Source organism: Candidatus Magnetaquiglobus sp. (genome assembly GCF_058402785.1).
The window spans coordinates 50,870-108,540 of sequence record NZ_JBZVFG010000007.1 but is presented as its reverse complement, the minus strand read 5'-3'; the positions used below and the strand labels follow the sequence as shown (position 1 = coordinate 108,540).

The 57,671-nt window shown below is 64.5% G+C and carries 50 protein-coding genes (1 of these 50 cut by a window edge); 26 read left to right on the top strand and 24 right to left on the bottom strand.

Features of this window, described 5'->3' with window-relative positions; all coding sequences use genetic code 11:
* Together ACV4UY_RS04305 and ilvB are read right to left on the bottom strand one after the other, a co-directional pair.
* On the bottom strand, positions 1-663 hold the 5' end (the start) of the coding sequence (locus ACV4UY_RS04305) for a Fic family protein (RefSeq protein WP_491606414.1). The gene continues 978 nt to the left of window position 1, outside the view; 663 of the gene's 1,641 nt are visible here — the first part of the coding sequence; its start codon is at positions 661-663; the stop codon falls past the left edge of the window.
* A gap of 253 nt (positions 664-916) precedes the next feature.
* The gene (ilvB, locus tag ACV4UY_RS04300) at positions 917-2,608 is read right to left on the bottom strand and encodes a biosynthetic-type acetolactate synthase large subunit (protein WP_491606421.1); all 1,692 of its coding nucleotides are present in this window, start codon (positions 2,606-2,608) and stop codon (positions 917-919) included.
* 429 nt (positions 2,609-3,037) lie between these two features.
* Between ilvB and ACV4UY_RS04295 the strand changes: the two genes are divergently transcribed.
* Together ACV4UY_RS04295 and ACV4UY_RS04290 are read left to right on the top strand one after the other, a co-directional pair.
* Positions 3,038-4,519: a dynamin family protein gene (locus ACV4UY_RS04295; RefSeq protein WP_491606413.1), complete on the top strand. Its 1,482-nt coding sequence runs from the start codon at positions 3,038-3,040 to the stop codon at positions 4,517-4,519.
* Between the two features lie 106 nt (positions 4,520-4,625).
* Positions 4,626-7,340 carry a hybrid sensor histidine kinase/response regulator gene (locus tag ACV4UY_RS04290; protein ID WP_491606412.1) on the top strand — a complete coding sequence of 905 codons (2,715 nt, stop codon included), beginning with the start codon at positions 4,626-4,628 and terminating at the stop codon, positions 7,338-7,340.
* A 77-nt stretch (positions 7,341-7,417) separates the two neighbouring features.
* Here the strand turns inward: ACV4UY_RS04290 and fur are convergent, their stop codons facing one another.
* On the bottom strand, positions 7,418-7,849 hold the full coding sequence (fur, locus tag ACV4UY_RS04285; RefSeq protein ID WP_491606411.1) for a ferric iron uptake transcriptional regulator: 432 nt from the start codon (positions 7,847-7,849) through the stop codon (positions 7,418-7,420).
* A gap of 188 nt (positions 7,850-8,037) precedes the next feature.
* Here fur and ACV4UY_RS04280 point away from each other — a divergent pair, with 188 nt between their 5' ends.
* The 4 genes from ACV4UY_RS04280 (at position 8,038) to ACV4UY_RS04265 (ending at position 11,796) form a co-directional block, all read left to right on the top strand.
* Positions 8,038-8,865: an esterase/lipase family protein gene (locus ACV4UY_RS04280; RefSeq protein ID WP_491606410.1), complete on the top strand. Its 828-nt coding sequence runs from the start codon at positions 8,038-8,040 to the stop codon at positions 8,863-8,865.
* Entirely contained in the window at positions 8,862-9,920 is a 1,059-nt protein-coding gene (dmeF, locus tag ACV4UY_RS04275) for a CDF family Co(II)/Ni(II) efflux transporter DmeF (RefSeq protein ID WP_491606409.1), read from the top strand. The genes ACV4UY_RS04280 and dmeF overlap by 4 nt, the downstream gene beginning before the upstream one ends.
* On the top strand, positions 9,917-11,101 hold the full coding sequence (locus tag ACV4UY_RS04270) for a cytidylyltransferase domain-containing protein (RefSeq protein WP_491606408.1): 1,185 nt from the start codon (positions 9,917-9,919) through the stop codon (positions 11,099-11,101). The genes dmeF and ACV4UY_RS04270 overlap by 4 nt, the downstream gene beginning before the upstream one ends.
* A gap of 104 nt (positions 11,102-11,205) precedes the next feature.
* The gene (locus ACV4UY_RS04265; RefSeq protein ID WP_491606407.1) at positions 11,206-11,796 is read left to right on the top strand and encodes a hypothetical protein; all 591 of its coding nucleotides are present in this window, start codon (positions 11,206-11,208) and stop codon (positions 11,794-11,796) included.
* A gap of 7 nt (positions 11,797-11,803) precedes the next feature.
* Here the strand turns inward: ACV4UY_RS04265 and ACV4UY_RS04260 are convergent, their stop codons facing one another.
* The 12 genes from ACV4UY_RS04260 to ACV4UY_RS04205 all read right to left on the bottom strand — a co-directional run bounded on the left by ACV4UY_RS04260 (position 11,804) and on the right by ACV4UY_RS04205 (position 29,244).
* Positions 11,804-12,145 (bottom strand): DMT family protein, encoded by a 342-nt coding sequence (locus ACV4UY_RS04260; protein WP_420906074.1) that lies wholly within the window; start codon positions 12,143-12,145, stop codon positions 11,804-11,806.
* Between the two features lie 692 nt (positions 12,146-12,837).
* Positions 12,838-14,256, bottom strand: coding sequence for a ribosome biogenesis GTPase Der (gene der / locus ACV4UY_RS04255; protein WP_491606406.1), 1,419 nt, complete (start codon positions 14,254-14,256; stop codon positions 12,838-12,840).
* Complete coding sequence (locus ACV4UY_RS04250; RefSeq protein ID WP_491606405.1) at positions 14,249-15,436, bottom strand: outer membrane protein assembly factor BamB family protein; 1,188 nt, start codon at positions 15,434-15,436, stop codon at positions 14,249-14,251. The genes der and ACV4UY_RS04250 overlap by 8 nt, the downstream gene beginning before the upstream one ends.
* A gap of 26 nt (positions 15,437-15,462) precedes the next feature.
* Positions 15,463-16,107, bottom strand: a complete 645-nt coding sequence (locus tag ACV4UY_RS04245) for a tetratricopeptide repeat protein (protein ID WP_491606404.1) — start codon at positions 16,105-16,107, stop codon at positions 15,463-15,465.
* A 32-nt stretch (positions 16,108-16,139) separates the two neighbouring features.
* The gene (gene hisS, locus ACV4UY_RS04240; protein ID WP_491606403.1) at positions 16,140-17,402 is read right to left on the bottom strand and encodes a histidine--tRNA ligase; all 1,263 of its coding nucleotides are present in this window, start codon (positions 17,400-17,402) and stop codon (positions 16,140-16,142) included.
* Positions 17,403-17,454: 52 nt separating this feature from the next.
* The gene (gene ispG / locus ACV4UY_RS04235; RefSeq protein WP_491606402.1) at positions 17,455-18,555 is read right to left on the bottom strand and encodes a flavodoxin-dependent (E)-4-hydroxy-3-methylbut-2-enyl-diphosphate synthase; all 1,101 of its coding nucleotides are present in this window, start codon (positions 18,553-18,555) and stop codon (positions 17,455-17,457) included.
* Entirely contained in the window at positions 18,552-20,387 is a 1,836-nt protein-coding gene (locus ACV4UY_RS04230; RefSeq protein ID WP_491606401.1) for a RodZ domain-containing protein, read from the bottom strand. Before ACV4UY_RS04230 ends, ispG begins: the two co-directional genes overlap by 4 nt.
* Positions 20,388-20,429: 42 nt before the next feature.
* The gene (locus tag ACV4UY_RS04225; protein WP_491606400.1) at positions 20,430-22,079 is read right to left on the bottom strand and encodes an NAD+ synthase; all 1,650 of its coding nucleotides are present in this window, start codon (positions 22,077-22,079) and stop codon (positions 20,430-20,432) included.
* Positions 22,080-22,600: 521 nt separating this feature from the next.
* The gene (locus ACV4UY_RS04220; RefSeq protein WP_491606399.1) at positions 22,601-22,747 is read right to left on the bottom strand and encodes a hypothetical protein; all 147 of its coding nucleotides are present in this window, start codon (positions 22,745-22,747) and stop codon (positions 22,601-22,603) included.
* A gap of 93 nt (positions 22,748-22,840) precedes the next feature.
* The gene (ligA, locus tag ACV4UY_RS04215; RefSeq protein WP_491606398.1) at positions 22,841-24,868 is read right to left on the bottom strand and encodes an NAD-dependent DNA ligase LigA; all 2,028 of its coding nucleotides are present in this window, start codon (positions 24,866-24,868) and stop codon (positions 22,841-22,843) included.
* Between the two features lie 222 nt (positions 24,869-25,090).
* Entirely contained in the window at positions 25,091-28,150 is a 3,060-nt protein-coding gene (locus ACV4UY_RS04210) for an efflux RND transporter permease subunit (RefSeq protein ID WP_491606397.1), read from the bottom strand.
* Positions 28,147-29,244: an efflux RND transporter periplasmic adaptor subunit gene (locus tag ACV4UY_RS04205; protein WP_491606396.1), complete on the bottom strand. Its 1,098-nt coding sequence runs from the start codon at positions 29,242-29,244 to the stop codon at positions 28,147-28,149. The genes ACV4UY_RS04210 and ACV4UY_RS04205 overlap by 4 nt, the downstream gene beginning before the upstream one ends.
* A gap of 178 nt (positions 29,245-29,422) precedes the next feature.
* Between ACV4UY_RS04205 and ACV4UY_RS04200 the strand changes: the two genes are divergently transcribed.
* On the top strand, positions 29,423-29,920 hold the full coding sequence (locus ACV4UY_RS04200) for a MarR family winged helix-turn-helix transcriptional regulator (protein WP_420906689.1): 498 nt from the start codon (positions 29,423-29,425) through the stop codon (positions 29,918-29,920).
* A gap of 281 nt (positions 29,921-30,201) precedes the next feature.
* Here ACV4UY_RS04200 and ACV4UY_RS04195 read toward each other — a convergent pair whose 3' ends face one another.
* From ACV4UY_RS04195 to ygfZ, 3 genes are all read right to left on the bottom strand, one after another.
* Positions 30,202-31,410, bottom strand: coding sequence for a class I SAM-dependent methyltransferase (locus ACV4UY_RS04195; RefSeq protein WP_491606395.1), 1,209 nt, complete (start codon positions 31,408-31,410; stop codon positions 30,202-30,204).
* A 79-nt stretch (positions 31,411-31,489) separates the two neighbouring features.
* Positions 31,490-32,620, bottom strand: a complete 1,131-nt coding sequence (locus ACV4UY_RS04190; RefSeq protein WP_491606394.1) for an NAD(P)H-dependent flavin oxidoreductase — start codon at positions 32,618-32,620, stop codon at positions 31,490-31,492.
* A 92-nt stretch (positions 32,621-32,712) separates the two neighbouring features.
* On the bottom strand, positions 32,713-33,756 hold the full coding sequence (gene ygfZ / locus ACV4UY_RS04185) for a CAF17-like 4Fe-4S cluster assembly/insertion protein YgfZ (RefSeq protein ID WP_491606393.1): 1,044 nt from the start codon (positions 33,754-33,756) through the stop codon (positions 32,713-32,715).
* A 131-nt stretch (positions 33,757-33,887) separates the two neighbouring features.
* On the opposite strand from ygfZ, the gene thiC reads away from it, so the two are divergent.
* Positions 33,888-35,297: a phosphomethylpyrimidine synthase ThiC gene (gene thiC, locus ACV4UY_RS04180; RefSeq protein ID WP_491606392.1), complete on the top strand. Its 1,410-nt coding sequence runs from the start codon at positions 33,888-33,890 to the stop codon at positions 35,295-35,297.
* A 10-nt stretch (positions 35,298-35,307) separates the two neighbouring features.
* On the top strand, positions 35,308-36,450 hold the full coding sequence (locus ACV4UY_RS04175; protein WP_491606391.1) for a hypothetical protein: 1,143 nt from the start codon (positions 35,308-35,310) through the stop codon (positions 36,448-36,450).
* Between the two features lie 46 nt (positions 36,451-36,496).
* Here the strand turns inward: ACV4UY_RS04175 and ACV4UY_RS04170 are convergent, their stop codons facing one another.
* Both ACV4UY_RS04170 and ACV4UY_RS04165 read right to left on the bottom strand, forming a co-directional pair.
* Positions 36,497-36,961: a DNA polymerase III subunit chi gene (locus ACV4UY_RS04170; protein WP_491606390.1), complete on the bottom strand. Its 465-nt coding sequence runs from the start codon at positions 36,959-36,961 to the stop codon at positions 36,497-36,499.
* Position 36,962: 1 nt separating this feature from the next.
* Positions 36,963-38,489, bottom strand: a complete 1,527-nt coding sequence (locus ACV4UY_RS04165) for a leucyl aminopeptidase (protein WP_491606389.1) — start codon at positions 38,487-38,489, stop codon at positions 36,963-36,965.
* A 108-nt stretch (positions 38,490-38,597) separates the two neighbouring features.
* Between ACV4UY_RS04165 and ACV4UY_RS04160 the strand changes: the two genes are divergently transcribed.
* From ACV4UY_RS04160 to ACV4UY_RS04135, 6 genes are all read left to right on the top strand, one after another.
* On the top strand, positions 38,598-39,773 hold the full coding sequence (locus ACV4UY_RS04160) for an LptF/LptG family permease (RefSeq protein WP_491606388.1): 1,176 nt from the start codon (positions 38,598-38,600) through the stop codon (positions 39,771-39,773).
* Positions 39,774-39,778: 5 nt separating this feature from the next.
* Positions 39,779-40,867 carry an LPS export ABC transporter permease LptG gene (lptG, locus tag ACV4UY_RS04155; protein ID WP_491606387.1) on the top strand — a complete coding sequence of 363 codons (1,089 nt, stop codon included), beginning with the start codon at positions 39,779-39,781 and terminating at the stop codon, positions 40,865-40,867.
* A gap of 154 nt (positions 40,868-41,021) precedes the next feature.
* Entirely contained in the window at positions 41,022-41,732 is a 711-nt protein-coding gene (locus tag ACV4UY_RS04150) for a hypothetical protein (protein WP_491606386.1), read from the top strand.
* Positions 41,733-41,912: 180 nt separating this feature from the next.
* Positions 41,913-42,263: a hypothetical protein gene (locus ACV4UY_RS04145; RefSeq protein WP_491606385.1), complete on the top strand. Its 351-nt coding sequence runs from the start codon at positions 41,913-41,915 to the stop codon at positions 42,261-42,263.
* 77 nt (positions 42,264-42,340) lie between these two features.
* Complete coding sequence (locus ACV4UY_RS04140) at positions 42,341-42,805, top strand: hypothetical protein (protein ID WP_491606384.1); 465 nt, start codon at positions 42,341-42,343, stop codon at positions 42,803-42,805.
* 181 nt (positions 42,806-42,986) lie between these two features.
* Complete coding sequence (locus ACV4UY_RS04135) at positions 42,987-43,580, top strand: hypothetical protein (protein ID WP_491606383.1); 594 nt, start codon at positions 42,987-42,989, stop codon at positions 43,578-43,580.
* A gap of 201 nt (positions 43,581-43,781) precedes the next feature.
* On the opposite strand, the gene ACV4UY_RS04130 is transcribed toward ACV4UY_RS04135, so the two are convergent.
* Both ACV4UY_RS04130 and ACV4UY_RS04125 read right to left on the bottom strand, forming a co-directional pair.
* Positions 43,782-44,519: a Crp/Fnr family transcriptional regulator gene (locus ACV4UY_RS04130; protein ID WP_491606382.1), complete on the bottom strand. Its 738-nt coding sequence runs from the start codon at positions 44,517-44,519 to the stop codon at positions 43,782-43,784.
* A 35-nt stretch (positions 44,520-44,554) separates the two neighbouring features.
* On the bottom strand, positions 44,555-44,794 hold the full coding sequence (locus tag ACV4UY_RS04125; RefSeq protein ID WP_420906674.1) for a hypothetical protein: 240 nt from the start codon (positions 44,792-44,794) through the stop codon (positions 44,555-44,557).
* Between the two features lie 333 nt (positions 44,795-45,127).
* Here ACV4UY_RS04125 and ACV4UY_RS04120 point away from each other — a divergent pair, with 333 nt between their 5' ends.
* The 4 genes from ACV4UY_RS04120 to ACV4UY_RS04105 all read left to right on the top strand — a co-directional run bounded on the left by ACV4UY_RS04120 (position 45,128) and on the right by ACV4UY_RS04105 (position 48,700).
* Positions 45,128-45,475, top strand: a complete 348-nt coding sequence (locus ACV4UY_RS04120) for a transposase (protein ID WP_491606381.1) — start codon at positions 45,128-45,130, stop codon at positions 45,473-45,475.
* A 140-nt stretch (positions 45,476-45,615) separates the two neighbouring features.
* Positions 45,616-47,184, top strand: a complete 1,569-nt coding sequence (locus tag ACV4UY_RS04115) for a sigma 54-interacting transcriptional regulator (protein ID WP_491606380.1) — start codon at positions 45,616-45,618, stop codon at positions 47,182-47,184.
* Positions 47,177-48,265 carry a sensor histidine kinase gene (locus ACV4UY_RS04110; protein WP_491606379.1) on the top strand — a complete coding sequence of 363 codons (1,089 nt, stop codon included), beginning with the start codon at positions 47,177-47,179 and terminating at the stop codon, positions 48,263-48,265. The genes ACV4UY_RS04115 and ACV4UY_RS04110 overlap by 8 nt, the downstream gene beginning before the upstream one ends.
* A gap of 294 nt (positions 48,266-48,559) precedes the next feature.
* Complete coding sequence (locus ACV4UY_RS04105; protein ID WP_491606378.1) at positions 48,560-48,700, top strand: hypothetical protein; 141 nt, start codon at positions 48,560-48,562, stop codon at positions 48,698-48,700.
* A gap of 76 nt (positions 48,701-48,776) precedes the next feature.
* Here the strand turns inward: ACV4UY_RS04105 and ACV4UY_RS04100 are convergent, their stop codons facing one another.
* Positions 48,777-49,052, bottom strand: coding sequence for a hypothetical protein (locus tag ACV4UY_RS04100; RefSeq protein WP_491606377.1), 276 nt, complete (start codon positions 49,050-49,052; stop codon positions 48,777-48,779).
* A 303-nt stretch (positions 49,053-49,355) separates the two neighbouring features.
* Between ACV4UY_RS04100 and dnaK the strand changes: the two genes are divergently transcribed.
* On the top strand, positions 49,356-51,494 hold the full coding sequence (gene dnaK, locus ACV4UY_RS04095) for a molecular chaperone DnaK (RefSeq protein WP_491606376.1): 2,139 nt from the start codon (positions 49,356-49,358) through the stop codon (positions 51,492-51,494).
* Between the two features lie 5 nt (positions 51,495-51,499).
* Positions 51,500-51,994: a DciA family protein gene (locus ACV4UY_RS04090; RefSeq protein ID WP_491606375.1), complete on the top strand. Its 495-nt coding sequence runs from the start codon at positions 51,500-51,502 to the stop codon at positions 51,992-51,994.
* A 21-nt stretch (positions 51,995-52,015) separates the two neighbouring features.
* Here the strand turns inward: ACV4UY_RS04090 and ACV4UY_RS04085 are convergent, their stop codons facing one another.
* Positions 52,016-52,693, bottom strand: a complete 678-nt coding sequence (locus ACV4UY_RS04085; RefSeq protein WP_491606374.1) for a tRNA1(Val) (adenine(37)-N6)-methyltransferase — start codon at positions 52,691-52,693, stop codon at positions 52,016-52,018.
* Positions 52,694-52,860: 167 nt separating this feature from the next.
* On the opposite strand from ACV4UY_RS04085, the gene ACV4UY_RS04080 reads away from it, so the two are divergent.
* The 5 genes from ACV4UY_RS04080 (at position 52,861) to thiE (ending at position 57,408) form a co-directional block, all read left to right on the top strand.
* Complete coding sequence (locus ACV4UY_RS04080) at positions 52,861-54,372, top strand: methyl-accepting chemotaxis protein (protein WP_491606373.1); 1,512 nt, start codon at positions 52,861-52,863, stop codon at positions 54,370-54,372.
* A 149-nt stretch (positions 54,373-54,521) separates the two neighbouring features.
* Positions 54,522-55,388 carry an inositol monophosphatase family protein gene (locus ACV4UY_RS04075; protein WP_491606372.1) on the top strand — a complete coding sequence of 289 codons (867 nt, stop codon included), beginning with the start codon at positions 54,522-54,524 and terminating at the stop codon, positions 55,386-55,388.
* Positions 55,389-55,395: 7 nt separating this feature from the next.
* Positions 55,396-56,385 (top strand): adenosine kinase, encoded by a 990-nt coding sequence (locus ACV4UY_RS04070; RefSeq protein WP_491606371.1) that lies wholly within the window; start codon positions 55,396-55,398, stop codon positions 56,383-56,385.
* Positions 56,386-56,389: 4 nt separating this feature from the next.
* Complete coding sequence (locus ACV4UY_RS04065; RefSeq protein WP_420906665.1) at positions 56,390-56,770, top strand: PilZ domain-containing protein; 381 nt, start codon at positions 56,390-56,392, stop codon at positions 56,768-56,770.
* Positions 56,767-57,408, top strand: coding sequence for a thiamine phosphate synthase (thiE, locus tag ACV4UY_RS04060; RefSeq protein WP_491606370.1), 642 nt, complete (start codon positions 56,767-56,769; stop codon positions 57,406-57,408). The genes ACV4UY_RS04065 and thiE overlap by 4 nt, the downstream gene beginning before the upstream one ends.
* Positions 57,409-57,671 lie beyond the last annotated feature (263 nt).

The following is a 57,671-nucleotide window of genomic DNA, read 5'->3' as shown; positions in this document are numbered from 1 at the left end:
GTCCTGGAACGGATGAATCTGGGTAAAACGATGATGCAGAAACGCAGCAAGCACCTCCGGCGGGGTCTCGTTACGAACATGCTTATTGTACCAGGTCAGCAGGCGCTCCATCTCATCGGAGACGAACTCCGGCGGGCAATACGGATGAAAAGATCCATCTTCACGTCTGGGATTGTTCGGGCATGTCTTGTATTGCCCTTTCAACAAAGGCACTTCGATCCGACGACCATCAAGGGTTTCGGCGGGCACCGACTCCTGCTGCCGGGTGAACTCGGCATGCAGCTCGCAAATATAGCTTTCGGAAAGCTCCCGCGCACTCGTGACGAAATCAAACAACCCCTCCACCACATGGCGTTGATCCTGGATCAACGCCGCCACACCCTCGGCCTGGTCGCGGCTCATATTGCCGCGATGGACGATCAGGCTGGCTTCGATCCCCTGTTCGATCAGAAGCTCGGTGACCCCACGGTCCCAGTGATAGAGCCGCTCGATCAGGCCCGTCTCGATGGCCCACTCGCGGTGCAGACGCCGTTTGAACTCCTCGAAGCTTTTGCTCCCCTCCAACTCCCGCCGGCGCTCCTCCCACACCTGGGCGAGCGCGAACAGCTCGGAGCTGGCAAGCGAAGCGACATCCTCGAGATCGGTGATGAAGGCGTATTCCACGGCACCATACCGCAACCATCTTGAGAAGCGTCACTTTCCGCGCGGCCCTTGTGCAAGATACGAGGGTCGTTTCCAAAAAACGGAAACGACCCTCGCGAAGGCTGCGCGCGACGCCTTTTTCGCATAAGGCCGCGAAAAAGGCTTTCTTGAGAAGAGCGCGCCAAAATCAAAGTCAAAACCCTGGGAGAGGAATCTCCCAGACGCTCTCTTTTTTTTCAACAGTACAATCTACACATTCCAAGCCGGGTGCGGGTTAAATCAATATCATCTCATTCAAACCCGCGCCGGCGGGCACCATGGGATAGACGTTCGCCTCGCGGTTGACGCGAAAATCCATGATCACCGTGCCCGGATGGCTCAATCCCCGCTCCAGGGTCGGGATCACCTGGTCCACCCGATCGCACACCAGACCCAACGCCCCATACGCCTCGGCGAGACGGACGAAATCCGGGGTGACGTGCATGTCCGATTCGGCGTAGCGCCGCTCGTAGAAGAACTCCTGCCACTGACGCACCATGCCCAGATAGCCGTTGTTCAGGATGATCACCTTGACCGGCAGTTTGTACTGCAAGCAGGTGGCGAACTCCTGGACATTCATCTGGATCGACCCCTCGCCGGTGATCACCACCACCTGGGCGTCGGGTTTGGCCACCTGGGCGCCCATGCCGGCGGGCAGACCATATCCCATGGTCCCGAGTCCGCCCGAGGTGAGCCAGCGCCGCGGCTTCTCGAAGCCGTAGAACTGCGCGGCCCACATCTGATGCTGACCCACGTCCGTGGCCACGATCGCATCGCCCTTGGTGACCTGATGCAGGCACTGGATCACGTACTGGGGCTCGATCACCTCGCTGCCCTGATTGAACCGCAGGCACTCCCGCTTGCGCCATTCGTTGATCTGCTCCCACCAGGGACCCACGTCCTGCAACCCGGACTTGTAACCCGGCGCATGCACCAGGTCGTTGAGCTGGGCGAGCACATGCTTCACGTCGCCCACGATCGGCAGATCCACCTTCACGTTCTTGGAGATCGAGGTGGGATCCACGTCGATGTGCATGATGGCCGCGTGGGGGGCGAACACCGACAGCTTGCCGGTCACCCGGTCGTCGAATCGGGAGCCGATGGCCACCAGCAGATCACAGTTGGAGACCGCCATGTTGGCCTCGTAGGTGCCATGCATGCCGAGCATGCCGATGAAGCGTCCATCGGCGGCGGGGAACGATCCCAGCCCCATCAAGGTGTTGGTGAGCGGGAAATTCAATCCCTCCACCAGTTTGAACAGCTCCTCCGAGGCGTTCGAGAGCACCGCGCCGCCGCCCACGTAGAGCACCGGGCGCTTGGCCTGCTGAAACATCCGGGCACCGCGCCGGATCTGACCGACATGCCCGGACAGGGTGGGCTTGTAGGAACGGATCTTCGGTTCGGCGCCGGAGTAGACATACTCGGTCTCGGCCACGGTGATATCCTTGGGAATATCGACCAGCACCGGTCCAGGACGTCCGCTGCGGGCGATGAAGTGGGCCTCGCGCAAAACCCGCGCCAGATCGTTGACATCGCGCACCAGGAAGTTGTGTTTGGTGCAGGAGCGGGTGATGCCCACGGTATCGGCCTCCTGGAAGGCGTCGTTGCCGATGAGCGGCGCCGGAACCTGTCCGGAGATGCACAACAGCGGAATCGAATCCATGTGGGCGGTAGCCAGGCCGGTGACGGCATTGGTGGCGCCGGGACCGGAGGTGACGATCGCCACGCCCACCCGTCCGGTGACGCGGGCGTAGCCATCGGCGGCATGCACCGCGCCTTGCTCGTGGCGGGTGAGATAGTGATGGATCCGGTGCTTGTTTTTGTAAAGCTCGTCGTAAATATACAAAACCGTGCCGCCGGGATAGCCGAACAGGGTATCGACCCCCAGATCCACCAGGGTTTGTATCACGATCTGCGCGCCCGTCATTTTCACGTTAGGTTCACTCCTTGAAATGCGCAAAGACAAACTCCACCTCTGATGCATGGGACAAGCCAAAAACTATGAAGTTCCCGTCCCGACCTGTCAACCGAATCGAAAAAATTTCCGGTTATCGCACCCGTCCGCACACGAACCGCCCCGGTTGACACCCTCCCGGTGCGGAGGGCGTGGGCATCCCCTTGCCTGGACAATGATCACCATTCCAGAATATCACTTTTCAAGGTCAACGAACACCAAGAATCGGGAGCCGCGCCTTTAGATCCGTCCCAAGGCGTGATAGGATCTCGTGGCGTCTGGATTCTTTTGCGAAAGGGAACCAGCCAGGAACCCGGAACCGAACGATCCACGGATCCCCACGGCACCCCCGAGGATCCCACGTACGCATCACCCATCATGCCATCAACCCGGAGCGACTTCATGTTCACCAGCGCCAGCAGCCAAGTGGATCGCCGTCTCAACAGCCTCGAAAAACATCTGCAACAGGAAAACCCCGTCCTGCTTCAGGTGGTCCAAACCTTCCGCGAACTCGATCAGGTCGCCTATCGCATGGGCGTGATCAGCCGCGACGACTCGTTCGCCACCCGGGTCTCCTGGTGGCCTCTGATCTCGATCCTGGGCACCTTTTCCTCGGGAAAATCCACCTTCATCAACACCTTCATCGGTCAAAAACTCCAACGCACCGGCAATCAGGCCGTGGACGACAAGTTCACGGTGATCTGCTACAGCAAAGAGGAGAAGGTGCGCACCCTGCCCGGTCTGGCCCTGGACGCGGATCCGCGTTTCCCCTTCTATCAAATCAGCCAGCAGATCGAAAGCGTGGTCCAGGGCGAGGGCAAGCGCATCGACGCCTATCTCCAGCTCAAGACCTGCCTCACCGAAAAACTGCGCGGCAAGATCCTCATCGACTCCCCCGGCTTCGACGCCGACGCGCAACGCACCTCCACCCTGCGCATCACCGATCACATCATGAGCATCTCCGATCTGGTGCTGGTCTTCTTCGATGCCCGCCACCCGGAACCCGGCGCCATGAAGGATACCCTGGACCATCTGGTGAAAAACACCATCAACCGGGCGGACTCGAACAAGTTCCTCTTCATCCTCAACCAGATGGACTGCACGGTGCGCGAGGACAACCTCGAAGACGTCACCGCCGCCTGGCAACGCTCCCTGGCCCAGTCGGGTCTGACCGCCGGACGCTTCTACCAGATCTACAACCTCGAAGCCGCCCTGCCCATCGACGACGACACCATGCGCACCCGCTACGAAAACAAACGCCAGGAGGACATGGACGAGATCGACGAACGGATCCGGCGCGTGGAGGTGGAACGGGCCTACCGGATCATCGGCGTCCTGGAACACACCGCCAAGCAACTCATGCATCATGTGGCGCCCAAAACCAACGAACTCCTGAAGCGGTGGCGCAAAAACACCCTGCTGCTCGATTTCGCCCTCCTGATCACCCTCGTGGGCCTGTTCGGAGCGCTCTCCTCCGCCGGCGTGCCGGTCGGCACCTGGCTCGACCTCCAAACCTGGGTCGAGCGCCCCGTCTGGGTCCAGCTTCTGGTGGGGATCCTCGCCGCCGCCTCTTTGTCGGCGATCGTCTTTTTGCACTTCCTGCTGCGCAAGCTCACCGCCACGCTCCTGATCAAGAAAATCCCCAGCGAACTCGTGGACACCGATCTGCGCGAGTATGTGGAAAACGCCTTCGTGCGCAACACCCGACCCATGCGCCCCCTGCTCAACGTCCAGCCCGCCGGCTGGGGCCGCCTGGCGAAAATGAAGATCGAGAAAGTGCTCAAAAACTCCGATATGTACGTTCAGAACCTGAACGACCAGTTCACCAACCCCTCTGGTCGTGACGACGCGCCCAACCCCACCATTCAACTCGACGTGGCGTGACAGCGGCGCGCATGCAGGAATCACCGTCCCTCCCCCCTTGGTCTGGAGCCTCTCCACGCCAAGGGGAACGGGACTCGACTGGATGGCGGCGTGACGGTTGTCGGCGATGCTCAAACGACTCTCCCTGACCTGGAAGGCCCTGTTGGCCACCATGCTGGTGGCCACCGCGACCTGGAGCCTCCTGGACCTGGTGCAGACCGACCATCTGCGCACCATCTTCCATTCCCGTCTCTCGGCGGTGCTCGGCGAAAAGGCCGCCGCCAACCGCATTCTCTTCGACAACCACATCCGCGCCTATCACCAGTCGGTGCGCCTTCTGGCCGCCCAGAAAAACTTTCTCGACTACATCGACGACTGGCCGACCGTGGATGCCGCAAGCTCCCAGGTGATCCACCGCGAACGTCCGCCGCCCTGGCTGCCGCGCGCCTCGGTATTGCGCGGTTTCACCCCCCTGCCCCTGCTTTTGCTGCTCGATCAGGATGGACGGGTGCGCGAGATCCACCAGGGACAGACCGCCCCGCCGCCCCGCGAACTCCTCGAACCCACGCCGCTGCTCATGGAGTTGAGCCACAACCAGACCTTTCTGACCGCCATCGCCGGCGCTCCCTATCTGATCACTTCGGAGACGGTGCTCGACCGCTCTGGCGATCCCAAGGCCACCCTCATGCTGGCCGCCCCCCTCAACGACGAGTTCCTGTCGCGCTTCCAGGGACCGGTAGGACGCTATACCGGTCTGGTGGCGCTGATCGAGGGGGACAAACAGACCATCATCGCCTCCAACCAGCCGGAGATCCTCCCCTCGGGCATTCCTCTCTCCGACACCTCGGGACGGTTCATGGTCTCCGGGTATTCGTTCTTCGATTTCGGCTCCTCGGATCTGCTGTTGCAACTGGTGACCCTGGAATCGACGGAGACGTTGGAATCCCTGTTGAAATCGATCCTGGCCACGGAACGCCATCAACGGTTCATCACCGCCGGCGCGCTGATCATCGCCTGCCTGTTGATCATGCTCTGGATCACCCGTCACATTGAACAGATCACCCGTGACATCGTGGATTTCTCCCGAACCGTGCTCGCCTCGGTCTCGAGCGCCACCCCTGGCCAACAGGACGAACTCCAGACCCTGCGCAGCCGTTTCCGCCAACTGGCCGACGCCATCATCGACGCCCGCGACAGTTTAAGGAGCGAACTGGAGGAGCGCAAACGGATCGAAAGCGCCATCCGCAAGCTCTCCAGGGCGGTGGAGCAGAGTCCGGCGGCGGTGATGATCACCAATCCGCAAGGGCTCATCGAATACGTCAATCCCCAATTCACCACCCTGACCGGTTATGCCGCCGAGGAGAGCATCGGACGGGATCCGGGGTTTCTCAAATCCGGCAAGACCCCGGCCTCGACCTACAAGAACCTCTGGGAGACCATCGCCTCGGGGCAGGTGTGGCGCGGCGAGCTGCACAACCGGCGCAAGGACGGCTCCACCTATTGGGAGTTGAACGCCATCTCGACCATCCAGGATCGGGAGGCGGGCACCATCCATTACATCGCGATCAAGGAGGATGTGTCGCTGCGCATCGAGATGGAGAAGGCCCTCGAACAGGCGCGCGCCGCCGCCGAGGCGGCGATTCAGGTCAAGAACGACTTCATGGCCAACATCAGCCACGAATTGCGCACCCCGCTCAACACCATCATCGGTTGCGCCAACCTGGTGACCGAAAAGAACAACGGCGAGTTGAACAAGACCCAACGCAAGTACATCAAGGAGGTGTTGTCCGCCGCGGACCGGCTCACCCTGATGATCGACGACCTGCTGGACATCTCGCGGGTGGACACCAAGCAGTTCAATCTGGAAAAACAGCTGTTCGAATTGCGCGGTCTGGTGGAGGGGGCCGCGGCCATGGTGACCACCGAGGCGCGCACCAAGGGGTTGGCGTTTTCCTGCCGGATCCAGCCCGATCTGCCGGCGCGCCTGCGCGGCGACGCGGTGCGGCTGCGGCAGGCGTTGCTGCATCTGTTGGGCAATGCCATCAAGTTCACCCCCCAGGGCAGCGTCGAGATGAGCGTGGAGATGGCCCCACCTCCGGCGCCTCCCGGCACGGTGATCCTCACCATCGCCGATACCGGAATCGGCATCCCCGAGGAACTGCACGCCACCATCTTCGACCCCTTCATCCAGGTGGACTCCTCCCTGTCGCGTCCCTACGGCGGATCGGGACTCGGGCTGGCGATCACCAAGCGGATCATCGAGTTGATGGGCGGTTCGATCCGGCTGGCCAGCCGCGTCGAGGAAGGGAGCACCTTCGTGATCACCCTGCCGCTGGAGGTTCCGGAGCAGGATCTCGTCGAGGCGCGCGATCAACCGGTGGTGGTGGATGCGCCTGGGGTGGCGCCCCCCGGAACCCTGGCCGGAAGCAAGGCGCTGGTGGCCGGCAAGCATCCTGTCAACCGTCTGATCTTGAAAAAACTCCTCATTGCCCGCGGCCTGGAGGTGGTCGAGGCCAGCCAGTGTCAGACCGTGGATGCGATGGTGGACGAAAGCGGTCGATCGGCATTCGATCTGGTCTGTCTGGACTGCTCCCTCTCCCCCTCGGGAGGGGTGGAGGAGACCCGGCGTCTGCGCGCCCTGCCGGGCATGGCCGACACACCGGTGTTGTTGTTCGGCGGGGACGAGCGGCGGGTGGCCGAGGAGTTGCCGGGGGTGTTGATCCTGCCCAAGCCGATCCGACGCGCGCAGGTCTATCAGGCGGTCAATCTGGCGCTGAAACTGCCGCTCGAGGGCGATCTGGAAGAGGGGGAAACGAATGGGGAGGGTGAAAACGGCGGGTGAGACGCCCCCTTGAGGCCGGAATCACGGGGATCCGGGGGTCATGAACCCGAATCCCGAGCCGATGCGGTTGCCGACCCTCATCCATGGGATCGGTGGGGGCAGACCGTGTTCTGACAGTTCACATACAGCGACAACGAGTGGTCCTGCACCGCGAAACCGCGCGCCTCGGCGATCTCCTTCTGGCGTTTCTCGATGGTGGCGTCCACGAACTCCTCCACCCGGCCACACTGCATGCAGACCAGATGGTCGTGGTGCTCCCCCTGGTTGAACTCGTAGATCGCCTTGCCGGACTCGAAATGGCTGCGCATCAGCAGTCCGGCGTGTTCGAACTGGGTCAGAACCCGATAGATGGTCGCCAGACCGATCTCCTCGCCATCCGACATCAGCTTGCGATACACGTCCTCGGCGCTCATGTGTTGACCCGCGTCGGAAACGAACAGACGCAGCACTTTCATGCGCGGCGCGGTAGCCTTGAGCCCGGCGTTCTTCAGATCCCGATTCATGTCCATGGCCAATCTCCCTATAACAAATGCCAGATCAAGGATTGCAAGATTTTTTCACCCATTCCTGAAAAACGCAATGGCAATTCATCATTATTAGCAACTGCTTGAATTCGCCGCGCGATGGGACCATAATTGGTCCGACAAGATACGCCAACTTGTCGCGCAAATCACGACATCCTCCAGGAGCCACGACCATGAAACCCCTCCTCGCGGCGTTCGCGCTACTCGTCACCACCCTGTTCATCCCCTCCACGGGCCGAAGCGATGTGCTGGTCCTGGCCCACGGCTATCTCGGTTCCGCCGCCTCCTGGGAGCGGAGCGGCGTGGTGCCGATGCTTGTCCAAAAAGGGTGGGAGCGGGCCGGCATCCTCTCCCTGGGACCGGGCGGCGTGACGGAAGTTTCCGGCACGGGGCGGAAAGCCGCGAAAAAAATCTATCTGGTGGAACTCCCCTCCATCGCCCCCCTGGGACTCCAGGCCGATCACCTGACTCCCATGTGGCGCCTTTTGGCCCAGCGCCACCCGAACGAACCACTCATTCTGGTCGGCCATTCGGCGGGTGGCGTAGTGTTGCGCCTCTCCCTGGTGCGCGGCGAAGTCCCCAATCCCAAGGCGCTCATCACCATCGCCTCGCCCCATCTGGGCACCCCACGCGCCGAACAGGCCCTGAACGCCACGGATGATCCATGGCCCATCGACATCCTGCGCGACTTCTTCGACAATGGCGACTATCGGACCTTGCGGGTCTCCCGCGGGCTCTATCTGGACATCGTGCGCCAGCATCCGGGATCGCTCCTGTTCTGGTTGAACCACCAGCCCCACCCGGAGATCCGCTACATCTCCATCGTGCGCGGCGGACCGTTCGCCATGGGGGATTTCCTGGTTCCCGGCATCAGCCAGGATCTCAACAATGTCCCGGTCCTGCGCGACAAGGCCACCTCCCGGATCTCCGGCACCGGACACGAACTCTTTTGGCCCGATGGCCAACTCCTCGCCTCCCTGTTGGAGAAACTGCCCCAATGATCGCTCACGCTGCCCGCCCCCTCGGCCACGACACCTCCCTCTGGCGCCACGAACACAGCTTTGGCCTGAACGAAAAACTCGAGGCCGAACGTCGCACCCACTGGGTGGTCGCTCTCACCCTGGTCACCATGATCATCGAACTGCTGGCCGGCTACGCCACCGGCTCCATGGCCCTCACCGCCGACGGCTGGCACATGGGCACCCATGCCGCAGCCCTGGGCCTGGCCGCCTTCGCCTACGCCTTCGCGCGCCGCAATGCCAGCAATCCCCGCTTCACCTTCGGCTCCGGCAAAACCGGTCCGTTGGGCGGCTTCGCCAGCGCCGTGGCCTTGAGCCTCATCGCCCTGATGATGGCGGTGGAATCGCTGCAACGGTTGATCACCCCAATCCCGGTGGAGTTCTCCACCGCCCTGTTCGTGGCGATGGCGGGACTGGTGGTGAATCTGGTCAGCGCCTGGCTGCTCGGCGGCGCCCATCACCATGGCCACGGCCACGATCATCCGGACCATCACGACCACGGACACCACGCCCGGCAGGCCGTCCACGATGACCACGATGACCACGATGACCACGATGACCATCACGATCACGACCATCACCCGACCCAGGCCGACGGACATCAGGATCATAACCTGCGCGGAGCCTATCTGCACGTCATCGCCGATGCCATGACCTCGGTGACCGCCATCGTCGCCCTGTTGTGCGGCATGACCCTGGGGTGGGTATGGATGGATCCCCTGATGGGCATCCTCGGCTCCGTGGTGATCGCGGTCTGGGCGTATGGTTTGATCCGCGACAGCGCCAAGACCCTGCTCGACGCCGAGGATAATTTCCCGTTGCGCGAGGTGATCCGCGACCGCTTCTTCGACCACGACGCCGACATCGAAATCGCCGATCTCCACCTGTGGCGGGTCGGTCCGAGCAGTCACGCCTGCATCATCTCCCTCATCACCCACCATCCCGAAGGCGCGGACCACTACAAAACCCTGTTGCGCGGCATCGAGGGGCTGGATCACGTCACCGTGGAGGTCAACCACTGCCGGGCCTGCCCATGAAACTCCTCGCCATCATCCCGGCCCGCTGTGGCGCCAAGGGATCCACCAACCGGTTTCTCCAGGATCTGGGTGGACGACCCCTGCTCGCCTGGACCGTCGAACACGCCCTGAACTGTCCGGCGGTCACCCGCACCGTGGTGCTCACCGATCAGGAGGAGATCGCCCAGAGCGCCCGGCTGGCCGGAGCCGAGGTGCCGATCCTGATCCCCGCGACCCTCGCCAGGGAGGGGGTCTCCCTGGAAGCCGCCCTCGCCCCACTCATGGAGGAGTTCGCCAAGCGGGAGTTCTTCAAGCCCGACGCGATCATGATCCTCAGCCCCACCACGCCGTTGCGCTCCCCCGGACGGGTGACCGCCGCGGTATGGCAGTTCCAGGCCGAGGGGGCCGATTCGCTGGTGAGCGTCTGCGCCCAACCGCAACTCTTCTGGACCAATCCGCGCAACCCCCGTCCCGGCTTCGACCTGCGCTTGCGCACCCGCATCCAGGAGATGGGCGAGGCGGAACGGAGTTTCCGCGAAAACGGCTCGATCACCATCGCCCGCGGCGAACTGTTGCGCGAAAACAAGAGTCTGGTGGGCAGCAAGGTGACGTTGTTCCTGATGGACGAAAAGGAGAGTCAGGAGATCGACACCCTGCTCAACTGCCGCCCCTCCCAGGAGTGGCGTTGCGAACGGATCGCTCCCGAACCGGTGCGTGGCTCGCCTTTGGCCTGGATGGATGCCATCGTGTTCGACTTCGATGGCGTGCTGACCGACAACCGGGTGTTGGTGAATCAGGATGGCATCGAGTCGGTGCTGTGCAGTCGCGGCGACGGCATGGGATTCGATATCCTGCGCGCGGCGGGCATTCCCGCCTTCATCATGTCCACGGAGACCAATCCGGTGGTGTCGGCCCGGGCCAGAAAACTCAAACTTCCGGTGTTTCAGGCGGTGCGCGACAAGGGGGCGGCCCTGGAGGCGCTCTGTCGCGAACACGGTTTCAAACCGGAGCGGATCATCTTCGTGGGCAACGACATCAACGACCTGCCGGCCATGAAAATCGCCGGCTTCCCGGTGGCGGTGGCCGATGCCCAGGCGGTGGTGCGCAAGGCTGCCTGGCGGGTGTTGAAGACGCCGGGCGGTTTCGGCATCGTGCGGGAGTTGATCGAGGGGATCCTCGGCCTGCCCGACGCCATGCCGTGAAACGGGTGTGAAACCAATCTTGCCGGATGGCGCGCACGCCGCCAATCCCCCACCGAATGGCGCACGCCGCATCCATGACCTCAACCACCAGGAGACACTTCCAGATGTCATTCCCAGAAACCCCGAACATCACCCTGCGCGATCCCTTGGCCGAGCTGTTGGGCGCCGGCGAGGAGCCGTTCGTCTACACTTTCAACGACGCGGTGAAGCTGGCCGGACACGCCTGCCCGACCGTGGCCGGCGCCTTCCTGATGATCCGGCGCGCCATGGAACTGTTGTACCCGGAGACCATTCCGATACGCGGGGATGTTCTGATCACCGTGCCCAACCGCATCGAGGAGGGGGTCACCGGCCCGATCACCCAGATCTTCACCCTGGTGAGCGGCGCCGCGGGGCTGAACGGCTTCAAGGGGCTGGCCGGACAGCACAACCGCATGAACCTGATGCGTTTCCAGGAGGGGATGGGCAGCGCGGCCCCGTTCGTCTTCGAGGCCATCTCCACCGGACGCAAGGTGGCCCTGGTCTACTCCCCCGCCGCCATCCCGCCCGACCCGCGCATGGGGGAGATCATGCCGCTGGTGTTGAGCAACCGGGCCATGCCCGAGCTGCGCGCCGAGTTCGGTCGGTTGTGGCGCCAGAGGGTCGAGGCGATCCTGGCCGACGGCGGAAAAAGCACCGTGACCCAGGTCGGATGAGGCGTCTTCACGACCGGAAGATGAAATACACCGCACCCACCAGGCACAATCCGGCCCAAAGATAATCGAGCTTCAGCGGCTGCCCCATGTAGAAGACCGCGAACGGCATGAAAACCAGCAGGGTGATCACCTCCTGCATGATCTTCAACTGCGACACGGAGAGCACCGTATAGCCGATGCGGTTGGCCGGCACCTGGAGCAGATATTCGAACAAGGCGATCCCCCAGCTCACCAGCGCGGCGACATACCAGCTCCGATCCCCGAGATGCTTCAAGTGACCATACCAGGCGAAGGTCATGAAGACGTTCGAGAGGATGAGCAGAAACACGGTCAAAAGGGTCGGTTGCATGGCTCCTCGCTGACGGATATGGAAACGGAACGGTCCGGTTTGGCGATCCGCGAACTCGCCGGTGGTCATGGCCCCAAACCGGCGACGATCACCGGCACGACAGCCGCGCACCCGCGTTTTCGAGCAAAAAAATCGCCTGATTCCATGAAAGGCGCACGACAGGTATTCAGGACCCCTACATGTGGCGGGGTCCAGGGGCCAATGGCCCCTGGTGGGATCCAAGGGCGAAGCCCTTGGGAAGTTGCTTTTGATGTTGTCTTTCGCGCGCTTTTCACGCTAAGCGGTTTTTCGCGCCTTTTGCGAAAAACCGCTTAGCGTGAAAAGCGCGCGCCGTCTCATGTGCCCCCTCCGTTGCCCGTAAGGGCATAAGGAGGGGGCACATTGCCTTTCAGCACAACAAGCCGCCTCCGGCGGCCTGTTTGGGGCCATGTTCGCGGGATCGTTTTGCGCCTTTGGCAAAACGATCCCGCGAACATGGCTGCACGCAGCGTTTTTTCGCAGAACGTACCAAAGACAAAAGACAATAAAATCAAAAACAACACCTCGGAGGCTCTGCCTCCGCACTTAAGCCGGGGACCTTGCGGTCCCCGGTCCCCGGCCATAGAGAGGGGGGCTGAATGGTAAAGGGGGTGGGGGTTCTCCCCCCATCATGCAGGTTACGCACATTTCAACGCATCCTCCGCATCACCCGATCAAGAGGGCTTCTTCCCCGTGGTCACATAGGGATTCTCCCCACCGCGAAAATCCAACCGGATCGGCACGCCCTGAAACGCGAACCGCTCCCGCAGCCGGTTTTCCAGATAACGCCGGTAACTCTCCTCGATGGCGTCCGGACGATTCACGAAAAAGATGATCAACGGTGGCGAACTCTTCACCTGCGACATGAAGCGCAGCTTGACCGGTCGGCCTGCGGCGCGCGGAGGCGGGTTGGCCTCCACCGCCTCAGCCAGCCAGCGATTCAACATGCCGGTCGAAATGCGCTTGCGTCCCGACTCCCACACCTTGCGCACCGCCGGCAACAACCGCTCCACCCCCTGCCCGGTCCGCCCGGACAAAAACACCACCGGCGCATGATCAAAACGAGGGAATGCCAAACCCAGCTCGCGCCGAAAGGCGTTCTCCGCATCCCGTCCACGCTTGGCCAGCGCGTCCCACTTGTTCACCGCGAACACCAACCCGCAACCGGCCTCCAACGCATGACCGGCCACCCGTTGATCCTGCTCGCTGATGCCCCGGATCGCATCCAACACCAAGACGGCGGTTTTGGCCTTCTCCATGGCGTTCAAGGCAGCGATCGCGGCATATTTCTCGATGCGCAACGCAATCCGCGCCTTGCGCCGGATGCCGGCGGTGTCCACCAGGATGTACTTCTGCCCCTTGCCGTCCACGAACGAAACATCCACCGCGTCACGGGTGGTGCCGGGAATCTCGGAGGTGACGAACCGTTCCTCACCCAACAACCGGTTGACCAGCGTGCTCTTGCCCGCGTTCGGACAGCCCACGATGGCCACCCGCGCCACATCGTCGTCATCGCGCTTGGGGGGATGGGCGTCCGACTCGACATCCGTCGCCGCCCGACCACGCCCCAGAGCCTGCCGCAACAGCTCATCCACCCCGGTGCCGTGGGTCGCGGAGATCGCCACGACGGGTTGCAGGCCCAGACGGTGAAACTCCCCCACCCCCTCGGCCCCCACCAACCCCTCGGCCTTGTTGACCACGCACACCACCGGCTTGCCGCCACGCCGCAGACGCCGCGCCAGCTCCTGGTCATCCGGCAACGGACCGACCCGCGCATCCAGCACCAGCAGCAGGACATCCGCCTCCTGGATCGCCAGCTCCACCTGCTGACGCATGCGCTCCATCAACGGCTCGCGTTCGTCGAACTCGAAACCGCCGGTATCCACCACCCGGAACGGCTTGCCATCCCACACCGCGTGACCGTACTTGCGGTCACGGGTCAGACCCGGCGTATCGTCCACCAGAGCCGCCCGGCTGCGGGTCATCCGATTGAACAGCGAGGACTTGCCGACATTCGGACGCCCCACCAACGCCAACAGCGGTCCGGAATCCCGCCTCTCCTCCACGGACTCCGTGGCCCCGTCCTTATTCATAACGCAGCAGATCACCCCTGTTCGTCCAAAAATAAACCCCATCCGCAGCCACCACCGGCAACGACAACACCGCGCCCGGCAACGACTCGCGACCCAACACCCGTCCGCTGGCCGGATCGAGGGTGTACAACCGTTCCTGGTCGTCGGCCACCACCAGCCGATCCTTGTGGAGCACCGGAGAGGTCAACTGTCCATCGCTCAGGCGCACCCGCCACAGCTCGATGCCGTCATCCGCGCCGATGGCCGAGACATACCCCTCCAGATCGACGACGAACAGGCGATCCATCGACCAGAGCGGCTGACGCACGGCAGAGAGCCGTTTTTCCCAGATCCGGTTGCCCGTGCCCACCTGACAGGCGATCAACCGTCCCTGATGGTTGACCATGTAGGCCTTGCGTGCGCCCAATCGCGGTCCCTGCACCTCGGAGAAGACCACCGAGGCATCCACGTCCTGCATCAGGTCCAGCTCGCTGCTTCCGCCCAGCACGCGCAGGTTGTCGGACCACGCTTTCTGACCGTTGTCGGAGCGCAAGGCGAACACCTCGCCCGAGGAGTAGCCGACGAACACCAGACCGTCCGCGAACGTGGGGGTGGAGGAGCCCATCACCACCAGCCCCTCGGCCAGGGTGGAATGGCTCCAAACCGGCTGACCGGTGGTGGCATCCAGGGCATGGGAACGGTTGTCGAGGGTCAGCAGGATCACCTTGCCATCCACGACCAACGGAGCCGAATCGACTGCGGTGTTCATGCGCGTCCGCCACACCTCCACGCCGGTGTTGCGCGACAGGGCGACCACCGTCCCCTGTTCGGTGCCGGCATAGACCCGCTCCCCGTCCACGGCCACGCCACCCATCACCGCCGAGCCGAGGGAATACTCCCAAACGATGTCGCCCGTGGCCCGTTTCACCCGTGCCACGCGCCCCTGATAGGTCCCGACGTAGATCGAATCCTCATCCTTGGCCACTCTGCCGGGATGAACGAAGTGCTTGTCCGGAGAGCTGGCCACCCCCCGTTTCCAGACCAGGCGCAGACCGGTTCCCTTGCCCGGATCCGGAGCCCGAAACTGATGGCTCTCCATTTCGTCCACCTTGCCGCCCAGCCAGGTCGGCGTCGAGCATCCGGGAAGGAGCGACGCCATCAGGGTCAGGGAGACCCAACATGCCAGACCACGCTTGTTCATGCCACACCCTCCCCGTTCACCGTTGCTCAACCGCCCATGCGCTGAATGCGCCGCTCCAACCGCTTGCGCAGACTCCCTTCCGGCTTCAGGGAGAGCGCGTCCTTGTACAGGGCCAGGGCGCCCGGCGCGTCCCCCTGCCCGGCGGTCAGCACGCCGGCCAGCTCCAGGGCATGCGGCTTGAACACCGAATCGCGGGGAATGTTCTCCAGCCGACGCAGCGCCCGCTTCGGATCATCGGAGATCACGAACGCGGCCTGCATGATGGCCAGATTCTTCAAGGGTGGCTTGGCCATGGCCGCCACCTCCTCGAGCATCAGGGCCGCCTCCTCGGTCTTGCCCTCCCGCGCCAGGATACGCGCCTCGGCAAACCGCGCCAGCAACGCATAACCGTGATCCCCATAGGTGGCCGCCACCTCGGCCAACCCCGCGCGCCCCGCCGTCTCGTCCGCGTCGCTCAAACCATCCAGGGCGGTCAGATAGCGTTGCGCCACCTCCTGGTCGCGTTTCTTCTGGTATTCGGTCCAGCCCACATAGGCGAACAGCCCCACGAACAACAGGATCAGACCGCCGAGGATCCATGTCCTGTATTTCATCCACATGCGGGCGGCGTTTTCCACCTCCAGCTGTTCGTCAACCTCTTCGAAAATGCCCTGAATCTCAATCTGCGCCACGGTTCATTCCCCTGTCCGCTCGAAGCGTGTCCTTATCCGATTGACCTGCCCAACAGCGCCAGGATCCGCCCGTCCAGTTCATCCCGGGCCACCCGCTCCTGACTGCCGCTCTCCATCGCCTTCACGGTCGCCACACCCTCCGTCAGCTCGTCCTGACCGATGATCACCGCCAACGGCGCCCGCGACCGCCCGGCATGTTTCATCTGGCTCTTCATGCCGCCACCGCCCAGGTGCATCTCCACCGCGATCCCCTTCTCCCGCAGCCCCTCGGCGATCCGTACCGCCTCGGCCTCCACCACCCCATCCCCGACCGCCACCAGATAGAGATCCGCCACCTCGGACGACCCCAAGGATTCGTCCATCAGCATCAGCAGCCGTTCCATGCCCATGGCGAAGCCGATCGCCGGGGTGGCCACCCCGCCCATCTCCGCCACCAACCCATCGTAGCGTCCGCCGGCGGCCACGGCGTTCTGGGCGCCCAACCCCTCGGCGATCGCCTCGAAGGCGGTCCGATGGTAATAGTCCAGACCGCGCACCATCAATGGATTCAACCGGTAGGGGAGTGCCAGACGGTCCAGATGGGCGAGCAACCCCTGGAAATGGCTCTCGCACCCCGCGCACAGATGATCGCGCATGTGCGGCACGCCGGCCAGCAAGGCCGGATCCTCCTCCTTGCAGTCGAGAACCCGCAGCGGATTGCGCTCCAAACGATTCTGACAGTTGCCGCACAGTCTGGACCTGGCCGACTCCAGATGGTTGACCAGCTTTTCCCGATAGGGCACCCGACAGGTGGGACAGCCCAGGGAGTTGATCTCCAGGGTCACCGCCGCGCCGATGCCGATGGCGCGCAACAGACGCAGCACCAGCGCCATCATCTCCGCGTCGGCCAGCGGCCCCTCGGGACCGAACAGTTCGCAGCCGATCTGATGGAACTGGCGGTAGCGTCCCTTTTGCGGACGCTCGTAGCGGAACATCGGCCCCATGTAGAAGACCCGCCACGGCAGGGAGCGGTGCCGGCTGGTCTCGATGAACGACCGGACCGCCGAGGCGGTCCCCTCGGGACGCAGACACAAACGCTCGCCGCCGCGATCCGCGAAAACGTACATCTCCTTTTCCACGATGTCGGTGGCCTCGCCCACGGCGCGCGAGAAGAGTTCCACCCGCTCGAACAGCGGGGTTCTCAGCTCCCGATAGCCGTATTGCGCGAAGATCCGCCGCGCGCGATCCTCGAGAAAGCTCCAGCGCCCGCTCTCCTCGGGTGGAATGTCGCGCACGCCGCGCACGGTCTGAATCATCTCCAACTCCCTGTCCGATAACCTCGCATGCCAAGCCATCCGCGCATGCCACTCAACGCACCGTGGATCGCATCCCCCCGGCCAACCGCTCGACCTCTTCCACCACCCGCTCGACCACATTCCCGTCGGCCACCTTGCCGACCGGCTTGCCGGCGCGATACAACAGATTCTCCCCACCGCCCCCCACGATGCCGATGTGACTCTCCTTGGCCTCGCCCGGTCCGTTGACCACGCAACCGATGATCGACACGGTGATGTTCTCGCGGATGTGGGCCAGACGCTCCTCCAGACGCGCGGTCAGATCGATCACCGGCAACTCCTGACGCGAACAGGTGGGACAGGCGATGATCGTCACGCCGCGACTGCGCAACCCCAGGGCCTTGAGCAACTCGAAGCCCACCTTCACCTCATGGACCGGATCCGCGGACAACGAGATCCGCAAGGTGTCGCCGATCCCCTCGGCCAGCAACAGCCCCAACCCCACCGCCGACTTGACCGATCCCGGCAACAGTCCGCCGGCTTCGGTGATGCCCAGGTGCAGAGGATAATCGACCACCTCGGCCAGCCGCCGGTAGGCCTCCACGGTCATCGCCACGCCGCTCGCCTTGAGACTCACCTTGATCTCGCGGTAGTCGAGATCCTCGAGCATGCGCACATGCCCCAAGGCCGATTCCACCATCGCCTCGGCGCACGGTTCGCCGTATTTGAGCAGCAGATCGCGCTCCAGGGAGCCGGCATTCACGCCGATGCGGATCGGCACGCGCCGTTCGGCAGCGGCACGGACCACCTCGGCCACCCTGACCGACGAGCCGATGTTGCCGGGATTGAGCCGCAGCCCGTCCACCCCGTTCTCAAGGGCGAGCAGGGCCAGTCGGTGATCGAAATGGATGTCGGCGATCAGCGGCACCGGCGATCCGGCGCGCAACGGCCCCATGGCGCGTGCCGCCTCTTCGTCCGGACACGACACCCGCACGATATCCGCGCCCGCCTCGGCCAGGGCGCGGATCTGCCCCAGGGTTGCGGCCACGTCGCGGGTATCGGTGTTGGTCATGGACTGCACGGAGATCTCCGCACCCCCGCCGACCGCGACACCCCCCACCTGGATCCGGCGCGTCGCGCGACGCGGACGGGTCAAGGCCGGCGCCCGGCTCATCGTCCACCCGCCCGCTTGCGCAGCGCCTCGGCGTTGAGCTTCAACCCTTCGACCATCTCACCCGGCGCCCCCACCATCGGCACCTCCTGACTGCCCACCCGGACCTTCACCGAGGCGGCGTTGCCGAGCGTGGCCACGAAGTTCCCACCCTCCGGCACCCGGAACAGAAATCCGGGCTGCAACACCATGTCCTTGACCACCATGCCGTTGGCATCGTGGATCTGCACCCAGACCAGCTCCTTGGCCTGCAACGACACCGCGTTGGGCGACTCGGGGGCCAGATCGGTCTCGTTGCCCACCTGTTCGGGATAGCGTTCGCGGATCCCCTTGGGCAGTTTTTTCGGCGGGGTCAACCTGGCGGTCTCGGGCGCGGGCGGCGGCGCGGCAACCGGCACGGCGGGCGCGGGCGGCGGCGCGGCAACCGGCACGGCGGGCGCGGGCGGCGGCGCGGCAACCGGCGGCGTGCTCTTGCCCGGCGGCGCGGCAACCGGCGGCGTGCTCTTGCCCGGCGGCGCGGCAACCGGCGGCGTGCTCTTGCCCGGCGGCGCGGCAGGGACCGGCGGCGGTGGGACGCTCTCCCGTACCGGGGAGGCCGGCCTGGCCGGGGCGGCGGGTGCGGGCGCCACGGCACGCTTCTCGGACGCCACGGCCCGTTTCTCCGGCTCGGCAGGCTCCTCGGCGGGGGGATCGACCGGACCGGTGCGAATCTCCGGCGGAGGGGATTCGTCTCGGGAGGTCAAACGACTCCACAAAGTGGAAAACCACGATTCGGACTCACCCGCGCCCTTCTCCTCCTCGACGACCGGCATGACACGCTCCTCCGCTCCCGGCCTGGCCGCCTGTTTGGCATCCGGATTCGGCTCGGCTTTGGGCTCCGGCTTCGCGGCGGGCTTCACCTCCTTTTTCGGCTCCGGCCTGGACTCCGTTTTCGGCTCCGGCTTCGCGACGGGCTTCACCTCGGACTTGGATTCCGGCTTCACTTCGGGCTTGGGTTCCAGCTTCACCTCCGGCTTGGGTTCCGGTTTGGGCTCTGGCTTCGCGGCAGGCTTGGGTTCCGGCTTCACCTCCGGCTTGGGTTCCGGCTTCACCTCCGGCTTGGGTTCCGGCTTGGGTTCCGGCTTGGGTTCCGGCTTGGGTTCCGCTTTCGGCCTCCCGCCACCCGCCGCCAACATCGCCAGCTTCTCCGGAGAGGAGTCGGTGGCCGGCCATGAGGACGGGTCCTCCTGACCCAGCGACTTCACAGGCTGAGTCTCCTCCTTGACCGCCACCTTCGCGTCCGCGCCTTCCGGACCGCCAGCATCCGACGAACGCGCCGGCAAGGCCTCGCCCACCCGCAGTGGGGCGGCATTCGACGGGGCCGGGGGACCGATCTCGGCAGGGGCATTCACAGTGTGCCGTTCATAGGCGACGAACAATCCGATCAACGCCAGCACCCCGCCCACCGCCAACGCCACCGACGGACGATGCCGGGGCGCGGGCGGAGAGATGAAATGTTCCTGTTGCAACACCTGGCGCGTGGCATCCAGATCGACCAGGCACGACTCGATCAGTTCCTGATCCTCGAAACCCAGATGGCGTGCGTACAACCGCAAGAAACCGGCCACGTAGACCTGGCCGCGCAAGGTGTCGATCCGCCCCTCCTCCAGGGCCTGGAGATGGGTCACGCGGATGCGGGTGCGCCGGGACATCTCGTCCAGCTCCAACCCCTGCTCCTCGCGCAGACCGCGCAACAGCCGTCCCACCCGCTCCAGGGCGGGATGCACCACCTTTTCCGGAAGCGGCCCCGACTCCTCGTCGCCCGGATCCGGTTCGATCTCTGGGGAGTTCCTCATCACGCCTTCATCCACGTCCTTGCCGCCGTTGCACGTTGCTTCTCACGACACACGAAAACCGTTGGTGATCGGATAGCGCCGGTCCTTGCCAAAAGCCCGCCGCGTCACCCGGACCCCGGGCGCGGCCTGACGCCGCTTGTACTCGTTGCCATCCACCAGCCGGATCACCCGCGCCACGGTCTCGCGGTCGATGCCGCCCGCCACGATCTCTTCCAACCCCTGCTCGCGCTCCACATAGCGTTCCAGGATCCGGTCCAGCACCGGATAGGGGGGCAGGGAGTCCTCATCCCTCTGGTCGGGGCGCAACTCTGCCGAAGGGGGACGTTCGATCACCCGTTCCGGAATGGGTGGGGTCTGGCCACGCTCGAGCGCCCAGAGGTTGCGCGCCCGCGACAAGGCGTAGACCCGCTCCTTGAGAAGATCCTTCAACACCGAATAGCCACCGGCCATGTCGCCATACAGGGTGGCATAGCCCACGCTCACCTCGCTCTTGTTGCCGGTGGTCACCACCATGCCGCCCCGCTTGTTGGCCAGGGCCATGAGCAGGGTACCCCGAATGCGCGATTGCAGATTCTCTTCGGTGGTATCCTCGGCAAGCCCCGCGAACTCGCCCGACAGTGCCTCCCGGAACGCCGCGAACAGCGGTCCGATGGCCACCTCGCCCAGCCGGATGCCGAGCCGGTCGGCCACGAGCGCCGCATCCTCCAGGCTCATCGGCGCGGTATAGGGCGAGGGCATCATCAATGCATGCACCCGGTCGGCACCCAGGGCATCCACGCAGATGGCGGCGGTCAGGGCGGAGTCGATGCCGCCGGAGAGCCCCAACACCACGGTACGAAACCCGTTCTTGCCCACGTAGTCGCCCAGGCCCAGCATCAGGGCGCGGTAGACCTCTTCATCCTCGTCCAACTCCCCGACCACCGGACCCGCATCAAAACGCACCACCCCGCCCGGCTCGCGCCGAAGGGTCAGAAGGGTCAACGCCTCCTCGAACGACGGCGCGCGCAGCGCCACCTCGCCGGTACGGTTCATGGCGAAGCTGCCGCCATCGAACACCAGTTCGTCCTGTCCGCCCACCATGTTGACATACACCACCGGCAGACCGTGTTCGACGATCCGCTGCCAGGCCACCGCCTCGCGTTCGCGCTGCTTGCGGATGTGGTAGGGCGAGGCGTTGATGTTGATCACGAAGGTGGCCTCGCTCCTGGCCAGACTCGCCAACGGATCGCCGGTGCGCCACAGATCCTCGCAGATGGTGATGCCGAACGGCATGCCGTGATAGGCGAAGCCGCGCACGCTGGTGCACGACTCGAAATAGCGCTGTTCGTCGAACACTCCGAAGTTGGGGAGCCACCGTTTGCCGGCAAACCCCTCCTCGCGACCGTCACGCACGAACACCCCGGCGTTGATCAGCCCGGAACCGCCGTGCCGGATCGAGCCGTACACCGCATCGATGCCCAGCTCCCCCAGGGCGTGGTGAAAACGACGCTCCACCGCGCGCAGTTGATCCAGAAACAGCGGCTTGTGCAGCAGATCCTCGGGGGGATAGCCGGTGAGGGCCAACTCCGGAAAGATCACCAGACGCGCACCCGCCTCGGCGGCGCGCCGTGCGTGCGCGAGCAGGGTCTGAAGATTCTTCTCCAGGGCGCCGACATGCGGATTGACCTGGGCCAGGGCCAATAAAAGTTCCATGGGCTTCGTGACGACGCTTTCCAAGCGGGTGGCGAGAGGGTGGTTTCAACAAACCGTTACCGTGGAACGCCCGAATTGGAGATCCAAGGTCAGGGGGTAAAGGGTTCTCCCCCCATCAGGCAAGTTACAGTGTAACGGATCGTGATGCCTTTTCCAAAGATCGAAATCGCACGGATCAAACCCGTCGGTGACATTTCTCAAGCATCGCCAATGGGGTCGTGAACGGACAACTCCCGAATCCAAATAAAATCCTGGCCATTGCGCGTCCAAAATTCACACTTCATCTCCAGAGCCGTTGCTGCCAGAATGGCATCGCCAAGCCCAATGTTCCTCAGTCAGCGTAACCGTATGGGGCCCGTTCCGCCACAGCCAGGGAGAGCGGCAACAGTTCGGCCATCTCGAACAATTTTTCCAAAAGATGAGCCTGATCCGGTGTCCAACGCAACGCATGGGATCGCCAAACACGTCAGCCAGCCCCGTTCTCGATGGCTCCGTCAACAAATCCGCGACATCATCACCGTTCACCCGCCCGGCATCCATCCGGACGATGGCCGTATTCCCTGCTCCGCCACCACCGTCACCACCACCCTCGCCCGTTCCACATCGGGTGCCGTACCGATCCAGGTCAAGTGGCCATGCTCGCAGATCGCCTCGCAACTCGTCCGCATGCGCGTCTCCCTTGGGGAATCCCTTGATGGCGTCCCTCGACCCAACGCGTCTACTCTAGCACGGATCCGCGCCCGGATTAAACCATCTCCCGTTCACCCCGCGCCCTGAACCAGGGCGATCATGGCCGTTTCGTCCAGGATCTCCACCCCCAGTTCGCGCGCCTGGGTGAGCTTGGAACCCGGCGCCTCGCCCACGATCAGATAGCGGGTGCGTTTGGAGAGACTCCCCGACACCTTGGCGCCCAACGCCTCGAGCCGGGCCTTGGCCTCCTGACGGGTCCAGGCGGTCAAGGTGCCGGTCAACACCACGGTGGCCCCGGCCAGGGGATGACCGATCGCGACCGCGCGCGAGGCTGCCCGATGCCAGCCGGTATCGGGCTCGGCCAGAAGCCGCTCGAGAAGCGCCCGACTCCCCGGAGCCCGGAAGAAGGCCCACACCCGCCCGGCGGCCACGGGTCCGACCTCGGGGGCCCCTTGCAACTCCGCCTCGGATGCGGCCATCAGCGCCTCGATGGCGCCGAAATGGCGCGCCAGACTCGCCGCCGTCGCCTCCCCCACCTCGCGGATCCCGAGCGCGAACAAAAAGCGCTCCAGGTCGCGTCCGCGACTCTCCTCGATGGCGACCAACAGGTTTTCCGCCGATTTCTCCCCCATGCGTTCCAGGCCCGCCACCCGCTCCGACATCCCGCGCAACCGGTAGAGATCCGCCACATCGCCGATCAACCCACCGGCGAACAGCGCCTCGACCAGCTTTTCGCCCAAACCCTCGATGTTCATGGCGCGCCGCGAGGCGAAATGACGCACCGCCTCCTTGCGCTGCGCCGGACAGAAAAACCCCTCGATGCAGCGAATCACCACCTCGCCCTCGGGTTTGGCCACCGCCCCGCCGCAGACCGGACAGCTCGCGGGGGTCGCCACGGACAGGGCATCCGCCGGACGTTTTTCCAGCACCACCTCCACCACCTCCGGGATCACATCCCCGGCACGCCGCACCCGCACCGTATCGCCGACACGCACATCCTTGCGATACAGTTCCTCGAAGTTGTGCAAGGTGGCGTTGGTCACCGTCACCCCGCCCACCCCCACCGGTTGCAACCGCGCCACCGGGGTCAAGGCGCCGGTGCGCCCCACCTGCACATCGATCGCCTCGACCGTGGTGAAAGCCTCGCGCGAAGGAAATTTACAGGCGGATGCCCAGCGCGGCGCACGGGCGACGAACCCCAACCGCTCCCGCCAGGCAAGCACGTTCACCTTGAAGACCATGCCGTCGATCTCGTAGGAAAGCTGATCGCGCCGCGCCCGCAACCGCTCATAATAGTCCCGGCACCCCTCCACCCCGACCACCACCTCGGCCTCCGGACAGGTAGGCAATCCCCAGTCGCGAAACAGCGCCATCACCTGGTCATGCCGGGTCGGCCACCCCTCGGCCTTCACCTCGCCAACGCCGTGACAATAGAGTTTCAGCGGGCGTTGCGCGGTGATGCGCGGATCGAGCTGACGCAAACTCCCCGCCGCGGCATTGCGCGGATTGGCAAAGGTTTTCTCACCGGTCTCCAGGGCGCGGGCGTTGTACTGGTCGAACGCCGCCAGGGTCATGAACACCTCGCCGCGCGCCTCCAGCAACTCCGGATGACCCTCCCCGAGCAGACGCAACGGCAACGACGGAATGGTGCGCGCCTGGGCGGTCACCTCCTCCCCCTCCCGGCCATCGCCGCGCGTGGCGACACACACCAGCAGACCCCGCTCGTAGATCAGACTCACCGCCACCCCGTCGATCTTCGGCTCGGCGGCATACTCCACCCCCGCCTCGCCCAACCCTTCGCGCACCCGGCGATCGAACTCGGCCACGTCCGCCACCGTGTCGATGGAGAGCATCGGCACCCGATGGACCACCTTGGCAAACCCCTCCAGCGGCGCCGCCCCGACCCGCCGGGTAGGCGAATCCAGGGTGATCAGGACGGGGTAACGCTGCTCCAGGTTCTCCAACTCCCGAAACAGCGCATCATAGGCGTCGTCGCCGATCTCGGGAGCATCAAGCACATGATAGCGATGGTTGTGATGGGCCAGCTCGGCGCGCAACGCCCGCACGCGGGCCAGGATATCGGGGGTAGGGGTGGTCATGCCTGCAATTTTTCCAGAGTTCGTGTGTACCGTGTCACATATCAAGGTTACCATGGAACTCCCGAAGGGAGGTTCATGGTACGGGGGGTGAGGGGGTTCTCCCCCCATCATGCCAGTTACAACAAAAAAGCACGCCACTCCGACACCACTCAAGCCTTGATCATGGCACCATCCGAAGCGGTTGCGGCCAATCCTGACCAAGAGGAACCCCCGCCAGCCCCATCACGCCCGCCCAGGACGCAGCCGCCGGATGAGGTTCACCAGATCGTCCACGTAGCCGTAGATCACCGGAATCACCAAAAGCGACAAAAAGGTCGAGGCGAGCAGACCGCCGATCACCACGATGGCCATCGGGGAGCGGAAGCTCGGTTCGGCGCCGATGCCGAGAGCCACCGGCAGCATGCCGGCGCCCATGGCGATGGTGGTCATGACGATCGGGCGGGCCCGTTTGCGGCAGGCGTCGATCAGGGCGTCGCGGCGGTTCAGACCCCGTTCGCGGCGCGCCACCACCGCGTACTCCACCAACAGAATCGAGTTCTTGGTGACGATCCCCATGAGCATCAGAATGCCGATCACCGAGGGCATGGAAAAGGCGTTGTGGGTGACCAGCAGCGACACGAACGCCCCGCCCAGGGAGAGCGGCAGGGCCACCAGGATGGTGATCGGCTGAAGAAAATCGTGAAAAAGCAGCACCAGCACGATGTAGATGCACATCACCCCGATGGCCATGGCCCCGGCGAAGCTGCCGAACAGCTCCTTCATGCGCTGGGCGTCGCCATCCGGGGGGCGCTGCACCCCCACCGGGAGGTTCTTGAGCGCCGGGAGTTCGTTGACTTCGGTCAGCAGTTCGCCGATCACCCGTTTCCCCAGTTCGATGTCGATGCTCACGCGCCGCTGCCGGTCCATGCGGTCGATGCGGGTCGAGCCCCCGAGGATTTCGATCCTGGCCACCGTCTCCAGCGGAATGACTCCGGCCCGCGAGGCGACCGGCAGTTGGCGGATCGCGGCCAGGTCGTGACGCACCCCCTCGGCCAGACGCACGCGGATCGGGATCTGGCGTTCCGGAAGATTGAGCTTGGCGAGCATCATCTTGAAATCCCCCGCCGTGGCGATGCGCACCGCCTGGGCGATCGCCTCGCTGGAGACCCCCAGATCCGCCGCGCGGGCGAAATCCGGGATGATCTGGATCTCCGGTCGCTCCAGATCGGCGTTGGAGCGCACGTTGCCGATCCCCTGGATGCCCCGTATTTGCGGTTCCAGCGCGTCGATGACCCGCGACAGGGTGGTCGGATCGTTGCCGGTGAGCACGATGGTCAGTTGGATGCCCGGACCGCTGGAGATCATGGCCACGCGGATGCCGGGCAGTTCACGGAGTTTGTTACGGATCTTCTCTTCCACCCCGGACTGCTTGAGCGCCCGTTCGCGGCGATCCACCAGGTTGACCACCAGGGTGGCCTTGCGGGTGTCGCTCATGGTGCTGACGTTCATGGGACCGCCGCCGACGTTGGCCGAGGAGCCCACCGCCGCATGGACGCTGGTCACCTCCGGAATCTGCTTCAACAGGGCGATGGTCTTTCGGGAGGCCTCATACGTATCCTCCAGAGCGCTGCCGGGAGGCAGTTCCACCTGCAACATCATCTGGTTGCGATCCGCGGCGGGCACGAAGCCCGAGGGGAGCATGGGCGCCAGGGCCAGGGAACCGGCCAGAAAAAGGATCGAGGCGATCAGGGTGGTCCTGGGATGGTCCAGACAGCTCGTCACCCAGCCGAGATAACGATGCAGCAGGGCCCCCTCGTGGATCTGGCTGTCGTGAGGCCGCATGAGATGGGCGCACATCATCGGCGTCAAAAGACGCGCCACCACCAGCGAGGCGAGGATCGCCGCCACGGCGGTCATGCCGAAGGGACGGAAGAACTTGCCCGGAATCCCGGCCATGAAGGCGGTGGGCATGAAGACCGCGACCAGGGTCAAGGTGGTGGCGATCACCGCCATGCCGATCTCGTCGGCGGCCTCCATGGCGGCCTCAAAGGGTTTTTTTCCCTGTTTGAGATGGCGGACGATGTTCTCCACCTCGACGATGGCGTCATCCACCAGGATGCCCACCACCAACGCCAGGGCGAGCAGGGTGAGGGTATCCAGGCTGAAACCGGCCAGCCGCATCACCAGGAACGCCGGGATGATCGACAACGGCAGGGCCGCGGCGGAGATCAAGGTGGCGCGCATGTCGCGCAAGAACCACCACACCACGATGATGGCCAGAAAAGCCCCTTCGTACAGCAGTTCCATCGACCCCTTGAAGTTGTCCAGGGCCGGGGCGAAGGTGTTGTACCCCTCGCGGATGGTCACCTGGGGGTGCTCCTTGGCGAAAACCCCCACCACGCGGCGCACCTCGGTGGCCACGCTCACCTCGCTCCACCCCTTGGAGCGGGTCAGCTCGAAACCGATCACCGTTTCGTCGTCCAACAGGGCCATGGTGCTTCGTTCGGCGAAGCCGTCGGTGATGGTGGCGATCTCGGACAACGGAACCGATCGACCGCCGGAGAGCGGGATCTCCAGACGGCGCAGATCCTCCACCGATTCGGGCGCGGCCAGGGTGCGGATCGACTGCACGGCGCCGGAGATGTCGCCGCGTCCACCCGAGGCATCCTTGCGGATCTGGCGCAGGGCGCGGGAGATCTCGTCCGAGGTGATCTTGAGAGCGCGCATGCGGGCCGGATCCAGATCCACCCGGATCTCGCGATCCACGCCGCCGGTGCGGGAGAACTTGCCCACGCCCGGCACCGAAAGGAGACGCTTGGAGAGTTCGTTGTCCACCAGCCAGGAGAGTTCCGCCTCGTCGAGCTGTTTGGAGCTGGCCACGAAGGCGATCATGATGCCGCCGGTGGTGGTTTTCTTCGAAACCACCGGCACGGTGAGATCCTGGGGAAGGTCGGAGCGCACCGAGTCCACGGCATTGCGCACCTCGTTGAGGGCGGCATCGGCGTTCTTGTCGATGTCGAACTCCACCGAAATCGACACCGAGCCATCGGTCAAGGTGGTGCGGATGTGCTCCACTCCGCCCAGGGAAGCCACCGAATCCTCGATCTTGCGCGCCACCTCGGTTTCGAGCTGGCTTGGGGCCGCCCCTTCCAGGGTGGCGTTCACCGAGATCACCGGAACCTCGATGTCGGGGAAGTTCTGGATCCCCAACGCCTTGAACGAAGCGAGCCCCAGCAGCGTCAGCAGGGCGAACAGCAGAATCGCCGGCACCGGATGGCGAATGGAAAGGGCTGAGAAGTTCACGGTTTCTCTCCGCTCACCTTCACCCGGTCGCCATCCTTTAAAAAGGCCCCGCCATGGGCGATGATCCGGACGTTATCCCCAAGACCCGAGAGGATCTCCACCTGATTCTCCATGCGCCGTCCGGTGGTCACCTTGCGCCGGCTCACCCGGTCGGTGTTTTCAGGCAGTTCGAACAGATAGGTGAAGCCGTCGTGAAACACCAGGGCGCTCTGCGGCAGGACGACCGCCGGCTGTTCCCCGAGCTGGATTTCTCCCTGGGCGAACATCCCCGGCTTGAAGGGGGTCTCCTCCGGCAGATCGAAATAGACGAGCCCCTTGCGGCTCTCCGGATTCAAGGTCGGAGCCACCTGACGGGCGCGCGCCTCGACCGGCGCCTGGCCCGGCAACTCCAGTCTGGCCTGCTGACCCGCCTGGATGCGACCGATCTGGCTGTCCGTCACCTCGGCGCGCCACTCCAGACGCCCCTGCCGCACCAGTCGGAACAGCTCGACCCCTGGTTGCACCACTGCCCCAAGCGTGGCGTTGCGCGCCGAGATCACCCCGTCGTCCGCGGCCAGGATGCGGGTCTGGCGCAAGCGGATCTCCTCGTGTTCCAGGGCGGCCTTGGCCGCCGCCAGTTCCGCCTCCGCCGACTCCTCGGCGATCAGGTGCTGGGTGATCTGCTGCTCGGAGTAGGCGCCGATCCCATCCACGGATTTCACCCGGTTGGCATTGGATCGCGCCAGGGCCAGGGCCGCCTTGGCCCGCGCCACCATGGCCTTCTGCTGGGCGAGGGTCGCCTTCACCGATTCGTCGGAGAGGCGTGCCAGCTCCTGTCCCCGTTGCACCGGCGTGCCCACATCCACCGGCAACCAGACAATCGCCAACCCCCCGATCTCGGCGGAGACCACCGCCTCCTGCCAAGCATGAATCGCACCGCTCACCAGCAAGGTTTGAGGCCAGACCACCTGGCGCGGTTGGGTGAGGGTCACGGTCAGCGCGGCGCGCTCCTCGCCATTGGCCGCACCCTTTTCGGCATGAAGATCCCCGATCGCCCCTCCCGCCATCAACCATCCCGCAACCACGAAGCCAAGCAGCGCAAGCTGTCTTTTCATGCAAAAATCCTTTTCTTCAAAACAAGTTTCACGCCAGCCGCAATCCTGTGTGGAAATGCGTTTGATGACGCGGATGGAGTCTGATTTATCTTCTAAGAAAGCAGTTATCGGCATACTATTGACATTCGAACCAATTTGCAAGATTATGAAGCGTTAAATATTGTCAAGGGAGCATGACATGAACACAATCCTGCAACACATCATCGCGGCGCATCAGGACAACTGGCCCGAAGAGTTCGATCCCATGGCCCTGCCGTTCGCCCTGGCGTTTCATCGGTCCCACGGGCTGATGTATGGACGGGCCTGCGCGGCCATGGCCACCTTCGAACTCACCCCAGCCGAGTTCGATGTCCTGGCCAGTCTGCGTCGATCCCCCGCCCCGCACGCCCTCACCCCCTCGCAACTGCGGCAGGCGCTGTTGATCACCTCGGGCGGTTTGACCAAGGTGTTGCATCAACTGACCGCGCGCGGTCTGGTCGAGCGTCCGCCCGGCGTCGGCGATCGCCGGGTCAAACCGGTTCGTCTGGCCGAGCCGGCCTATCCGTTGATCGATCGGGCCATGCGGGAAGTCATGCAAGTGACTCGCCAACGGCTGTTGAAGTTCCTGTCTGGCGAGGAAATTCGTGATCTGACCGAACTTCTGGCCAAACTGGCTGCGGACGAGCAGGAGGATTGATCCTTCGTCGCCGTGCGGGAAGCGCGCGGTTCGGCTGCGCAACAAAAATATAAGTTATCATTCCGCTCAAAAACAACCGGTTCAGGGGGAGCCTGGATGCCTACCTGCCGGTTGCGTTGACCTGCTCGGGCCTAAACCGCGTCTGTTTTGAGATGCGTCGTTTCGGTAGTGTCTTACGTTAACTTAACAACTCTCCCATCCATCTGTTATTGAAAGATTGATGCGTGACACAGATGCTGGACCCTTGATCATGGAACGACGCATCCCGTGATGGGGGCGGTTTAGTCGTCCAGCTCGTCCACGCCCACCCAGCGTCCCGACGGAAGATCGGCAAAAGGATCGCGCGGTGCCGGCTGGATCTCCCGGCGGACCGGTTTGGCCCCGCGACGCGGCCCGGCGCCTCGGGTCACGATCCCCTCGCTCTTCACCTTCACCCCGCGCCAGACCGTGAAGGCTTCGTCCCCGTCGATCTCCTCGACCGCACCGAACCGCTCGGAGAGCAGCGCGCCGTAGTCCAGGAAACGATTTCCCACCAGCCACAAGGTACCCCCTGGGTTCAACCGGGCACTGGCCGCGGCCAAGAAGGCCATGGTCGCCTCGTGATCGGTGCGCACCCCGCGATGGAACGGCGGATTGGTGACCAGGGCATCGAAACGCATCCGGCTCAACTGTTCGCCCATGCCATCCTCGGTGATCACCGTGCAGCGTTCCTGGAGTTGGTTCAGCTCCACGGTCCGGCTGGCGCAGCGGGTGGCGGTGACCAAATCGTCGCTGAGGGTCACCTGGAGCGACGGGAACCGTTTGGCCAGAGTGACGCCGATCACCCCGGAGCCGCAGCCCCAGTCGAGCACCCGCGTGCCGGGCGGTTCGTCGCGCAGGGTGTCGAGGAGCAGCAGCGTGGCCGGATCGATGGCGCGCCAGGAGAAGATGCCCGGCTTGACCGCGATTTTCATCCCCTCGTGCCGCACATGGGCAAAACCATCGGCCTCGGGTGCGAAGGGGCGATCCTTGTCCTTCTCCTCGAGCGCGCGGCTCTCCGGAGTGAGGGTATGCAGCCGGAGATGGCCCTTGCAAAGCGCGGTTTCGCAGTCGCTAAAACGCTTGGACAACGACCGGATGCCGGATTCACGCTCCCCGAAGAGCCACAGCCGTCCGCCAGGCGTCAGGGTCGCGCGCGCGTTTTCGATGGCCAGTTTCGCGGCCTCGCGGCCTTGGGGCAGTTCCATCAACAGGTTGCGGGTCGGTTCTCCGGCACTGGGATGGTCATCGAGCCGGATGTTCACCCCCGGATGTTGCTGACGGATCGCGGCGGCCAGCGAGGCGCGCGCCACCACCACGGAACCGGTGAAACCGGCGTCGCGCAGGACATCGAGCGGCGTGGGGGCGTCGAGGGGCCAGTGGACCAGATGCAGGTGGTCGATCCGGTCGATCGGGCAGACCTCGCCCAGACCGGAGAAGAAACGCTGAATGGAGCGGGAATCGGGAAGCACGGCGGATGTCTCGTCAGGAGGCTGGATGCCCGCTGCCTTGGCTCCGCGGATCGGACCCAAGACAACGGGCGAGGAACATTCATCCAGGGATCGGCACCGGCTGGACCGGAACGCCCTGGAGCAACTCACGAAAGATGTCGCGCACATGCACCAGACCGGTGTGACGGGTGGCGTTGGTGCCGGTGAAGACCAGACCGTTCTCCATGTCCCCCTGCTGGGCGCGATGCAGGGCCAAGGCGATGCAGAAGGTCTCCTTCTCCTCGCGACAGCGACAGGCGTCCAGACAGGTGGCGATGCAGGTGTCGGCCACTTCCCCACCCCGCAGCAAGGTCTTGGTGAAGGGGGTGTTCAGGGCCCGTCCGGGCAGACCGGCGGGCGAATCGACGATCACCACGTCGCCATCCTGGGCGTCGATGAAGGACTGCTTGTAACGGTCGTGGGCATCGCACTCGAAGGTGCAGATGAAGCGGCTGGCCATCTGCACCCCCTTGGCGCCCAGGGAGAAGGCATGATCGATATCCTTGCGATCCCAGATCCCGCCCGCGGTGACGATGGGGATCTCGTCCGCGTATTCGACGCGGGACCATTCGGCCAGCTCCGGCACCACGATATCGGTGTCGTATTCGGCGGAAAAGAGCTGCTGGGCGTTCTTGACCCCCAGATGCCCCCCGGCGCGATTCGGATCTTCGAAGACGATGGCGTCCGGCAGGCGCTTGTAGAGCTTGTGCCAACGCTTGGCCAACAGTTTGGCGGCGCGCAGCGAGGAGATGATCGGGACCAGGGCGGTCTTGGGATTGGCAGTGGCGAATTCGGGCAGACGCAACGGCAAACCGGCCCCGGAGATGATCAGCTGGGCGCCGTTCTCCACCGAGGTACGCACCATGGCCTCGAAGTCGCGGATGGCCACCATGCAGTTCACGCCGATGATGCCAGCCGGACTGGCCGCACGGGCCATCTGCAACTCGTCGATGAGCGCCTTGACGTTGGCGCGGTAATAGTCGCGCCCCTTCACATAGTATTTCGAGGCCAGGGAGAGCGCCACGGCGGCGATCACGCCGACCCCTCCCTCGTTGGCCACGGCGGAGGCGAGCCGATGCGCCGAAACGCGCACCCCCATGCCACCCTGAATGATCGGGACCGGAATGGTATATTCGCCGATGCGCAACGGTGGCAGGGGCGGCAGAGTCGGTTGGACATCGATCTGGGTCATGAAACGGGCATCCTAGAGTGAAACTTAAACGGTTTCCGGCGCGTTCGTCCGTGTTGAACGCGCCACCATCGCGGGCCTCCCGAACCAGGGGATCACCAGGCGGCCCAATCGGGTTTGCGCGCCACGACCTGAACCGACCCGCACGACAACACCCGCTCCGCATCGACATCGGAGGGATGGACGATCCCCAAGCCGCTCCGTTGGCCACGGCCAGGGGTCACGCTGGTCAGGACACCGGTCTCCTTGCCGCTCGGCAACTGGATCGGCGTGCCCGGCGCGACCTCGGCGCCAGCGGACAGAATGAGGGAATAGAGCCTTTTTTTCAAGGTGCCGCGATGATGGGTGCGCGCGGTGGTCTCCTGTCCGACATAGCACCCCTTGGCAAAATCCACGCCGTTCATCTCCAGAAGCCCGCTCTCCAGGGGAAGGCTCACCTCCGGGATGAAATCGCTGCCGCCGCGCGGCAAGGCCAGGTCGATGCGGTGGGTCTCCCAGGCCAGAAAACCGGCGGGTGGAATCCGTTTGACCAGCCTGTCCCACCATCCCCCGACCAATGCGGCGGGAACGAGCAGTTTCCAACCGAATCCGGCGTGACGCGGATCGCGCCACAGACGAATGCCCGGCTCCAGGGCCATGGTATCGCCCGGATTGGCCTCTGCGATGGGAAATTCCGGGAAAATCCCCTGCAAAACCCGGCTCGCCTCGGGACCGGCGATGGTGAGCAGGGCCGGATCCGGATCCACCTCGACCCGAATCCTGGCGCGCAGGATGAATTGCGCCAAACGGCGGGCCAGAGGGGCGCCCGAACCGGGTTCGGTGATCAGAAGCAGTCGGTCTCCATCGCGCAACAGGGTGCAATCCCACAGAAAACGACCCTGGGGCGTGAGATGGGCCGCGTAGATGCTCCGTTGCGGGGAGACGTTCTTGACCTGATTGGTGATCAGACCGCCCAGAAAATCGTGGATGTTCTCACCCGAGATGGCGACCGCTTCCATGTGGGTGGAATCCACCAGCGCCACGTCGTCACGCAGGGCGCGCAACTCGGCCTCCGGATCGCCGAAGTGCGTGGGCACCGTCGCGGAACGGTCCGAACTCCAGGCGATGCGCCCTCCAAAATGGGATTCAAGCCGACTCATGGGAAAACTCCTTGTGAATAACGGACAGGGGTTGGCACAATTGCATCCGGCGCGGCTCGATCCTGGCACCCCTGGATCGGGAACGGGCGCTTGTTTTTCGATTGGACCCTTCATTTCGCCAAGGAGTTCGCATGAGCGCCTTTCGCTCCGCATGGATACAGGGCCGCACTGGGAACGTTACCCAGATGCATTACGCGCGGCAAGGTCAAATCACGCCGGAAATGGCTTTCGTGGCCCAGGAGGAGGATCTGGATCCCGAGTTGGTGCGCGCCGAGGTGGCGCGCGGACGCATGGTGATCCCGGCCAACATCCGCCATCCGGAATCCAGACCCGTGGCCATCGGCATCGCCGCGCGTTGCAAGATCAACGCGAACATCGGCAATTCGCAGATCTCCTCCGGTCTGGACGAAGAGGTCGAAAAGCTGCGCCTGTCGCTCCACTACGGCGCCGACACGGTGATGGACCTCTCCACCGGCAAACGGATCCGCGAAATCCGCGAGGCGATCCTGCGCAACTCGCCGGTGCCGATCGGAACCGTGCCGATCTACGAGGCGGTGGAACGGGTGCCGGACGTGCGCGCCCTCACCCCGGAGATCATGCTCGAGGTGATCGAAGAGCAGGCCAGACAGGGGGTGGACTACATGACCGTCCACTGCGGGGTGACGCTGGAGGTGCTGCCGCTGATCGAATCGCGCATCACCAAGATCGTCTCGCGCGGCGGGGCGTTGATGGCGCAGTGGATGCTTCATCACGAAAAGGAGAACCCCCTGTTCACCCACTTCGATGCCCTGCTCGAAATCTGCAAGCGTCATGACGTCACCCTGTCCCTCGGCGACGGTCTGCGACCCGGCTGTCTGCACGACGCCTCGGACGCCGCCCAGTTCACCGAACTGCGCATTCTCGGCGAGCTGACCCGACGGGCCTGGGAGCAGGAGGTGCAGGTGATGATCGAGGGTCCGGGCCATGTGCCGCTGGATCAGATCGAGGAGAACATGCTCAAGGAGCGCGAACTGTGTCACGAGGCGCCGTTTTATGTCCTGGGACCGCTGGTCACCGACATCGCGGCGGGCTACGACCACATCGCCTCGGCGATCGGTGGCGCGGTGGCCGCCTGGAAGGGAGCGTCGATGCTCTGCTACGTCACCCCGAAGGAGCATCTGGGACTGCCGAACGCCGAGGATGTGCGCGCGGGGATCATCGCCTACAAAATCGCCGCCCACGCCGCCGACATCGCCCGGCATCGACCCCGCGCCCGGGAGCGCGATGACGCGATGAGTCGCGCCCGTTTCTCGTTCGACTGGAACCGGCAGTTCGCATTGGCGCTGGATCCGGAACGGGCCCGCGAGTATCACGACGAGACCCTGCCGGAAAACGCCCACAAGAGCGCGGAGTTCTGCTCGATGTGCGGTCCGCGCTTCTGCGCCTACAAGCTCTCCCAGGAGGTGGCCGAAAAGTCGCGACACCTGGCCGAACGGTTCACCCCGGACTTCTGCCCCCAGACCGGCGATGCGGCCAAGGCCAATCTGGCGGTCAACGCCTGAACCTGTTCCCATGGGATCGGGGGCGGTCTCCGCCCCCTGGCGCGAGATCGACCGACAGGCCATGCCATCCCCACGCCCTCCCGTGACCATCCCCCTGTATCGACCGGATTTCACCGGTGACGACGCACGGGTCTGCCTGCGCCAACTGGCGCGCGCGCCGTTCGTGGATGCCGGGGCCGCGCGCGCCTGGGAGGCGGGCTGGGAGCGGCTCTGGGAGCGGCGCGCCGTGGCATTTGCCAGCCATGACGAGGCGTTGGGTGCCGTGAAGGGGCTGTTCGGCTGGCACTCCGGTGACGTGGTGGCCGTGGATCCGCTGCTGGATCCGGCCTGGATCGAGGCTCTGGAGGCCAACTGGCTGCATGCGGCCTGGCGGGATGTCGATCCGGTGACCGGTCGGGCCCTCGGCGAGCCGCCGGCACGGGCCGAGGGGCGCGGCGTCACCCGCGCCGTGGTGACGCACCACCCGTTCGGTCTGCCAACTTCCGGCCTTGATTCGGGCGTTGGAGCACGACAGGTCGGGATGCCGGACACGGCGCCCGTGATCCTCGAGGAGATCTCGGCGGTCTTGCATCCGTTGCCAGGGATCGGCCATGGCCGGATGCAGCTGGTCAATCTGGAGGGGCCGCGTATTTTGCCGGTTGGCGTGGGGTGCGTGCTGCTTTCGACCGATGCACCCCTGATCGAAGCGCTGCGGAAACGAAGATCACGCCCTCCGGGTGGCCCGGCCTGCGCGTTGGGATGCGCGTTGCTCGCCTCCCTGCCGGGCCGTCTGGAGCGCCGCGCGGAGCTGGCCGGGCGCTATCTGGCGTTGCGGCTGCGCGGTCTGGGAGCGCTCCCGGCGCAAGGCGCGCATGGCCGGACCTGGGAGCTTTTTCATCTCGTGATGCGCGATGCGAGCGCCTGCGCGGCCTTGCGGCACTTCCTGCGACGCTCCGGAATCGGCTGCGCCACACCGATCTGGTTTGCGCCGCGCCTGCCGGAGGGGAGCCTCCTGCCCGGCCTGCACGCCCTGCGAACCCGTGCCCTGGCACTCCCCCTGCACGCGACCCTCACGGACCCGGAGAGCAAACGCATCGTCAACCGCATCCACCGCTGGGCGGAACGGTGTGGACGAAGCGAACCTCCCCCGCACGACGGCACCACCCCCCCGTGACCGTCAGCCGTCCCTCAGAGGCGGTCTGGCCCGTGCCAAACCCCTCTCACCCGCCCCCCGCACGACTCCAACGCCCCTCCGGGGACTGCACCCAATACTCCATCGCCAACCCGCGCGCCTGATACCACCGATACCGCTCCCGCGCCGGGGCCGGATCCCCCACCACGAAATCCACCACCACGTCGAACCCAGCCGCCCCCTCGACCAATCCGGCATCCGCCGCGACCACCACCGTGGCCCCGTTGCGATCGTCCGGCGTCAAGGCGAGCAGAACCGGCTGCAACTGGGGATCCGGACCATCCCACACCCCGTGGGGCAGAAAACGCTCCAACGGATGACGCCACAACAGATCATCCCAATGCCGCGACCGGGCCGGACTCCCCACCAGCAAACAGACCTTCAACCCCTGCTCCACCAGTTTGTGCAACAAACCGGTCAACACCCCATCCACCGAGGCGCCGGCGACCTGGTAGAACCGGGCCACCGGACTCCCCTCGCGCGCTCGCGCCATGTCACACCCGCTCCGCCAGGACGTATTCGCACAACAACCGCACCCCGACCCCCACCGCACCCTTGGGCATGTGCGGCCTGGACGAGGAGAGATCATACGCGGTGCCGGCGATGTCCAGATGGGCCCAGGCACGGGATTCATCCACGAACCGGGAGAGGAAGCAGGCGGCGGTGATCGTGCCGGCCTCGCGCCCGCCGACATTCTTGATGTCGGCCACCACGGACTTGATCTGCTCCTGATACTCCGGGAACATCGGCAACGGCCAGACCCGCTCTCCGCACCGGTCGCCGGCCTTGCGCAATTTCTTCCGCAACCCTGCGTGGTTGCCCATCAGACCCGTGGCATGGGATCCCAGGGCGATGACGCAGGCTCCGGTGAGGGTGGCCAGATCGATGATCACGTCCGGATCGAAGGTGGCGGCGTGATGCAACGCATCGGCCAGGATCAGACGCCCCTCGGCATCGGTGTTGATCACCTCGACGTGGATCCCCCTGGCGGTCTTGATCACGTCTCCCGGACGCTGGGCCGTGCCCGAGGGGAGATTCTCGGCGGCGGGAACGATCCCCACCACGTTGATCGGCAACTCCATCTCGGCGATGGCGTGCAGAAACCCGAACACCGCCGCCCCGCCGCTCATGTCGAATTTCATCTCCTCCATCTTGGCGCCGGGCTTCAAGGAGATGCCCCCCGAATCGAAGGTGACCGCCTTGCCCACCACGGCCAGGGTCGGACGATCGCCCCCCTTGCGATACTCCAGGATGATCATGCAGGGTGGATGGGCGCTCCCCTGTCCAACCGCCAGAATGCCGTTCATTCCCTTCTGGGCCAGCACCTGCGGGGAGAAGATGGTGGTCTTGACCGGCAACCGCTCGGCCAGCTCGCGCCCCTTCCTGGCCAGAACGTCGGGGGTGAGGAGATTGCCCGGCGTGTTGCACAGATCCCGCGCCAGCATCACGCCACGGGTGATCTTCTCGACCCGTTCCAGACGCTTGCGCCCCCCCTTGAGTCTGGCGGCGGGGAGCAGGAAGTCCAGCCGCTTGAGACGGTGACGGGGGGCATCCTTCCTGCTGACCCCCTGATAGCGCTCGAAACGGTAACTTCCCAGCCAGGCCCCCTCGGCCATGGTCGCCATCACCCGTGACGGCCCGATGCCGTGCTGCTCATCGAGGGAGACCAGCACCAGCGCCCGATCCACGGCGCTCTTCTCGCACGCCTTGACCACGCTGGCCCCGAGGGCGCGCAGACTCTCCAGGGTGACCGACTCGCGCTTGCCCAATCCAACCAGCAGCAACCGCCCCACCGCCAACCCCTCTCCCGGAGTCACGGGCAAAAACAGCGTCTCCCCGGCGTCCCCACGCAGCCAACCGGCCTTGAGCACCCGTTTCACCTCGCGCGCCACCCCGTCCGGACAGCGCGCCAGGGCGGCCTGGGCCTCGCCCCCCTGGTGGACGCCGATCACCAGCAGATCGGCCTCGTGGGCGATCGCCGTCTCGTCGAACAGATGGATCTTCACATGGGCTTCCGACATCGCGACCTCATCCTTTGTCTTGGCATGAAAAATGAACTACTGAAACTTTGCCAAGAATCCTTACCACAAGCACGAGCAAAACACAAAGACCCTCACCCGCGCACGCCCATGAAACGCCTCTCCCGCCATCTTTTCCAAGATTGCGCCGCGACCTCGCTGGTCACGCTGGGCACGCTCACCTTTCTGATCATGCTCCCGCAGATCCTGCTGCTCACCGATGTCTGGATCAACAAGGGCGCGCCGTTTTCGGTGCTGCGTCAAATGATCCTCCTGGCCATCCCGCAATTCATGGTCGGAACCCTGCCCATGGCGCTCCTGACCGGCATTCTTTTGACCCTCAACCGCATGGCCCGTGACAGCGAACTGGTGATCATCAAGGCCAGCGGGGTGAGCATCTGGCAAATGCTGCGCCCGGTCGGACTGCTGGTGCTGCTGTTCACCGTGCTCTCGCTGCTGCTCAACTGGATCTGGGTACCCAGGGCCTTCTTCGAATTCACCACCCTCAAACGGGCCCTGCTCACCTCCAGCTCGGCCCTGACCCTGCAACCGCGCACCTTCAACCGCGACATCCCCGGCCTGACCCTGCACGTCGAACGCCAGGATCCCATCTCCGGCACCCTCGAGGGGGTGCTGATCCACGATCAGCGCAACCCGAAAGAGGTGGTGACCATCACCGCGCGTCGCGCCCATCCCCACACCCGCGCCGACAACAAGGCGGCACTCTTTCTCGAGGATGGCAGCCGCCACTGGGTCACCCAGGCCGGATACTACCGCCACATGCAGTTCACCCGCTTCGACCTCGGGCTGGAGGTGGTGCTGGGACTGGTGCCCGCCCACCAGAAGGAGTCCGTGGACGAACTCGATCCGGATGAGTTGTTGGCCATGCTCGACCATGGCACGCCGGAAAAACGCCACGCCGCGCTCCTGGAGTGGCATCGCCGCCTGGCCTTTCCGGCGGCCACCCTCATCATGGGTGCGCTCGCCCTGCCGTTGGGGGTGCGTCAGTCCCACCGCACCGGCAAAAGCTTCGGATTCGCCGCCGCGCTGCTGATCCTGATTCTCCACTTCCTGCTGCTGGCCTCCGGAGAGGCCCTGGCCACCCGGAAATTCACCACTCCCCTGATCGGTCTGTGGCTGCCCAACCTCATCATGGTCACGCTCACCGCCTGGGCCTTCCACTTCGGCGCCCAGGGACGTCTCGCCCCGGATTGGCGCTGGCCCGGTGGCGTCGCGCCCGGCCCCGACCCCGCCCCACCCGATCCGCACGGCTCGATGACCCGGTGACCCGCATGCCCATTCTCTTCCGCCATCTGCTGAGCTTCTTTCTGACCGGCTTCTTGAAGACCCTCGGGGTCTTCGTCGGCCTGTTCCTGCTCATCGACGGCATCGAGGGGATCCGACGCTACACCCCCAAACCCAACTTCAACACCCTGGATCTCGCCCTGCTGATCTTAAGCCGGCTGCCCAACTATCTGGGCATGCTCACCCCCTCGATGCTGCTTCTGGCCACCCTCATGGGCGTGGCCCGCCTGACCCGCGACAACGAAATCACCGTCATGCGCGCCAGCGGCGTATCGCTGGTCGGCATCCTCGCTCCCCTGCTGACCGGAGGTCTGATCGTCGCCCTGTTCCACGGACTGCTGACCGCCCAGATCGTCCCCCGCACCAATGCCCTCGCCCAGAAAATCGAAGATCACATCGTGGACCGGCTCATCGCCCCGCCCTCCAAGAGCGGCGACCTGTGGCTGCGCGACGGCGGACACATCATCCACCTCCAGAAGTTCGACCCGGATCGGATCACCCTGCACGGTGTCACCGCCTTCACCTTCGACGCCGAACACCGCCTCGCCGCCCGCCTGGAAGCCAGCCGCGCCACCTTCGACGGCCAGGGCTGGAAGCTCCACGAAGGACTCGACTACCGGTTCCTCCCCACGGTCGAGGTCCAGGCCTTCGAGGCACGTCCCTGGCAGGTCTCCCTGGACCCGCAACGCCTCTCCGCCAGCACCCCTCCGCCGAACATGCTCACCGTGATCGAACTGATCCCGGCCATCGACCGGCTGGAACAGGATGGTCACGATGCCACCCGTCACCGCATGATCCTGCACCGACGCCTGGCCGCGCCAGCCATCAACCTGGCCGCCATCGCCCTTGCCTTCCCCTTCGCCCTGCGCCTGCCCCGCTCGGGTGGCGCCCTGCGCTCCTCCCTGCTCGGCACCCTGCTGGGTTTCCTCATGTTCGTGCTCGTCGATCTGTCCACCGCCTTCGGACTCGGCGGACGCCTCCCCCCGATCCTGGCCGCCTGGGCCCCGGTGCTCTTCTTTGCCGGGGTGTCCGGATTCCTGTTTCTCCACCTCGCCTATCCCAGACACTCACGATAACGCCTAACCCGCGACATTCCTTGAAAGAATCCCTTATCCGCCCCCCCCGAACGTCCGATACACCTTCCAGCGACGGATGATTTTCACGACACCATCTTTCGTATCCTAAGAGATCCAATGCATTTCGCCCGGGATGGGCGAGGGAGATGAACTCATGAAGGGATTGCTCACCCATGTCGGGAAAAACGGTGGACAATGGCTGCTGATCGCTGCCGTCGCTCCCCTGGCCGCGGCCTGCGGACATACCGTGGACCCCACCCAGGCGCCTCTGACCACCTACGAAATGCCCGCCGCGGTGGTGGTTCACACCCCTCCGGTCACGCTCCCTCCCGGTTCGCCCTGGCAGAGCCCCATGCCCGCCGGCGCGGCGAGCGCCTACGCCAATGCCCCGGTGGTCGCCCCCAACGGCACCACCGTGACCAGTCCGGCTCCGTCGCTCACCCCCGCCACCGATGCCCTCGGCCATCCCGCCGGCTCCACGGTGGTGCGTCAGGCGCCGATCACCATCGAACGCCCCTCGATCGTGGTCAACCAGCCGCCGGTATGGGTCGGAAATCCGCCGGTGGCCATTCCGCAACCGCCGGTGATCATGCATCAGGCTCCGATCACGGTGGAGCAGCCCTCGTTCGTGATCCAACCGCCGAAAGTGGGCTTCCAGGTTCCGCAATCCCAACCGGTGGCCGAAGCCAAACCGGCTCCGGAGGTCAAACCGGCCCCGGTGGTCGAGGAGAAGCCCAAGCCCGAGGCCAAGAAGGCCGCACCGGCCAAAAAACCGGCCAAGAAGGCGGTCAAGAAGGCGAAAAAACCGGTCGCCAAGGCTCCCAGGAAGTCCCAGGCGCCCGGAGACGATCTGCCGCCGAAGTAACTTGCAGGATGGGGGGAGCCCCCCACACCATGAACCTCCCTTCGGGAGTTCCATGGTGCGGATGCGCGCCTGGCGAAACTCTGGAGCAACCAGAACGTTGCGCCGGATGGAAAAAGACCTTGGATCAAGGATTCTGGATCAGAGGCGTCGTGAAACGCCGGACAAGGAGTGACGCAACCCATGCCTAAGTTCATACCACCCGTGGCCGCCCTGCTGCTCGCACTGAATGGGGGCAACGCCCTGGCCGGCGAACTGATCGTGCCGCACCAGCCGGGGGATACGATCTCGATCCACGTCCGTCCCGGACGCTATGCCCACCCCTCGGACTACTGGTGGCAGAGGGATCCCTCCAGCCAGGGGAAGTGGGACTATTTCACCCCGGTCGATCATCTGCGGCAACCGGTGCTCCTGGAGCCCGGCGAGGAGACGGGCGGATGGTTCCAGACCTTGCGTCTGGTGCCGGCCCTCCAGCCGTCCGAGGCGCACAAACCCGCCGCCACGATCCCCGTGACCAATCGCCCCTTGCGGTGAACGCGGCGATCCCGAAACACGCCTTGCTCGTGATTCAACCCACGACACTCGTCATTCATCCATAAGGGAAGAGCCTCATGAAGACCCACATCACCCCCCGCCTTCACAAACCGTCGCTGCTCGGCACGGCCACCCTCGCCGCGATCCTGCTCGCGCTCCCCGCGCCGGCCAAGGCCGAACCGACCACCACTGCCGTGGCCGCGGTGGTCTCCGCGGGCTGGCTGGCGGTGATCACCGCCTTTCACGGCTCCTCCCGCGATCATGGCTATCCCATGGCCTCCTCGTCGGACTCCGGCGCGCCCCGCCCGTATGTGATCCCGGCCCACGCCGTGAACCTGCCCCCGGCCAACAGCCCGGCCTTCGGTTCCGGCGGCATGATCTACTCCTCGGTCTCGCCCCTGGCGACCACCAATCAGACCCAGGCTCAGGTGCAACCGGTGGTGCGCATGGAGACCGCGCCGGTCGCCTACTACGCGGTGCCGAGTCCCGGCCTGCAGGTGGTGACCCCGGTGAGCGCGGCGTATGGCGAACCCAGAAAATAAGCCCCGAGCGACGACGCATCCGTTGCTTTACCATGGAACGCCCGAAGGGAGGTCCATGGTACGGAGGGTGAGAGGGTTCTCCCCCCATCATGCACGTTAACAAATGCTTTGCGCCCGACGGCCAGAACAGCGATTCTCGTCGTCGGGCGTGGATGATTCAAGAAAACCGAGGAATCGCGCCATGAACCCCAGGAACCTCCCCCGCCCAGCGCAACTCCCGACTCTCGCGATCGGGTTTGGCGCGGCTGTTTTCGTCCTCTGGAGCGTCAGCGCCGAGGCCGGCAACGCCTCCGTGGACAAAACCGGCGTCAAGAAGCCGGAAAAGAGCAGCGCCAGCGGTTCCAGGCACATCTACTACCCGGATACGGCCCGTTCCTTCTTCGACTATCAGGATACCGGGGCCTTTGTCGGACGTCCGATGGTGATTCCGCCCACCTTGCCGATCATCAGCCAGCCGACCCATCTGGTGATCCACATGCCGGCTCCGGATCCGGTCAAGGCGCCCCTGCCGACCCTGGCGCCGCAATCCGCCGCCGCGCCCAAGCCGGTCGCATCCGCCGCGCCGCCCGCCGCGCCCAAGCCGGTCGTATCCGCCGCGCCGTCCGCCGCGCCCAAGCCGGTCGCATCCGCCGCGCCGCCCGCCGCGCCCAAGCCGGTCGCATCCGCCGCGCCGCCCGAAGCACCCAGGGAGCCCGCCGCCGTGATCCCCAGCGTCCCGCGCCGACCGGTCGAGGTCGAACCCCCGGTACGTCCCCTGCCGGTAAGCCGGGATTGATTGCGCCAACCTCTTTCCAACCCTATCGGATGGAAGGCTCTTTCCGCACCTCGAAACGATCCACGCCTGCCGTAACTGGCATGATGGGGAGAGAACCCCCTACCCCTCCCGAAGGGAGGTCCATGGGTAAAAACAAACACAGGTCGCCGTCAACACGGCGACCTGAACGTGGTCACACCCGATCCAAGCAAACCCGTACACTCACGCCGGGCTCTTGTCCTGCCCCTGTCCCTGCTGCTCCTCGTCGATGAAACTTTCCAACGCGGTCTGGTCGAGGATCTGGATCACCCGTCCCTTGACCTCGATCAGTCCGAGTTTGCTCAAGCGGGACAGAATGCGCGAAAAGGTCTCGGGTTGGATCGACAACCGCGAAGCGATCACCCGCTTGGAGGCATCCAGGCGTACCATCCCCCCGACCGGTCCGGTTCCCGGACTCTTGTTGGTCAGAAGATAGCGCGCCAGGCGCACCGGCGCGCTCTGCAGGCTCAAGGTGCGAATCTCGGTGAGTTGACCGTGGAGACGCTTGCTCATCTCGGCCATCATCCGGAAACAGGTATCCGGAGACTCACGCAGGATGGTCAGGAAGGTTTTGTTGTCAAATGCAAGCGCATCGCAGGCGGTAAGCGCCGTGGCGAAAACCGGGTAGCCCGGCTGCTCCATGAACATCACCGCCAGGGCGATGGCATCCCCGGGCCCCATGATACGCAGCACCTTTTCCGCGCCGTTGACCGCCAGATGAAAGAGCTTCACCCGCCCTCTCAGGATGATGAAAAAGCGATCCGCCGGTTCCTGGGCATGAAACAGGGCCTCGTTCTCCTCCAGATGGATCTGCCGCATGGTGCGTTGCACCCGTTGCACCTGCACATCGGAGAGCGCGCGGAACAGGGTGGTTTCGCGGAAGATCCGATGGCTCAGATCCCGGATGGGCGGTGGCATCATGACCTGTTCCTCCTTTGCTTGCCTTTCCGGCATCCTCAACCCGAATCCGGCATCGGACGACGCCGGCGTTTGTCCGCGCGCCGCTTGATCAGACGCGCAAGCTCCGCGCGTTGATAAACCTCGTGCAGACTCCCCAGATTCAAACCGAACGACCATTTCTCCAATCCACCCCGAAAGGCGGACATCAACCGTTTTTCGGTGCGCCACAGCTTCTCGAAACTCTTGCCCATGGGCGCCAGAATGGCAAGATGCCGTTTTTTCTTGTCCGAGGCCATGATGTATCGATTCCCCAATCGGCTCTCAGGCTGATCGCCGATCCTGACTGACATCTCCGCGGGGTGGGAACACGCCCGCCCCGATCCCGATCGACCTCGTTTGGGAGGTCAGGGAGAAGGCAACTTTTTCCGGCCCAGGCCGTAAGAATCCGGCAAAAGCTGCCCATCCTCAGGTCCGAATCTAACAGACAATCCCACGCATTCACAACCGAAAATCATGGCACGTTTCTGGCTTTACGTTAATCGCCATCCGCTTGTTCGGAACCGGTGGCCGGAACCCGGCCTTGTCACGATTTTCGTTAATACAATCAACCCCCACGAAGGAACGACACCATGGCGGTCATGGATGTGCGCTGTCCCGATTGTCACGGTTTGAACGTGGTCAAATACGGGGTCCAGCCCAACGGCAAGCAACGCTATCTCTGTCAGGATTCCAACTGCGCGCGACGGATTTTCATTCTCCGTCCACCCACCGACACCGGCATGGCGCGCCTGCCCACCGACATGCGCCGGGTCATCGAACGGGCCCTGGCCGGCGCCGAAATCAGCCATACCGCCCAGGAGCTGCATCTACCCACCGAAACCGTGGCCGAGGTGTTTCAACTGCTGGCCCGTTTCACGCCTCCCCCCGGCGGGGTCAGCCGTCAGCGTCGCACCCTGCGACGGCGCGCGGCGGGATGAATCTTTCGGCGGTCCCACGCGAAACCGTGCCCGGATCCGTCACTTTCTTGTAAACATTTCCTCTCGATGTGACGAAACAGACCTTGCAACCGCGCCGTGTGGCGCTGGCGCCACCGTCTCTCACGCCGTCGGGAAAGTCGATGCACCGTTCCACGGAGATCAATCAACGCCTGGAGACCCTCAAGTCGCTCCTGGAGCGGATTCACCGCGCCTGGGGACCGGACGACTTCGAGGCGTTGATGCGTTTTTTCGTGGAGATCCTCCCTCCGCTCACCCAAGCCGAACGGTGCAGCGTCTTCATCGTCGATTCGGGCAGCGAACGGATCTGGCTCAAATTCGGCACCGGCCTGAAAGAAAAGGCGATCATCGCGCCGATGCGCGGCAGCGTGGTGGGTGAGGCGATCTCCACGGGTCGCACCGTGATGCGGTTGGGATTGGAGTCACGGGAAGGGTTCCACGCCATCGCCGACCGACAGACCGACTACACCACCCGCAATCTGCTCTGCGTGCCGATCATGAGCCTGGCCGGAAACTATGCCATCGGCGCCGTGGAACTGCTCAACAAGCAGGAAGAACCCGGTTTCTCCCCGGCGGATGAAACGCTGTTGCACCAACTGGTCAAATATCTGGCTCTCTCCATCGAACACAACGCCGTGACCGAAGAGATCGTGGAGATCACCCGCGGCATGCATGCGGAAATGGCCCGCGCCGCCGACCCGCTTCTCGGCGAGGAGCGCTACGTCGCCGAAAGCCCGGCCATGCGTCGGATCTTCGCCCTGGTGAACCAGATCGGTCCGTTGCCGGTCAACGTCTTCGTCTCCGGGGAGAGCGGCACCGGCAAGGAGGTGATCGCACGGTTGATCCACGAACGGGGTGGCGCCGCGCGCACCCGACCCTTCGTGGCGGTCAACTGCTCGGCGATCCCGGAAAATCTCATGGAAAGCGAGTTCTTCGGTCACGAGAAAGGGGCCTTCACCGGCGCCACCGCGAGCCGCATGGGCCGTTTCGAGGAGGCCGCCGGCGGCACGCTCTTTCTGGATGAGATCGGCGACATGCCCGTGTCGATTCAACCGCGCTTCCTGCGCGCCATCCAGGAGATGGAAGGGGTACGGCTGGGTGGGAGCAAGGTGCATCGGTATGATTTCCGGCTGATCAGCGCCTCGGGCAAGGATCTGCGCGAAGAGGTGCGGGGGGGACGTTTCCGCGAGGATCTGTTTTTCCGGCTGTTTTCCATCGACATCCATCTCCCACCCCTGCGCGAGCGCCGCGAGGAGATCCTGCCGTTGATGCTGTTGTTCCTCGACCAGGTGAGCACGCGCTTCAAGAAGCGTCCGCGCGGCTTCTCACCGGAGCTGGTGGCCCTGTTCGAGTCCCACCCCTGGCCCGGCAATGTGCGCCAACTGGAGCACGAGGTGGAGCGTCTGGTGGCCCTCACCCCGGACGAGGAGTGGATCACCCCGGCGCACTGCTCCTCCGCACTCCTGGAAACGCGGCCATCCACCAGCGGGGCCTGCGCGCGCGTTGCCGATACCTTGTCGCTCCCCGAACAACGCAAGCGGCTGGAGATCGACCTCATCGCCCAGGCGCTGCGCCAGGCGGGGGGCAACAAGGCCCGCGCCGCCGAACTGCTGGAGATCACCCGCCAGTCCCTGCACAACAAACTGCGCCTGTACCGGATCGATGAGGGAGGCGAGACTTTTCATGGTTGATTTCGTCCCCAGGATGGTCGTCAATCCCCTTCAAGAGATCGTCGAATCCCTCACGGGCGTCCACTGGGCCCTGCTCGACCCCGACGGCATCATCGTCGCGGTCAACCCTGCCTGGCGCGCCTTTTCCGCGCTCAACGGCGGCGTGGGCGACTATCTGGGCGCCAATTACCTCGAGATCTGCGCACGGGCCTGCCAGGAGAACGACCAGCTCTGGGAGGCCGAACGGCTGCTCCATCAATTGCGCGACCATCTCGAGGCGCGGGCGCAAGAGCCCTCCCCCTCGGTCTGCTACTCCTGCCACGCCCCCACGGAACACCGCTGGTTCGAGGTGAGCGTCCGCCCCTGCGCGTGGGAAGGGAACAGGCACCTGTTGATCGTCCATCGCAACGTGACCACCGAAAAGCACCTCGAATTCTCACGGGAGCGGGCCCTGGGCATGATCATGCACGATCTGCGCGGCCAGATCGGCAATCTCTACAACACCATCGATCTGCTCCAGATGATGGAACAGGATCCGGAACGGCGGATGCTTCTCTCCCTCTCCCAGAAATCCGGACGCCGCGCGCTGGAGATCATCGCCTCGCACTCCCGATTCATCGCCCTCGAACAGGGCGCCCTGCATCTGGAGTGCGCGACACTGGACCTGGCGGCGATGATCGACGGGTGGCGGCAGAGAAACGACAGGCAACTCGGTTCCCAGAAGACCCGACTGGAGGTCCACGCCGACCTCGCTCCCGCTGCCCCCGCGCCGCGCGGGGAGCGCACCCTGATCCAGAGCGTGCTGGACAACCTTTTGACCAACGCCTTGGAAGCTGCACCCTTCGGCGGCCTCATCCAGGTGACACTGCGCATCGATTCAAAGGGGCTGCATTTGAGCATCCACAATCCGGGCGCCGTACCGCCGGAAATCCGTTCCCGATTCTTCGAGAAGTACGTCACGCATGGCAAATCCCATGGCACGGGTCTGGGCACCTATGCGGCCCGTCTGATCGTGGAGGCCCATCGCGGCACGATCCGCATGCGCACCCCGAACGAAAACAGCACCGAGATCTTGATCTTCCTCCCGCATGGACCGTGCTGAACGCCCGCCTTCCCCGACGCAGACATCCCCACCGTGACACGCGACGCCAAACCGGTGAAGGATCCGACCCATCGCAGCACCATCAGAACCATTGACTTCGGATCGCAACAACCTGGCTTTCAACCCGGAGCCATGGCCGTATCCTTCCCCGACAATCCCCCGCCGATGAATCCATGCCTAATTGACACACGACAGCTCTGATGATATTTTTTGCATCGATATTTAATTATATTTATGGTTTCCAGGAGAAAGCATGCCTTACAGTCATGAGTTCGATTCCGAGGATGGATCGCGGTGAGTCGCAGATGGCTGGCGAACGCCGCTTCGGGTGAGGATTCGACCCGTTCCAGCCACAGCCCGAACGCCTTCATCAACGCCGGGATCCTCACGGGATTGGAAAAAATCACCGCCGAACCGGCAATGCGGCGCGGATGATCGCTGTAGAATCCCGCAACCTCCGGCTGACTGCGCGCCACGATGCGCCGATGCCGTTCACAAACCAGCGTTTCATTCAAGGCTGTACCCGAGTCCACAGCGTACGCATCCACGTCAAGGCGTCGTAATGGTCCACGGCTTCCAGGTGCTCTCGCAACGACTTTCCACCCGCGGTGATGCCGTGCTCGATCACCTCCGCGGTTTCGCGATGGGTCAGGGTGTTCCCCTCCAAAGCGTTGGAGGTGTAGGTCAACTCCACGTCGTGAAATTTCCGCAGATGCGCCAACACCTCGGAGGACAAGGGTCGCAAGGCGTCCAAACGCCCCTTCTTCACGGCTATGCGCTGCCTCAAGGGATCATCCATCACGCTCAACGCCTCATGCCGAAAGATAGGGGATCGCCGTTGTTCTTGAAATCATGAGATCTCCCGTCAATCTCACGCACGACCAGTATGCCCATGGATCTTCATGCATCTCAAGGAAAGCGCGCGGCTGGCGGGTTCTTTCCCCGAATTGACACCCGTTCACAATCCGTTGAATCCACGACCAAAACAACTTGGCACCGTTGCTGCAATCCATTGTCGATTGAAAATCCGGCAGTTCCATCGAACAACGCCGTGGCGGCAAGAGCGTGTGACCACGAAGGACGAATCGGCATGTCAAGGATCATCGGCATCGATCTGGGAACCACCAACTCCTGCGTGGCCGTGCTGGAGAGTGGCGCGGTTCGGGTGTTGAGCAACCCGGAGGGGGAACGCACCATCCCTTCCCTGGTGGCCTTCGCGGCCAACGGCGCGCGCCGGGTCGGACAGAGCGCCAAACGGCAGATGCTGGTCAATCCGGAGAACACCCTGTCGGCGATCAAACGGCTGATGGGACGGCGTTTTTCCGATCCCCTGATCCAGCGCGAGATGGAACGCCTGCCCTATCGGGTCGTGGCGCTGGAAAACGGCGATGCCGGGGTGGAGGTCCATGGCGAAACCAAGGCCCCCGCCGAGATCGCGGCGATCGTGCTGCAACGGTTGAAACAGATCGCCGAGGAGCAACTCGGGGAACCGGTCGCGCGGGCGGTGATCACGGTCCCGGCCTACTTCAACGAGGCGCAGCGCCAGGCCACCCGCGACGCGGGCCGGATCGCCGGACTCGAGGTGGTACGCATCATCCACGAACCGACCGCCGCAGCCCTGGCCCACGGACTGGAGGGGTGCGAGGGTCGGACCATCGCGGTCTTCGATCTGGGCGGCGGCACCTTCGACATCTCCATCCTCACCATCGGTTCCGGGGTGTTCCAGGTCCGGGCGACCAACGGCGACACCTTCCTGGGCGGGGAGGATTTCGATCGGTGCGTGATCGACCATCTGGCCGGAATCTGCCTGGAGCAACTCGGCTTCGACCCGCGCGCCGACAAGGAGAACGCCCAACGTCTCAAGGAGGCCGCCGAGACGGCGCGCATCGAACTCTCCACCGAATTGACCACCGAGATCCATCTCCCCTTTCTGCGCGCCGAGGAGAACACCCCCCGGCATCTGAGCACCACCCTGACCCGCGCCAGGCTCGAAGAGCTGGTGGAAGGATTGATCCAGCGCACCATCGTGCCCTGCGTGATCGCGCTCAAGGAGGCCGGCGTCGGGGTGGATGGCATCGACGCGGTGATCCTGGCCGGTGGCATGACCCGCATGCCGAAGATCCGTCAGACCGTGGCCAACTTCTTCGGCATGGAGCCGATCGCTGGCGTGGATCCGGATCTGATCGTCGCCGAGGGGGCGGCCATCCAGGCCGGCATCCTGGCCGGAGCGCTTCAGGATGTGGTTCTGTTGGATGTGACGCCGCTCTCCCTGGGGATCGAAACCAAGGGGGGCCTGTTCGGCGTGCTGATCCCGCGCAACACCACGATCCCGTGTCGTGTCGCCCGCACCTTCTCCACCGGCATGGACGGTCAGCAGTTCGCCACCGTGCGGGTGGCCCAGGGGGAGCGTGGGCTGTTCGGGGCCAACCATCTGTTGGGAGAGTTCACCCTGACCGGCATTCCGCCCGCGCAACGGGGCGTGCCGCGCATCGAGGTCTCCTTCGAGATCGATGCCGATGGCATGGCCAGGGTGTCGGCCATCGATCTGGCCACGGGGCGGGAGCAATCGATTCACGTCAAGGCATCCGGCGGGTTGTCCGAGGCCCAGATCGCCCGCATGATCCGCGAGGCCGAACGCCATGCCGAGGAGGATGCCCGCCGGCGCCGGCTGATTCAGGCGTTGAAACGGGCCGACAACGTGTTGCACCGCACCCGTGAATTCACCCTGCGTTACGGCAACCGCCTCGAAAGCTCCCTGCGCGCGACCCTGGCCGAGGAGATCCAAACTCTGTGCCTGGCGCTGGAAAACAATCCCGATCCGGCGATCATCGAGCGGCAGGCCGATACGCTGGACGGAATGCTCGCCCACATTCCCGTTCCGGCATCCGACCCGGCCCCGACCGCCGCCACGGCGTCACACCCCAGCGGCGCTTCCGGTGAACGGGGGGCAGCCTCATGGAACGGCGCTCTCGAAGAGACGATCGAAACCTTCGCGATTCCCGAGGTAGCCGATCCGTTGGATCTGGAGTTCGAATCGGGCGAGAGCCTGGATTGGCACTTCCCCAGCGAGGACGAGGAGTACCTGGCCGAGATGCCGGTGGCCTGGGCCGAGGATCTGGACGCCTGGTTCGGGCAGGGGTTGACCGGCATCGACGACCTCTTTCCGCTTCCCGACGTGGTGCGCGCCTCCACCCCGGGTGGCACGCGTCCGCTTGCCGCCTCCTGGTGACCCGGGTGTCCGAGCCGGACGACGGGCCGACCGCATCCGGTCCCCTGGCCGGGCTGGTCCAGGCGGTGGCCGGACGGCTGCTCGATCACCCGCGCGGCAAGGCCACCCAGTTGGCGCGGCTCTGGCGCCAGCTGGTGGGTCCGCAACTGGCGCGGCATACCGAGCCGGTACGGTTGATGAACGGGGAGTTGACCGTGCGGGTGGACTCCTCGGCCTGGCTGAGCGAGTTGAATTTCCTCGCTCCGGACATTCTGCTTCGCTTCCAGGAGCAACTCCCCGCCGGAACACTGAAAAAATTCCGCTTCAAGCAGGAGTCCCTCAAGTTCACCCCGGCGCCACGGAGCAAGCCTCCCCCGCCACGGGAGCCCCCCCTGCCCGAGGAGTTGGAACGGGCGGAACGGTTGTGCGCGCCGATCACCGACCCGCAGTTGAAAGAGACGGTGCGGGCGTTTCTGCTGGCGGACATGGGGACCAAGCGGCGCGAGGGTCGGCACGGCTGACGGTCATGCGTCGTGTCGCGGTCATCCCGCCGCACCCCGTACCCCCTTCTCCACCAGACGGGACGGGGCCACCACCAGCCCCCCGCTTCCACCCTTGCGCAGCCCCACCAGCACCAGAATCGCCTCCCGAGCCGGATCCGCGTGGACCGGCACCAGCCGTTCCGGATTGAGTCCCCGCGCCACCCCTCCGGTCAGCAACTCCACCAGCCGCTCGGGGCGGTGCATCAGCGTCATCACCCCGCCGGCGCGCAGCAGCAGCGCCCCACAGCGCAGAAAATCCCCCAAGCCCCCCGTCTGTTCGAATCGGGCCATGGCCCGCGACCGCTCCGGGGGGAGCCGACCCGCGCCAAGGGCGAAAAAGGGGGGATTGCACACCACCCGGTCGTAGCCACCCGGCACCATGTCCGGCGGCGAGGCACGCACATCCCCTTCCACCACCCGCACCCGTTCCGTGAGCGCATGCCGCTCGACCAGATGCCGCGCCTCAATGCAGAGTTCCGGTTGAATCTCCAGGCCATCCACCCGGATGCCGGGGTGGGCAAGGGCCAGACGCACCGCCACCTCGCCGCAGCCGCACCCCAATTCCGCCACCCGCTCCCCGGCCTCGACCCCGACCTCCCCGGCCAAAAGCCCGGCCTCGATCCCCCCGCCCACCCGACGACACAAGCCGGGCGGCAGCCCCTGAAAAACCGGTTTCATCCCCTTCACTCTTCTCCTTTCTGGCAACCTTTCCAGTAAACACATAATATAAATGGATAAAATAAATCATTGTTAATAATTGACATGCCAATCACTAGAAATTATGATCCTGAAACTTGCCAAGTTTGCAACCGAATCCATCTTGAACCAAGGAGGGGGGTAGAAAGATGAATATTCTCAAAAAAATCAAATTGCAAACCCAGATCTGGCTCCTGGCGATCATCGCGCTGGGCGGCATTCTCACCATCAGCGCCATCATCTACCACGACGAGCGCGTCATGATGCTCGAAGACCGTTACGCCAAGACCCGCAACCTGGTGGAGAGCGCCCACTCCCTGCTGGTTTACTATCACGACCTGGGCAACAAGGGAACCCTGACCCCGGAAGCGGCCCGCGCCGCAGCTCGAGAAGCGGTGAAAAAACTCCGCTTCAACGAGAAGGATTACTTCTGGATCAACGATTTCCATCCCAACATGGTGATGCACCCCTTCAAGCCGGAATTGGACGGCAAGGATCTCTCCAACTTCAAGGATCCGAAGGGAACCGCCCTGTTCATGGAGATGGTGAAGGTGACCCGTGCCCAGGGAGCGGGATTCGTTCCCTATCTGTGGCCGCGACCCGGCCAACAGGAGCCGGTTCCCAAAATCTCCTACGTCAAGGGGTTCGAACCGTGGGGCTGGATCATCGGTTCGGGCATCTACATCGACGACGTGGATGCCGCGCTCGCCAAGCGGCTGCGCGAGATCGGCACCGTGACCCTGGTGGTGATGCTTCTGTTGGGAGCGGTCACCTTCGCGATCACCCGACTGATCAACGCCCAGCTCGGCTGCGACCCCCTGATCATCCAGGAGGTGGCCATGCGGGTGGCCAGCGGCCATCTGGACGTGACCGACGCCAGGCACCAGGCCTGTCGTACCGGCGCCCTGGCCTCGCTGCAAGCCATGGCCAGACAACTCAAGGAAACCATCGTCGAAATACGCGACATCTCCTCGAGCCTGGTGGAAAAAGGAGGGGAGTTTTCCCACAATGCCGAGTTCATCTCCGCCGGCGGCCAGGCCCAGGATCACGGTCTGTCCGAAACCTTCCAGGCCATGAACGAGATCGCCGCCACCACCCGGCGCAACACCGACAACGCCTCCGAAACCGGACGCATCGCCACCCGTGTCGCCAACGACGCCGAAAAGACCGGAGAGGCGGTGGCACGCGCGGTTCAAGCCATGCGCGAGATCGCGGACAAGATCTCCATCATCGAGGAGATCTCCCGTCAGACCAACCTGCTGGCCCTGAACGCGGCCATCGAGGCGGCACGGGCCGGCGAACATGGCAAGGGGTTCGCGGTGGTGGCCGCCGAGGTGCGCAAGCTGGCGGAACGGAGTCAGGGAGCGGCGGGCGAGATCATCGAACTCTCCGCCAGCAGTCAGAGCATCGCCGAGCAGGCCGGGGTGATGCTCCACGACCTGTTGCCGAACATCCGCAAGACCGCCGGACTGGTCCAGGAGATCATCGCCTCCGGATCGGAACAGGCCGGACACGCCGACCGGGTGTTGGCCTCGCTGAAGGAGCAGGTGGAGATCAGCCACCGCAACTCGGCGGCATCCCAGAACATGGCACGGGATTCCGAGTCGCTGCGCGGGTTCGCGGATCGTCTGGAGGAGGTGATCGGCTTCTTCAAGGCGTGAGACGGACCGGGGATGCACCGGGCCAGGGTGCTCCTGTCCGACAGGCGGGTGGCGATCATGGACAACGGAGCGCCGATGGCCTATTCTGTGGAGCGATAATCGTGAATCGTCGAAACTCCCGCTCCCAGGCAGACCGCGACCCTCGACCCATGTCCAACGCCACGCCACCCGATCTTTCCGACTCCCTGGCCATCATGATCCGGGCCGCCCACGAAGCCGGAGACGCGATCATGCGCTATTTCCGCCTCGGTCAAACCGTCTCGGCCAGCGCCGAGGTGCGGGAAAAGGGGCATGACAACCCCTTGACCAAGGCCGATCTGGAGGCGGATACCCTGCTGCGCGAACGACTGCTCGGCAGCCACCCCCACTGCGGCTGGCTCTCCGAGGAGACCGTCGATCACCCGGACCGGCTGGAGCGGCGTTCGATCTTCGTGGTCGATCCCATCGACGGCACCAAGGAGTTCATCGCCGGTCTGCCCCAATTCGCCCTCTCCCTGGCCCTGGTCGAGGACGGACGACCGGTGGCGGCCTGCATCCACAATCCGGCCTCGAACGAAACCTTCACCGCCCTGGCCGGCAAGGGGTGCCGACTCAACGACCAACCGATCCGGGTCACCGACCGGCGCGATCTGGCCGGCGCCTCGTGCCTGGCGAGCCGTTCGGAGACCGCGCGCGGCGATTGGGAGCTTTTTTTAAGCGAATGGCACATCCAGACCATGGGATCGATCGCCTACAAGCTTGCCCTGGTCGCCTCGGGCCGCTTCGACATGACCTTCACCCTGTCGCCGAAAAACGAATGGGACTTCTGCGCCGGCGACCTGCTGGTCCACGAAGCGGGCGGCACGGTGACCCACAAAAGCGGCGCTCCCTTTCTCTACAATCAGGTCAACCCCATGGTCCGTTCGGTCCTGGCCACCAACGGCGCGTTGCACGCCCCGCTGCTGGCCCGGCTGATCGACACCCCCCTGGCTCCGGACCGCCATGCACGGTCCTGTTCCCACCCCGCGAAAGGATAAACGCACCATGAAACGCCACCACGTTTACGGCATCGGTCACGCCCTGGTGGATACGGAAATCCGGGTCACGGACGACTTCCTGAAACAGGCCGGCCTGACCAAGGGCTCCATGACCCTGATCGACGAAGCGCGCCGCGCGGAGCTTCTGGCCCTGCTCGGCGATGCGCCGCGCCACCGCGCCTGCGGCGGCTCTTCGGCCAACACCCTGATCGGCGTGGCGCAACTCGGCGGCAACGCCTTTCACGCCAGCCGCGTGGCATCCGACGAGAACGGCCTCTTTTTCACCAGCGACATGCGCGCCAACGGGGTCGCCAACGATCTCGAGAAGCGTCCCGGAACCGGTACCACCGGCCAATGTCTGGTGCTGATCACCCCGGATGCGGAACGGACCATGTGTACCCATCTGGGGATCTCCGAGTTCTTCTCCGCGGAAGATCTGGCCCCCGAGGAGCTGGCCGCCTCGGAGTGGCTCTACGTGGAGGGGTATCTGGTCACCTCGCCGAGCGCCCGCCATGCCGCCTGCGAAGCGGTCTCCCTGGCGCGCGAACACGGGGTGAAGATCGCCCTGACCTTCTCGGACGCCAGCATGATCGACTACTTCGGGGCCGGCCTGGAGGAGATCATGGGATCCGGAGTGGATCTGATCTTCTGCAATCACACCGAGGCGCTCCGTTACGCCAGGAGCGACGATCTGGAGGTGGCCAAGGCGGCCCTCGCCCGACGCGCCCCGGCCTTCGGACTGACCCTCGGCGCCCAAGGCGCGGTGGTCCGTCTGGATGGACGCGACACCCTCATCCCCGGCATGCCGGTCCAGGCCATCGACGCCAACGGCGCGGGGGATCTTTTCGCCGGCGCCCTGCTTTACGGCATCACCCACGGTTTTTCCCCGGAGCGGGCCGGACGGCTCGCCTGTCGCGCCTCGGCCCGCCTGGTGACCCGGCACGGGGCGCGCCTGTCCCGGGAGGAGACCCGGGATGTCCTGAACACCCTGGATTGACCCCATGGCCGTGCGTTCCAAATCCTCGGGAGGGCCGCGCGACCGTCGCGCCAACTCCCGCGTGGATTTCGAAGACGAACTGGTGCTGCGCGACGAGGAGGGCCGCATCCATCGCGGCGCCTTCGGCAACATCAGCCTGCGCGGTCTGCTGTTCCACGGGGAGGATCCCCTCCCGGCCCTTGGCACGATCCTCTCCGGCACCCTGATTCTGGGCACCATCTCCCTGCCGTTCAAGGGCGCGGTGATCCATGCCCAACCCGGACGCGGGGTGGCGATCCGTTTCCAGGAGATGGACATCGAGTGTTTCAGCCATCTGCGCCGCCTGGTTTCGCTCAATCTGGGCGATTCGGACACCATTGACGACGAATTCCTGGCGGATCGATGAGCCATCCCGCGATCCCCGCCGGCATTCTGCCGATTCTGGATGCCGACCGGCTCGAAAGGATCGCGCCCGCCTCCATGCCGCCCGAGGCGGTGGCCCGTCTCATCCACGCACTGGCCATTCCGATGGTGCAACTGCGCGCCAAGGGCGAGGAGGCGTCGGCCCGTGTCTTCATGACCGGCTGGCTCAAGGTGCTGCGTGACCACGCCCCTGAAACAAAAGTGATTCTCAACGACCGACTGGCCTGGGTCCTGCCGTTGGATGCCGACGGGGTGCATGTCGGACAGGGAGATACGCCGGTGGAGACCTGTCGGAACGCGCTCGGCACCGGGCGGATCATCGGTCTGTCCACCCACACCCTGGCAGAGATTCGCCAGGCCGAGGCGCTCGGAGTCGATTACATCGGCTTCGGACCGATCTTTCCGACCGCCACCAAATCCGACACCCACGCGGTTCAGGGGGTCGAGACCCTCAAGAGGATGGTCGAGGCGACCCGTTTGCCGATTGTGGCCATTGGGGGGATCACGTTGGAGAATCTGGACGCGGTGGCCGCGACCGGCACCCATGGGGCGGCGTTGATCAGCGCGTTGTGGCAAGCGGATTGGGAGCGGAGGCTGAACGCGGCGGTCGGGAGATGGTGACGGCGCTGACGCGGCGGCGCGATCCAAGATGAAACCGCACCCAGTCTGGAATGAGTCGTTTTTACCGTTGAAAAAAAAGAGAGCGTTTGGGAGATTCCTCTCCCAAGGTTTTGCTTTTGACTTTGGCGCGCTCTTTACAAAGAAGCCTTTTTCGCGTCTTGTGCGAAAAAGGCGCCGCGCGCAGCCTTGCGAAAAACGACGCACCCCATAAGATCTGCGTTTAAGAACAACATTCAAAAACACCCTGCGCCGAGGAGGCGATC

What these genes read in the sequence shown, in the direction of transcription:
- ilvB (WP_491606421.1), bottom strand. Translation starts at nt 2,608, where the DNA reads ATGACGGGCGCGCAGATCGTGATACAAACCCTGGTGGATCTGGGGGTC.
- ACV4UY_RS04295 (WP_491606413.1), top strand. Translation starts at nt 3,038, where the DNA reads ATGTTCACCAGCGCCAGCAGCCAAGTGGATCGCCGTCTCAACAGCCTC.
- ACV4UY_RS04290 (WP_491606412.1), top strand. Translation starts at nt 4,626, where the DNA reads ATGCTCAAACGACTCTCCCTGACCTGGAAGGCCCTGTTGGCCACCATG.
- fur (WP_491606411.1), bottom strand. Translation starts at nt 7,849, where the DNA reads ATGGACATGAATCGGGATCTGAAGAACGCCGGGCTCAAGGCTACCGCG.
- ACV4UY_RS04280 (WP_491606410.1), top strand. Translation starts at nt 8,038, where the DNA reads ATGAAACCCCTCCTCGCGGCGTTCGCGCTACTCGTCACCACCCTGTTC.
- dmeF (WP_491606409.1), top strand. Translation starts at nt 8,862, where the DNA reads ATGATCGCTCACGCTGCCCGCCCCCTCGGCCACGACACCTCCCTCTGG.
- ACV4UY_RS04270 (WP_491606408.1), top strand. Translation starts at nt 9,917, where the DNA reads ATGAAACTCCTCGCCATCATCCCGGCCCGCTGTGGCGCCAAGGGATCC.
- ACV4UY_RS04265 (WP_491606407.1), top strand. Translation starts at nt 11,206, where the DNA reads ATGTCATTCCCAGAAACCCCGAACATCACCCTGCGCGATCCCTTGGCC.
- ACV4UY_RS04260 (WP_420906074.1), bottom strand. Translation starts at nt 12,145, where the DNA reads ATGCAACCGACCCTTTTGACCGTGTTTCTGCTCATCCTCTCGAACGTC.
- der (WP_491606406.1), bottom strand. Translation starts at nt 14,256, where the DNA reads ATGAATAAGGACGGGGCCACGGAGTCCGTGGAGGAGAGGCGGGATTCC.
- ACV4UY_RS04250 (WP_491606405.1), bottom strand. Translation starts at nt 15,436, where the DNA reads ATGAACAAGCGTGGTCTGGCATGTTGGGTCTCCCTGACCCTGATGGCG.
- hisS (WP_491606403.1), bottom strand. Translation starts at nt 17,402, where the DNA reads ATGATTCAGACCGTGCGCGGCGTGCGCGACATTCCACCCGAGGAGAGC.
- ispG (WP_491606402.1), bottom strand. Translation starts at nt 18,555, where the DNA reads ATGAGCCGGGCGCCGGCCTTGACCCGTCCGCGTCGCGCGACGCGCCGG.
- ACV4UY_RS04230 (WP_491606401.1), bottom strand. Translation starts at nt 20,387, where the DNA reads ATGAGGAACTCCCCAGAGATCGAACCGGATCCGGGCGACGAGGAGTCG.
- ACV4UY_RS04225 (WP_491606400.1), bottom strand. Translation starts at nt 22,079, where the DNA reads ATGGAACTTTTATTGGCCCTGGCCCAGGTCAATCCGCATGTCGGCGCC.
- ACV4UY_RS04220 (WP_491606399.1), bottom strand. Translation starts at nt 22,747, where the DNA reads ATGCGGACGAGTTGCGAGGCGATCTGCGAGCATGGCCACTTGACCTGG.
- ligA (WP_491606398.1), bottom strand. Translation starts at nt 24,868, where the DNA reads ATGACCACCCCTACCCCCGATATCCTGGCCCGCGTGCGGGCGTTGCGC.
- ACV4UY_RS04205 (WP_491606396.1), bottom strand. Translation starts at nt 29,244, where the DNA reads ATGAAAAGACAGCTTGCGCTGCTTGGCTTCGTGGTTGCGGGATGGTTG.
- ACV4UY_RS04200 (WP_420906689.1), top strand. Translation starts at nt 29,423, where the DNA reads ATGAACACAATCCTGCAACACATCATCGCGGCGCATCAGGACAACTGG.
- ACV4UY_RS04190 (WP_491606394.1), bottom strand. Translation starts at nt 32,620, where the DNA reads ATGACCCAGATCGATGTCCAACCGACTCTGCCGCCCCTGCCACCGTTG.
- ygfZ (WP_491606393.1), bottom strand. Translation starts at nt 33,756, where the DNA reads ATGAGTCGGCTTGAATCCCATTTTGGAGGGCGCATCGCCTGGAGTTCG.
- thiC (WP_491606392.1), top strand. Translation starts at nt 33,888, where the DNA reads ATGAGCGCCTTTCGCTCCGCATGGATACAGGGCCGCACTGGGAACGTT.
- ACV4UY_RS04175 (WP_491606391.1), top strand. Translation starts at nt 35,308, where the DNA reads ATGGGATCGGGGGCGGTCTCCGCCCCCTGGCGCGAGATCGACCGACAG.
- ACV4UY_RS04170 (WP_491606390.1), bottom strand. Translation starts at nt 36,961, where the DNA reads ATGGCGCGAGCGCGCGAGGGGAGTCCGGTGGCCCGGTTCTACCAGGTC.
- ACV4UY_RS04165 (WP_491606389.1), bottom strand. Translation starts at nt 38,489, where the DNA reads ATGTCGGAAGCCCATGTGAAGATCCATCTGTTCGACGAGACGGCGATC.
- ACV4UY_RS04160 (WP_491606388.1), top strand. Translation starts at nt 38,598, where the DNA reads ATGAAACGCCTCTCCCGCCATCTTTTCCAAGATTGCGCCGCGACCTCG.
- lptG (WP_491606387.1), top strand. Translation starts at nt 39,779, where the DNA reads ATGCCCATTCTCTTCCGCCATCTGCTGAGCTTCTTTCTGACCGGCTTC.
- ACV4UY_RS04150 (WP_491606386.1), top strand. Translation starts at nt 41,022, where the DNA reads ATGAAGGGATTGCTCACCCATGTCGGGAAAAACGGTGGACAATGGCTG.
- ACV4UY_RS04145 (WP_491606385.1), top strand. Translation starts at nt 41,913, where the DNA reads ATGCCTAAGTTCATACCACCCGTGGCCGCCCTGCTGCTCGCACTGAAT.
- ACV4UY_RS04140 (WP_491606384.1), top strand. Translation starts at nt 42,341, where the DNA reads ATGAAGACCCACATCACCCCCCGCCTTCACAAACCGTCGCTGCTCGGC.
- ACV4UY_RS04135 (WP_491606383.1), top strand. Translation starts at nt 42,987, where the DNA reads ATGAACCCCAGGAACCTCCCCCGCCCAGCGCAACTCCCGACTCTCGCG.
- ACV4UY_RS04130 (WP_491606382.1), bottom strand. Translation starts at nt 44,519, where the DNA reads ATGATGCCACCGCCCATCCGGGATCTGAGCCATCGGATCTTCCGCGAA.
- ACV4UY_RS04125 (WP_420906674.1), bottom strand. Translation starts at nt 44,794, where the DNA reads ATGGCCTCGGACAAGAAAAAACGGCATCTTGCCATTCTGGCGCCCATG.
- ACV4UY_RS04120 (WP_491606381.1), top strand. Translation starts at nt 45,128, where the DNA reads ATGGCGGTCATGGATGTGCGCTGTCCCGATTGTCACGGTTTGAACGTG.
- ACV4UY_RS04115 (WP_491606380.1), top strand. Translation starts at nt 45,616, where the DNA reads ATGCACCGTTCCACGGAGATCAATCAACGCCTGGAGACCCTCAAGTCG.
- ACV4UY_RS04110 (WP_491606379.1), top strand. Translation starts at nt 47,177, where the DNA reads ATGGTTGATTTCGTCCCCAGGATGGTCGTCAATCCCCTTCAAGAGATC.
- dnaK (WP_491606376.1), top strand. Translation starts at nt 49,356, where the DNA reads ATGTCAAGGATCATCGGCATCGATCTGGGAACCACCAACTCCTGCGTG.
- ACV4UY_RS04085 (WP_491606374.1), bottom strand. Translation starts at nt 52,693, where the DNA reads ATGAAACCGGTTTTTCAGGGGCTGCCGCCCGGCTTGTGTCGTCGGGTG.
- ACV4UY_RS04080 (WP_491606373.1), top strand. Translation starts at nt 52,861, where the DNA reads ATGAATATTCTCAAAAAAATCAAATTGCAAACCCAGATCTGGCTCCTG.
- ACV4UY_RS04075 (WP_491606372.1), top strand. Translation starts at nt 54,522, where the DNA reads ATGTCCAACGCCACGCCACCCGATCTTTCCGACTCCCTGGCCATCATG.
- ACV4UY_RS04070 (WP_491606371.1), top strand. Translation starts at nt 55,396, where the DNA reads ATGAAACGCCACCACGTTTACGGCATCGGTCACGCCCTGGTGGATACG.
- ACV4UY_RS04065 (WP_420906665.1), top strand. Translation starts at nt 56,390, where the DNA reads ATGGCCGTGCGTTCCAAATCCTCGGGAGGGCCGCGCGACCGTCGCGCC.
- thiE (WP_491606370.1), top strand. Translation starts at nt 56,767, where the DNA reads ATGAGCCATCCCGCGATCCCCGCCGGCATTCTGCCGATTCTGGATGCC.